This is a genomic window from Actinoplanes sp. NPDC051470, assembly GCF_040682035.1.
Classification (GTDB): domain Bacteria; phylum Actinomycetota; class Actinomycetes; order Mycobacteriales; family Micromonosporaceae; genus Actinoplanes.
The window spans coordinates 153,753-209,572 of record NZ_JBFBAA010000015.1 but is presented as its reverse complement, the minus strand read 5'-3'; the positions used below and the strand labels follow the sequence as shown (position 1 = coordinate 209,572).

Sequence of the window (55,820 nt, the reverse complement as noted above, 5' to 3'; positions counted from 1 at the left end):
GGCGGCGAGCAGGGTGATCAGCAGCGGCGCCAGCGACACCGGGCCGATCGCGGTGCCCAGCGGCACGCCGTGCCCGAGCAGCCACGCCGCCAGCCCGCCGGCCGCCGCGCCGCCCAGCCCGCCCGCGCCCTCGAAGGTGCGGGACAGGCCGACGATCGCGGCCACCGGCAGGTAGCAGAGCAGGGCCGCCCAGAGCGTGGCGAAGCCGGCCGCGACCGGGAGCGGCGCGCCTCGGCGGCCCCGGGGGCGGCGCTGGGCGGGAACCTTGACGGTCGGGTGGTTGGCGCGGTCGAGCGGCACGGTCGGCCGCGCCCCGGTGTCGACCACCCGGGTCTTGTGGTCGGCCAGATCGACCCGGACGGTCTCGCGGGCGGCGTCGTGCGCCGCCCCGGTGGCCGTGGAAGCCATCGAGTCGTCGGTCTGATCGGGCGTGTCTGGCATTGCCGCCTACTTTAGGCAGAAACGTCGACGCGCCGCCCCTTCTATCGGGACGGCGCGTCGTCGTGCGTACGCGAAAGTCAGCTCATGATCTCGCGCATCAGCCGCGCGGTCTCGCTCGGCGTCTTGCCGACCTTGACCCCCGCGGCCTCCAGCGCGACCTTCTTGGCGTCCGCGGTGCCGGCCGAGCCGGAGATGATCGCGCCGGCGTGGCCCATGGTCTTGCCGGGCGGCGCGGTGAAGCCGGCGATGTAGCCGACCACCGGCTTGGTGACGTTGGCCTTGATGAAGTCGGCCGCCCGCTCCTCGGCGTCGCCGCCGATCTCACCGATCATCACGATCGCGTCGGTCTCCGGGTCGTCCTGGAAGGCCTTGAGCGCGTCGATGTGGGTGGTGCCGATGACCGGGTCGCCGCCGATGCCGACGCAGGTGGAGAAGCCGATGTCCCGCAGCTCGTACATGAGCTGGTAGGTCAGCGTTCCGGACTTGGAGACCAGCCCGATCCGGCCGGCCGGGGTGATGTCGGCCGGGATGATGCCGGCGTTGGAGGAGCCCGGCGACGCGATGCCGGGGCAGTTCGGCCCGATGATCCGGGTCCGCTCGCCCTTGGCGATGTTGTACGCCCAGGCGGCCGCCGAATCCTGCACCGGCACACCCTCGGTGATCACCACGGCCAGCGGGATCTCGGCGTCGATCGCCTCGACGATGGCGGCCTTGGTGAACGCCGGCGGCACGAAGATGACCGACACGTCGGCGCCGGTCTCCTTGATCGCCTCGGAGACGGACGCGAACACCGGCAGCGACGTGCCGTCGAAGTCAACGCTGGTGCCCGCCTTGCGCGGGTTGACGCCGCCCACGACGTTGGTGCCGGCGGCGAGCATCCGGCGGGTGTGCTTGGAACCCTCGGAGCCGGTCATGCCCTGGACGATGACCTTGGAGTCCTTGGTGAGCCAGATAGCCATTACGTCACTTCCCCGCAGCCGCGAGCTCGGCGGCGCGTTCGGCCGCTCCGTCCATCGTGTCCACCCGCTCGACCAGCGGGTTGTTGGCGCCGTCCAGGATCGCGCGCCCGGCCTCGGCGTTGTTGCCGTCGAGCCGGACCACCAGCGGCTTGGTGACCTGCTCGCCGCGCTCGCCGAGCAGGGCCAGGGCCTGGATGATGCCGTTGGCCACCTCGTCGCAGGCGGTGATGCCGCCGAAGACGTTGACGAACACCGACTTCACCGACGGGTCGGAGAGCACCACCTCGAGGCCGTTGGCCATCACCTGGGCGCTGGCCCCGCCGCCGATGTCGAGGAAGTTGGCCGGCTTCACGCCGCCGTGCGCCTCGCCCGCGTACGCCACCACGTCGAGCGTGGACATGACCAGGCCGGCGCCGTTTCCGATGATGCCGACCTCGCCGTCCAGCTTCACGTAGTTCAGGTTCTTGGCCTTGGCCGCCTGCTCCAGCGGGTCGACCGCGGACTGGTCGACCAGCGCCTCGTGGTCGGGGTGCCGGAACCCGGCGTTCTCGTCCAGCGTGACCTTGGCGTCCAGGCACAGCACCCGGCCGTCGCCCACCTTGGCCAGCGGGTTGACCTCGACCAGCAGCGCGTCCTCGGCCACGAAGGCGGCCCACAGCTTCACCGCGATGTCGACGACGTGCTCGGCCACCTCGGCCGGGAACTTGGCCTGGGCCACGATCTCGCGCGCCTTGGCCTCGTCCACACCGAGATTCGCGTCGATCGCGACCTTGGCCACCCGGTCCGGCTGCTCCTCGGCGACCTGCTCGATCTCCATGCCGCCGGCCACGCTGGCGATGCACAGGAAGGTGCGGTTGGCCCGGTCGAGCAGGTAGGAGAAGTAGTACTCCTCCTTGATGTCCGCGGTCTCGGCCAGCATCACCTTGTTGACGGTGTGGCCCTTGATGTCCATCCCGAGGATGTCGGTGGCGCGGGCCTCCGCCTCGTCCGCCCCGTCGGCCAGCTTCACGCCGCCGGCCTTGCCGCGGCCACCGACCTTCACCTGGGCCTTCACGACCACCTTGCCGCCGAGACGCTCGGCGATGGCGCGCGCCTCCTGCGGGGTCTCTGCGACGCCGCCGCCCAGCACGGGCAGGCCGTGCCGTTCGAACAGGTCACGCCCCTGATACTCGAACAGGTCCACGTGTCTCCTTCCGTCCCGGTTCCGGGCCGCCTCACGTGGAGATTAGCCACCCGGCCGAGGGCCGCACCCGCGCGGGTGCGAGCTGTGCGAGATGGCACACCGATGACCCGTACGGGAACTTCGCCGGACTCGCGTAACCCCCGGTCAAGGGCGTCGTTGAGAGTGATGTCGGAGCGCTGAGCGAACCGGCGAGAACGGCCGATGCCCTGTCGGTCGAGGGGTGGCGGCGGGGCATCGTGCATAGAGAGGCCGGACGTGTGAGGGGTGCGTCCGGCCTCTCACCTTTTAGGCTCTGCCTTTAGTCAGGCATGGGTGGTGGTGGGGGCTGAGGACGGCTATTTACGCTGGTCATCACGCCACCGGCGTCGCCACATTGGCGCGAACCCATTCGATGATGGATGCGGTGGTCGCGCCCGGTGTGAATATCTGAGCGACGCCGAGTTTCCGCAATTCCGCGATGTCGTCCTCGGGAATGATGCCGCCGCCGAACACGACAATGTCGGCTGCGTCACGTTCCGCCAATAGCTCCATCACTCTGCGGAACAGCGTCATGTGTGCCCCGGAGAGCACGGAAAGGCCGATGCAGTCGGCGTCCTCCTGGATCGCGGTCTCCACAATCTGCTCCGGGGTCTGATGGAGCCCGGTGTAGACGACTTCCATGCCGGCGTCACGCAGAGCACGCGCCACCACCTTGGCCCCGCGGTCGTGGCCATCCAGCCCCGGTTTGGCCACCACGACCCTGATCCGTGCCTGCATCCTCGACCCCTCCTCGACGAACGGCCCCGGTCGGACTCACCTTAACGAACGGTAACCCCCAAGGGGGTACGGAGTAAGCATGTCGGCCGAGCACCGACGGTGTCCGTACGTGTTTGATACATCACTCCGCGCACGTGCCAATGTATTTATGGAATTCGTGGGCGGAACGTGACGACACGCTGGCAGCGTGTCGCTAGGAAGGCTACGAATCCGGACATTCACTGCGCAAGGCCGTTCCGGAACTGTCAGGGAATTGGCGGTGCGACTTGTGACACGGACGCTGCTTCGTTACCGTGGCCCACGGCTGTCAACCGGATAACCCCCGGAAGACGCCCGGCCAACCCGGATTCCCGCCCCTAGGGGTAGAACCGAGAGCCGGTCCTTATATGGGTGTCGACGGAGGATCGTACGTGCGTCAGCGCTTGTCATCCGAGCCCGATCGCTATCGCGGTCGCCGACGCGTACCCACACCTCCGCGCAGCCGTTACGCGGTTGTCGGAACGGCCGCTTTCGTCGGCGCCAGCGTCGTCGCCCTGGGCGCCTCGAACCTGCCCGACACCAAGGACGTCAGCCCCGCCGTTCTGCACAACCTCGACTCGGCGAAGATCTCCCAGGACATCGAGGCCCGCAACAACGACAAGGCCGACCGCTCCGACCGCGACGACGAGGTCACGACGCTCGCCGACGCCGAGGCCAACGCCTGGGTCCTGCCGCTCGAAGACTTCCAGTTCACCGCGCCGTTCGGCATGCGGCTGGGCAAGCTTCACTCCGGCATCGACCTGGCCGCCGGCGAGGGCATCCCCTACAAGGCAGTGCACGGCGGCACCATCACCAAGGCGGGCTGGGACGGCGGGTACGGCTTCGCCGTCACGGTGAAGCACGACGACGGCACCGAGGCGGTCTACGCCCACTCCCGTCGCCTGCTGGTCAAGACCGGCGACAAGGTGAAGGCCGGGCAGGTGCTCGGCCAGGTCGGCAACACCGGTTACTCGTACGGCACCCACCTGCACCTCGAGATCCACGAGGGCGGCCAGCCCGTCGACCCGATCCCGTTCCTCCGCGAGCGGGGCGTCGACGTGAAGCTCGAGATCCAGTCGATCTACTCCTCCTGATCGCACCGCTCCACCCCCTCCCGCCACACCCTGACTGACGCCGCGTACTGACGTACGTTCACGGTCTTGCCCGTTCAGACCCACCCAAACGTCCCTCCCGCCACATTGACCCCTTCGGGGGTCAAGTCGGTTGCAGCTGAGTTGGATGTCGGGCGTCACCCTCGATTCGGCTTCATGGTCCCGCGGCCCTGCCGACTGCTCAGGTGTCGGACTGTCGTGGATCTCTGGAGGGTCGCCCGTCGTGCAGCTTCATGCCGTTACCGCCACCGCCGTGGACAACCACTCCGATGACGCCGGCATGCGGGCCTACCTGGACCTGCTGGCCTCGGCCGCGCCCCTGACCCCGGCTTCCCCCGCGTCGGCCTCCAACGCCGAGCTGGCCTACCTCGACCTGCTCGCCTCGGCCGCGCCCCTGACCCCGGCCGACCTGCTTCCCCGGGTCGCGACCACCGTGCGCCCGGCGCGCTCCTTCTCCCTCACCGCCCCGGCCCTGCTCGGCGAACGCGGCCGGCACGCGATCGTGGCCGCCGCCCTGGCTATCGGTGTGGGCGTGGCCGGCCTGGGCGTCGGTGTCGCCGCCGTAGCCTCACCCAGCCGCGCCGACGGCACCGTGATGGCCGAGCCGGTGCGGCGCAAGGCCGCCACCGAGCAACCCGCCGCCGACCCGGCCACCGACCTGCCCGGCACCGCCGCGCACAACGCGATCAAGGAGGACCTCGCCGTCCGCGACGCCGTCACCCCCACCGAGGATCTGCTCTCCGACGCCCCGCAGCGGTCGTCCGCCCCCGCCCTGCGCAAGCCGAAGCCGCTGCCCAAGCCGAAGCCGGTCGTGGTCACCGTCACCGCCGCCGCGTGGGTGAACCCGCTGCCCGAGGCCTCCGTGACCTCCTGCTTCGGCCAGCGCTGGGGCCGCCTGCACGCGGGCGTGGACCTGGCCGCCCCGCACGGCACCCGCATCCGCGCGGCCGGCGCCGGCGTCGTCGTCGCCGCCGGCGAGGAGGGCGGCTACGGCAACGCGGTGCTGATCGACCACGGCAACGGGTTCCTCACCCACTACGGGCACATGTCCGCGATCACGGTCACGGTCGGCCAGCAGGTGAAGGCCGCCGAGGAGATCGGCCTCGAGGGCTCCACCGGCCACTCGACCGGACCGCACCTGCACTTCGAGGTGCACCAGGGCCACTACAAGAACCCGATCGAGCCCACCGCCTGGATGCGCGCCCACGGCGTGGACATCCCCGGGTGCAGCGAGACCACCGCCTCCGCCGACACCCACGACCACTAGAGCTTTTCGATGGGGGCGTGGCGCAGGATCAGCCACATCACCTGGTCGCCGAAGTCGACCTGCGCCCGCGCCCCCGGCCCGTGCCCCTCGACGACGAGCACCCGGCCCAGCCCGTACCGCTGATGGTTGACCCGGTCGCCGGCCTCGACCTTGGGCGCCTGCGGCAGATCGCTCGCCGTGGCCAGCTTGCTGCCGTCGATGCCGAGCCGTTCGGCCAGGCGCTGCGCTTTCGGCGTACCCCCGGAGAAGCCCCCGCCGCGCGACCGGTCTCCCCCACCGCGGCCACCCACCCCGCCGCCCGTGCCCGACCAGGACGTATACGACGACCCGGTGCGTTCCCACCGGACCAGCTCGGTCGGCAGCTCGTCGGTGAACCGGGACGGCGGGTTGTACTGCGGCTGCCCCCACGCCGACCGGGTGACCGCCCGGGACAGGTAGAGCCGCTGCCGCGCGCGGGTGATCCCCACGTACGCCAGCCGGCGCTCTTCCTCGAGCTCGGTGTTGTCGCTCATCGCCCGCATGTGCGGGAAGACGCCGTCTTCCAGCCCGGTCAGGAACACCACCGGGAACTCCAGCCCCTTGGCCGTGTGCAGCGTCATCAGCGTGACCACGCCCTGGTGGTCGGGGTCGTCGTCGGGCAGCTGGTCGGCGTCGGCGACCAGCGCCACCTGCTCGAGGAAGCCCTCCAGCGTCGCCCGCTGCGGCTCGTCCTCGTCGGCCTGCGCCTCGACGCGTTCGGTGTATTCCCGCGCCACGCTGACCAGTTCCTGCAGGTTCTCCACCCGGCCCTGGTCCTGCGGGTCGATGCTCTCCTCGAGCTCGGCGAGCATCCCGGAGCGCTGGAGCACCGCCTCGAGCACCTCTTCGGGCGGCGCGGTGCGGGCCATCTCGCGCAGGTCGGCGAGCACCTGCACGAAGTCGAGGATGCTGTTCACCGAGCGGTTGGCGATGCCCGGCGCCTCGCGGGCCCGGCGCAGCGCCTGCCCGAACGAGATGCGTTCCCGTGACGACAGCGCCTCGACGCACGCCTCGGCCCGCTCACCGATGCCGCGCTTGGGCGTGTTGAGCACCCGGCGGATGCTGACCGTGTCGTCGTCGTTGGCGATCGCCCGCAGGTAGCCCAGCGCGTCGCGGACCTCTTTGCGCTCGTAGAAGCGCACGCCACCGACCACTTTGTACGGCAGGCCGACCCGGATGAACACCTCTTCGAAGACCCGGGACTGGTTGTTGGTGCGGTAGAAGACGGCCACGTCGCCGGGGCGCACGTCGTCCTTGTCGTGCAGCCGGTCGATCTCGCGGGCCACCCAGTCGGCCTCGGCGTGTTCGGTGTCGGCGACGTACCCGACGATCTGCTCGCCCGCCCCCTGGTCGCTCCACAGCCGCTTGGGTTTGCGGGAGGTGTTGCGGTCGATCACCGCGTTGGCCGCCGACAGGATGGTCTGCGTCGAGCGGTAGTTCTGTTCCAGCAGGATGGTGCGCGCGTCGGGGTAGTCGCGCTCGAACTCGAGGATGTTGCGGATGGTGGCGCCGCGGAAGGCGTAGATCGACTGGTCCGCGTCGCCGACCACGCACAGCTCGCCCGGCGGCAGCTCCGGCGTACCCGGGCCGACCAGCTCCTTGACCAGCGTGTATTGCGCGTGGTTGGTGTCCTGGTATTCGTCCACCAGCACGTGCCGGAAGCGGCGGCGGTAGGCCTCGGCCACATGCGGGTGGGACTGGAGCAGGTGGACCGTGGTCATGATGATGTCGTCGAAGTCGAGCGCGTGCGCCTCTTTGAGGCGGCGCTGATAGAGCACATACGCCTCGGCGACCGCCCGCTCGTTGGGCCCCTTGGCCCGGTCGGCGAACTCCTCGGGCTCGACCAGCTCGTTCTTCAGGTTCGACACCTGCGCGGCCAGGCCACGGGCCGGGTATTTCTTCGGGTCGAGGTCGAGCTCGCGGGCGACCAGCGTCATCAGCCGGCGCGAGTCGTCGGCGTCGTAGATGGAGAAGGTGCTCTTCAACCCGGCGTGATCGTGTTCGGCCCGCAGGATGCGCACGCAGGCCGAGTGGAACGTGGACACCCACATCAGCCGGGCCCGCGGCCCGACCAGCGCGGCCACCCGCTCCTTCATCTCACCGGCGGCCTTGTTGGTGAACGTGATCGCGATGATCTCGCCGGGATGCGCGTCGCGCTCGCCCAGCAGATAGGCGATGCGGTGGGTGAGCACCCGCGTCTTGCCCGACCCGGCGCCGGCCACGATGAGCAGCGGCGACCCGGCATGGGTGACCGCGTCGCGTTGGGGGCCGTTGAGGCCGTCGAGCAGCGCGGCGGAGTCGAATCGGCGGGCGGGCTTCCGCTCCTGCTTCACGGGCGGGGCACCGAAGGGCAGCTGGGGGTTTTCCGGGATCGTTCGCATGACGGCGTGAAGTCTATGCCCGGCCTACGACAACTTCCCGGGCCTGTGGACAACCGTTTTGTCATCCACAAGAGGTAGCGGTGACCTGCGTCGATCAACCAGAGTGAGTGGCGTTCCCAAACGATGATTCGGGGAGAACCACATATGAGACACCGCGTTCTGAGCCGGCTGGTGGTGCCGGCCCTGGCACTGGCCGTCATCGCCGTCATCCCGCAAACGAGCAGCCCGGCCGCCGCGACCGGCCTCACGCCGGTGAGTGTGAACTACGGGCTGCCGCACGGCAGCACGGTCAAGGGGCAGTTCCTCAGCTACAACGACTTCCACGGCGCCATCGACCCGCCCGCGGGCAGCGGCGCCGCGGTCAACGGCACCCCCGCGGGCGGCGTCGAATACCTCGCCACCTGGCTCAAGAAGCTGCGCGCCGAGGGCCGCGCCGACGGCCGGTCCACGCTGACCGTCGGCGCCGGCGACCTGATCGGCGCCACCCCGCTGGTCAGCGCCGCCTTCCACGACGAGCCGACGATCGAGTTGATGAACGAGGTCGGCCTCCAGGTCAGCTCGGTGGGCAACCACGAGTTCGACGAGGGCGTCGACGAGCTCCTCCGCATGCAGCGCGGCGGCTGCCACCCGGTCGACGGGTGCCAGGACGGCGACGGGTTCCGCGGGGCGAAGTTCACCTACCTGGCCGCGAACACCATCAGCAAGCGCACCAAGCTGCCGATCCTGCCGCCGATCGACATCAAGCTCGTCAACGGCGTACCCGTCGGATTTGTCGGGATGACCCTCGAGGGCACCCCCGGCATCGTGAACCCGGCCGGAATCCAGAGCGTCACCTTCGCCGACGAGGTCGAGACGGCCAACAAGTGGGGCAACGTGCTCAAGCTGCTCGGCGTGAAGGCGCAGGTGCTGCTGGTGCACGAGGGCGGCGGCCAGGGCAACACCGCCGACCCGAGCGGCTGCGCCAATTTCAGCGGCCCGATCGTGCCGATCGTGGCCGGCCTCAACCCCGAGTTCGGCCTGGTCGTCTCCGGTCACACCCACCGGTTCTACAGCTGCTCGCTGCCCACCCGGGGCGGGACCGCGGTGGTCACCAGCGCAGGCTCCAACGGCCAGCTGATCACCGACATCGACTACACGCTGGACAAGCGCACGCGTAAGTTCGCCGCGATCGCGGCCCGCAACGTGATCGTCGAGAACGGCGTGCGCAACCCCGACGGCACCTGGCAGACCGACGCCGCGGGCGCGTTCGTGAAGAACCCGGCCACGGTCGACGCGAACGCCAAGCGGGTGGCCGACAAGTACCGGGTCGCGGTCGCCCCGATCGCCAACCGGGTCGTCGGCCAGATCACCGGCGACATCGTCCGCGACGCGCGGCCCAGCGGCGAGAGCCCGCTCGGCGACGTCATCGCGGACGCCCAGCTGGCGTACACGAGGACCAGCGCGAGCGCCCAGATCGCCCTGATGAACCCCGGCGGGGTCCGCGCCTCCCTGGCCTACGCGCCGAGCGGCGCCGAGGCCCGCGGCGCGGTCACCTACGGCGAGGCGTTCACCGTCCAGCCGTTCAACAACCTGGTGGTCACCCAGACATTCACCGGGGCGCAGCTCGAGAACGTGCTGGAGCAGCAGTTCGTCGGCTTCGGCGGCCAGACCACCCAGCGCATCCTGCAGCCGTCGGCCGGTCTCACGTACACCTACAGCACCAGCGCGGCGCCCGGCAGCAAGGTCAGCAACCTGGCCCTGAACGGCGCCCCGATCGACCCGGCCGCCACCTACCGCGTCACCACCAACGACTTCCTGGCCAACGGTGGCGACGGCTTCACCAACCTCAGCCAGGGCACGAACCGGGTCACCGCGCCCGGCTTCGACGTCGACGCCCTGACCGCCTACCTCGGCGCCGGAGCCCCCGTGGCCCCCGGCCCCGCCAACCGGATCACCCTGATCAGCTGAGTTCCCACGGTTCGGGCGATTTCCTTGCGAGACCGCCCGGGCCAGGGGCATACTCGGCGTCGTGATTCAGCGGGCGCGATTTACCTACGGCACCGGAGCTCCGGCCGCCGTGGAATGCGCCTGAACGACAGACTTCCACCAAGCCCCGGGCTCGACGGCCCGGGGCTTGAGTCTGTCCCGGCGCCCACAGCCTCCGCATCCGAGGAGCCCCAGTTGAACGCCGAACTGATCGCCCAGCCGACCGGCACCGACGAGCCCATGGCCGCCGACGAGATCCGCGCCGCCCGCGAGCGCATCGACGAGATCGACCAGGCCATCATCGACCTGTGGCTGGAACGCGCCCGCCTCTCCCAGCAGGTCGGCAAGACCCGCATGGCCAGCGGCGGCACCCGCCTGGTCCTGAGCCGCGAGCGCGAAATCGTCGAACGCTTCCGCAACGCCCTGGGCGCCGACGGCACCCAGGTGGCCCTCATGATCCTCCGCGCCGGCCGCGGCCCCCTCTAGGCGCCCTCCCCACCCGGCTCAAGGCCTGCACATCGCGGCCGGGCGGGTGGCACACCGCGGCCCCCGTCTTCCTCCCCACCCAGAACAAGATCAAGAGCTTGAGGTCGTAGCTGGGTGGGTGTGTCAGACCGCAGCTCCCGCCGAGGCCGGTCGCCCGGCTCCTGGCCGCTGCGCGTCCAAACCAGAGCCGCGCGACCTTCATTCTGCGTAAGTGGTCACCCCCGGGCGCTCCGCGCCCAACCCCCCACCGCCCGCTTGCCCTGAGCGCGTAGGGCGACACGCATCTTCGCGCCCTTTGCTCTGAGCACATATGGGCACCACCCGGAAACCGGCAACATCGCAGTGACGCGTTTGTGTGCTCAGAGCAAGGGGCCGTGGAGCAGTGGCCGGGCTCGTGACGGCTGAGGTTGGATGCGGTCGGCCGAGCGGGCGCACCTGCGAGGCCGTCGACCACCTCGGCCAGGGCGGTGAGGCGTCGGGCCTCGTCCCCGTCAGCTCCGGCGCTCGGCCGGTGCCGGTGCCGGTGCGGCTGCGAGTGAGGTTGGCCGGCGGATACGGCTGGCCGGCCGGATGCGGTTGGCCGGGACGGGCCGGCGGCGCGGTCAGCCAGGGCGGGTGCGGTTGGCCGGGACGGATGCGGTTACCTGGGGCGGGTCCGGCCGGCCGACGGCGCGGTCACCCGGGCGAGTGCGGTCACCCGGGGCGGGTGCGGCCGGCCGGGGCGGGTGCGGTCGGCCGGGGCGACGGTGCGGCGAAGCGGGTGTGGTTGGTGGGGGGCGGGTGGTTCTGGCGTAGGTTTTCGGCGTGGAGAAGCTGTCGGAGGGGACGCTTGCGGCTATCGGGCGGATGACGGTGGCCGCGGTTGAGTTGGAGCATGTGCTCGCCTGGATCGGGGCTGACCAGGCCGGGGGTGATGTGGAGGCGGTGTTCGGCCGGGCCGGGGAGCCGTTGCGGGCGGCTCGGGGGTCGGTGCTGTTCGCTGCGGCGGATCGGCGCGAGGAGTATGTGCGGCTGGTTGAGGCGGCCGCCGCTCAGCTTGCGATCAGTCAGGGTGCGCTGCGAGCCATGTGGCGGGGTGGGCGTGCCGACGCTGAGCAGTTCGACGAGATCGCGGCCATGCTGTTGCGCTGCGGGAACGAACTCGAATCGATGGTGACCGCAGACCTCGGCGCCCGCCGCTGAGGTCCGGCCACCCGGCTTCGGCGACCCGGCTTCGGCGGCCGACGTCGGCGACGCGGCGTCAGCGGCTGAGGACGGCGACGCGGCGTCAGCGGCCGAGGTCCGCGAGGCGGATTCAGCAGCTGAGGTCGGCCAGGCGGATTCAGCGGCTGTCACGGTGGCGTTGGGTTTCCTCGCGAACTCGGTCGGTGTCGGCGGACATTTCGTCGATTCGGGTGGCCAGGTCGGGGTGGGCGTCGAGGTGGCGCACGGCCTCTGTGAGCAGGTGCGGCAGGTCGGTGGCATCGGTGGCGCCGAGAGCTTCATGCAGGCGGTCCACGTGGGGGGCGGCCGCGGCGCCCAGGTCGGTCAGGGCGGTGACCTGCGCGGCCAGGCGGCGTAGGTCGACCGTGTGCTCGTTGGCCCAGCGGTCGACTGCGCGCTGGCCGGCGCGGCGGTCGCGTTCGGCGCGCACCCGATCGTCCTGCCGGGTCTCCGATGCGGCCGGCAGTGAACGCAGGAAGCGCCGCTCCGCCGCCTGCCGGCTGCCCACCCCGAGAGCCGGGGCCAGCTCCTGCCAGGACACCCCGGCGGCGCGCGCGGCCGCGACCAACTCCGGCTCCAGCGCGGCCAGCTCATTCTGCGCCCGCCGCAGCACCACCAGCGCGTCCAACACCTCGGCCGGCCCAACCCCAGCCACCTCACCTGAGCTCATCCCCGCCGGCCCGATGTCGGCCAGAACGACCTGGCTTGGGCTTACCCCGGTCGGACCCGACTCGGCCGGGCCTAAGTTGGCCTGGCGCACGTCGGCTGGGCTTGAGTTGGCCGGGTCAGGTGAGGCGGCGCGGGCTGTGGCGGCTCGGGTTGCGACCTCCTCGATCAGGGCTACTGCTGCCACCAGCTTGGTCACCATCACAGCCTCCAGGAACTTGTCATCGTTTTGATGACTACTTGCTTGTCATCGTTGCGACGACGAGGTACAAAGAATCTATCGCGCATTAACTGTTCAAGTCGAGACCCGGGAGGTGGCAACCATGTTGATGCGCAGCGAGCCCTTTACCGAGATCCACCGGATCGCCCAGCAGATGTTCGGGTCGCCTGAGGCCGGCACGTGGTCGCGGCCGTCGGCCATGCCGATCGACGCCTATCGGCACGGGGATGAGCTGGTGATCGCGTTCGATCTGCCTGGCGTTGACCGCGACGCGATCGACATCGACGTGGAGCGTGAGGTGCTGACCGTTCGCGCCGAGCGGCGGCCCGTTGATCTCGGCGGTGACGCCGTGGCCCAACTGTCCGAGCGGCCGCTCGGGGTGTTCGCCCGCCGACTCTTCCTCGGCGAGGCGCTGGACACCGAGCACATCAGCGCGACCTACGACAACGGCGTGCTGGTGTTGCGGGTCCCGATCGCGGAGAAGGCCAAGCCCCGCAAGATCACGGTGGCCGCTCGCGAGCACGACGACGCGAAGGTGTTGACCACATAGAACAGACTGACCGAAGGCCCGCATCCCAGTGATGCGGGCCTTCGGCTAGCGGATGCGACGCATGATCGCCTCGTAGGCGGCGTGCGCCATGTCGGGGCGATCGGGGTCGGCGTTCCAGCGGCCGATGATGGTGTTGCCGTCGGCGCTTACCGTGCCTCGGTAGGTCATGCCCAGGCCGGCGTGGGTGAGTTGGTTGCCGTCGATGGTCCAGGTGTAGTCGAGCGGCGGGTTGTGGCCGTCGTAGACGTGGGACCGGAAGCCGTCACGGACGCCCCAGATCAGCTCGATGCTGTCGATCAGGTGTTCGCCCACCTGGAGGCCGCCGGCGAGTTGCAGCATGCGACCGCTCAGCAGCGTGGTGATCGTGTGTTCGCCCACGATGTCGTCGAACTCGGACCCGTCGGTCCGGCCGGTCAACCTCCACCGTCCGATCAGGACGTCCAACGCATCGATGCGCATGTTGCCCATCTTCCGAGGCTAACCGCCCGGTGGAAAAAGAGCGCAACCACTTACGCAGGTCGCCCGGAGGGCGGCCGCGGAAGCGAAGCGTGCGGCCGCCCGGACGGGCCCTCGGCGGGAGCAGCGGTCTGCACCACCCACCCCGCCACGACATCGGTCTTGTCCTACGAAGCGTGGATCACGTCGCGCGGGCGGGCGAAGTGGCAGGCGCTCGGATGCGACGACGATTCGCGCACCTCGAGGAGCGGCTCCTGCTCGGCGCAGATGTCCTCGGCCTTCCAGCAACGGGTGCGGAAGCGGCAGCCGGACGGCGGGTTGGCCGGCGACGGGACGTCACCCTCGAGCACGATCTGGTCGCGACGGCCGCGCAGGCGTGGGTCGGGCACCGGCACGGCGGAGAGCAGGGCCTGGGTGTACGGGTGCGTCGGCTCCTCGTAGATCTGCTGGTCGTTGCCGATCTCGACCACCTTGCCGAGATACATCACCGCGACGCGGTCGGCGATGTGGCGCACCACCGACAGGTCGTGCGCGATGAAGATGTACGACAGCCCGAACTCGTCCTGCAGCGCCTCCAGCAGGTTGATCACCTGCGCCTGGATGGACACGTCGAGCGCGCTGACCGGCTCGTCGCAGACGATGATCTCGGGCTTGAGCGCCATCGCGCGGGCGATGCCGATGCGCTGCCGCTGGCCGCCGGAGAACTGGTGCGGGTAGCGGTTGATGTGTTCGGGGTTCAGTCCGACCGTGTCCAGCAGGTCGCGGACCGCCTTCTCGCGGCCCTTGCGCGGCGTCACCTCGGGGTGGATCTCGAACGGCTCGCCGATGATGTCGCCGACCGTCATCCGCGGGTTGAGGCTGGTGTACGGGTCCTGCATCACCATCTGGATGTGCCGCCGCGCCCGCCGCAGCGCCCCGCCGCGCATGCGCACCATGTCCTCGCCGCGCACGTTGACCGAGCCGGCGGTCGGCTTCTCCAGCCCGACCAGCAGCTTGGCCAGGGTGGACTTGCCGCAGCCGGACTCGCCGACCACGCCCAGCGTCTCGCCCTTGCGCAGTTGCAGGTTCACGCCGTCGACCGCGCGGACCGCGCCGACCTTGGTCTTGAGGACGATGCCCTGCGTGATCGGGAAGTGCTTGACCAGACCCTGTGTCTCGAGAACGACCTCACTCACTGCCGATCACCTCCCTCCAGAAGTGGCACCGGGCGGTGCGGCCGAGCGCTACGTCGTAGGCCGGCGGCGGCGGGTCCTGCCGGCATTCGTCCCGCGCGTACGCGCACCGCGGGTTGAAGGCGCAGCCCGGCGGGATCTTGGTGAGCATCGGTGGCAGCCCGCGGATCACGCTGAGTTGCTGACCCTTCATGTCGAGCCGCGGGATGGAGGCGAGCAGGGCCTTGGCGTACGGGTGGGCCGGGCGCTCGTAGATGTCGTAGACCGGCGCCTCTTCGACCACCTTGCCGGCGTACATCACCGAGATGCGGTCGGCCACGTCGGCCACCACGCCCATGTCGTGCGTGATCAGGATCAGGCCCATCTCACGCTCGCGCTGCAGGTCGGCGAGCAGCCCCATGATCTGGGCCTGCACGGTCACGTCGAGCGCCGTGGTCGGCTCGTCGGCGATCAGGATCTCGGGGTCGAGAGCGATCGCCATGGCGATCATGACGCGCTGCCGCATGCCGCCGGAGAACTGATGTGGATAGTCGGCGATCCGGTCCTTGGCGGCCGGGATGCGGACCTGGTCGAGCAGCTCGATGGACCGCTTCCGGGCGTCGGCCCGGCTCATCCCGCGGTGCTTGCGGAACAGCTCGCCGAGCTGGAAGCCGACCGTGAACACCGGGTTCAGCGCGGACAACGCGTCCTGGAAGATCATCGCGATCCGGTTGGCGCGGACCTTGCGGCGCGCCTCCTCGTTGAGCTTGAGCAGGTCGACGCCGCGGTACTTCACCTCGCCCTTCGTGATGTAGCCGGGCGGGGTGTCCAGGATGCCCATGATCGCCTGGGCGGTCACCGACTTGCCGCAGCCGGACTCGCCCAGGATGGCCAGGGTCTCGCCGGGCTCGAGCCGGAAGTTGGCCCCGTTCACGGCGTGGGCGATGCCGTCCCGGGTGCGGAACTCCACGTGCAGGTCGTTGACCTCGAGCAGTTGCGCCCGCGGGTCCACCTCGGGCAGCACATCCAGGTCGGCTCTGATATCGGTCATGTCGCTCACCGCAGCTTCGGGTCGAAGGCGTCGCGCACGGCATCGCCCAGCATGATGAAGGCCAGCACCGTCATGGCCAGGAACACCGACGGCCAGATCAGCGGCTCGGCGGCCGAACGTACGTTGGGACCGGCCTCGTTGATCATGATGCCCCAGCTGATCGCGTCGCCCTTGAGCCCGACGCCGAGGAAGGTCAGCGTGGCCTCGGTGGCGATGTTGGTGCCCAGCAGGATGGTCAGCACCACGATGAACGCGGCCGTCGAGTTCGGCAGGATGTGCCGCATCATCAGCCGCGCCGGCCCGGAGCCGAGCATCCGCGCGGCGGCCACGTAGTCCTGGTTCTTCGACGCGATCACCGACGAGCGCATCACGCGCGCCGCGGTGGTCCAGCCGAGGAAGCCGAGCGTGACGATGACCGCCCAGAAGCCGTTGTTGGTCGGGTCGGCCGACAGCCGCCGGGCCAGCACGATCGCCGCGAGCAGGAACGGCAGGCCGAGCACGACGTCGATGCCCCGGGAGAGCACCGCGTCGACCCAGCCGCCGAAGTAGCCGGCGCTCAGGCCCATGATCAGGCCGATCGTGCCCGCGACCAGGGTGGACAGCAGCCCGACCAGGATCGAGTTGCGGGCGCCGTAGACGGCCTTGGCATAGACGTCGCAGCCCTGGAAGTCGTATCCGAAGAACGCGTTGCCGCTGGGCCCGTCGTGCTGCCGGCTGAGCGCGCAGTCGCGCGGGTCGCCGGCGCCGAACAGCGAGGGCACGATCGCCATCACCACGAAGATCACGACGAGCACCGCCGCGACCCAGAAGATCTTGTTGCGGCGCAGGTCGCGCCATGCGTCGCCGGCGAGGCTGCGGGACTTGTCCGCGGTGCTGACCGATTCGGCCGCGGTCACGGACTGGATGTCACTCATAGCGGATCCTCGGGTCCAGGGCGGCGTACAGCAGGTCGACCAGCAGGTTGACCATCAGGAACACGATCACGAGCACGCTCACGAAGCCGACCACGAGCGGGCCGTCCTCGGTGCGGATGCCTCGGAAGAGGTTGAAGCCGACGCCGGGGATGTTGAACACGCCTTCGGTCACGATCGCGCCGGACATCAGGTTGCCCAGGTCGACACCGATCAGCGTGACCACCGGGATCAGCGAGTTGCGGAGCACGTGCACCCCGACCACGCGGCGACGGGTGAGGCCCTTGGCCCGGGCCGTTCGCACGTAGTCGGACCGGAGATTCTCGGCCACCGCCGACCGGGTCACCCGCAGCTCGGTGGCGACCACCAGGCTGCCCAGCACCAGGGCGGGGAGCAGCAACTCGTAGAAGCCGGCGTCCCGGGTGGCGGTGGGCGGGAACCAGCCGAGCTGGATGCCGAAGATCAGCCGGGCCAGCGGCGCCAGCACCACGATCGGCATGGACAGCACGATCAGGGTGAGCACCAGCGTGACGTTGTCGAAGGCCCCGCCGCGCCGGATGCCTGAGATGACGCCGGCGGTGATCGCGACGACCGCCACGATGACGATCGCGATGAGGGCCAGCCGGATGGTGACCGGCCAGGCGTCGGCCATCATCTCGGAGATCTTGCGGTTGGTCAGGGAGATGCCGAAGTCGCCGGTCAGCAGGCTCTTCATGTAGTGCCAGTACTGGCCGATGAACGGCTCGTCGAGGTGGTAGCGCTCGGTCAGCGCCTGCCGTTGGGCTTCGGTGATGGGTCGTTCGCCGGCCAGCGCCTGGATCGGGTCGGTCTGGTTGGCGAACATGAGCGCGTACACGATGAAGGTCGCGCCGAAGAAGGTCAGCACCATCTGGAGCAGGCGCCGGATGAGATATCGGAACATGTTGTCTTCCGCGGTGAAGATGGCGATGGCGCCACGCCTGTTGACGTGGCGCCATCGCTCAGCCGGCGTGCGTCAGGATGCGACGCGCTCGATCTTGAAGATGTTGACCTTCTTGAACAGGTCGACCTCGACGTTGGTGACCCGCTCGGAGAAACCGAACGTGTTCTGGCCGAACCGCAGCGGCAGAACCGGCATGTCCTTGGCGAGGATGTCCTCGGCCTCCTGCCACTTCTTGATCGCTGCCTCCGGCGTCGCCGCCTCGGAACCCTCCTTGACCAGGCTGTCGAACGCCGGGTTGCTGTACCCGTAGTAGTTCGATCCACCGGTCGTGCTGTACAGCGGGCCGAGGTAGTTCTCCATCAGCGGGTAGTCCATGATCCAACCCATCCGGATCAGGCCCACGGGCTGCTTCGCGTCGACCTTGGTGAGCAGGTCGGCGAACTTGGGCTCACCCGTGCCGGTGCAGTTCACACCGAGCGACGCCTTGATCTGGTTGCACATCGCGTCGACCCAGGCCTTGTGGCCGCCGTCCGCGTTGTACGTGATCTTGATCTCGGCCGGGCCGCCGTTGGCCGTGTAGAGCTCCTTGGCCTTGGTCGGGTTGTACACACACGACTCGCCGCAGGTGTTGTCGCGGTAGCCGGCGACGACCGGGGACACGAAGGACGTGGCCGGCGTCTGCGAGCCGAGGAAGATCTGGTCGGTCATCTCCTTGCGGTTGATCGCCATGGAGAGGGCCTTGCGCACCTCGGGCTTCGCGAACTCCTTCTGGTACGTCGGGAAGCCGACGAACGCGAAGTCGGAACTCGGGCTCTTCTTGAGCCGGTCGCCCAGGTCGCCCGCGGCGGAGCCGAGGCTCTCGATCGGGATCAGCGTCTGCACGTCGAGGTTGCCCGCGACCAGGTCGGCGTACTGCGCCTGCTGGTCCTGGTAGATCTTCCACGTGATGCCGTCGACCTTGACCGGGTCACCCTTGAAGCCGGCGACCTTCTCGACCGTGATCTGCTGGTCGTGCTCCCACTTGCCGACGACCTTGAACGGGCCGTTGCCGATCGGCGCCTGCTCGAACTGCTCGTTGAGCACGCCCGGCGAGGAGAACGCCGCGTTGGGCAGCGGGTAGAACACCGTATATGCGAGCACCGACTTCCAGCCCGCGAACGGCGCGGACAGGGTGATGGTGAAGGTGGTGTCGTCGACCTTCTTCAGACCGGACATCGTCTTGGCCTTGGGCTCGGGGGCCTTCTGCGGGCCCTCCTCGCCGTCCGGGTCCTTGGACTGCAGGTCGGGGTAGCCCGCGATGCGCTCGAAGAAGTAGGCGCCGTCGTTCCCGTTCGGGCCGTAGGCGCCGTTGTTCCAGGCGTTGATGTAGCTGTCCGACGTGACCGGCTCGGCGTTGCTGAACGTGAAGCCCGCCTTCAGCTTGACCGTCCACACCTTGTTGTCGTCCGAGGTGATGGATTCGGCCGCCTTCTCGATCGGCTGCTTCTGCTCGTTCATGTCGACCAGCGGATAGAAGAGCGAGTCCAGCACCTGCGAGCCGCTCGCCTCGGTGGTGTTGGCCGGGATCAGGTGCTTCGGCTCGGAGATGCCCAGGACAACGGTGTTTTCCGAGCCCTCCGCCTCATCCGATCCGCTGCCGCAACCGGCAGCCAGCATGACGATGGCGGCCGCGCCGGCCGCCACCTTCCATGGGCGTTTCCCAAGCATGGGAGTGCCTCCTTCGGGGGCGCTCACGAGGGGTGGTAAGTGAGTTGGGGCCACTTTTCCATAGGAAAACGCTTGCACAGACCGCTGTTATCAAGCCGATACTCGGCGCGAACCCCTCAGTGGACAGACCCGTCACACCAGGCGACGGTCCGCGGCCCAGCGGGAGAGCTCATAACGGTTACTCATCTGGAGCTTGCGCAACACGTTGGATACGTGGGTCTCGACCGTCTTGATCGAGATGTAGAGTTCCTTGGCGATCTCCTTGTACGCATAGCCCCTGGCCAGCAGGCGCAGAACCTCGCGTTCACGGTTGGTGAGCTGGTCGAGCTCGGGGTCGGCGACCGGCACGTCGGGCCGGGCCGCGAACGCGTCCAGCACGAACCCGGCCAGCCGCGGGCTGAACACTGCGTCACCATCGGCGACCCGTTTGATGGCGGCGGCGAGCTCGTCCGGCGAGATGGTCTTTGTCACGTAGCCGCGGGCGCCGGCCCGGATCAGGCCGATCACGTCCTCGGCGGCGTCCGAAACGGAGAGGGCCAGGAACTTCACCTGCGGATGGGTACGCCGCATCGAATCGAGAACCGCGCGCCCCCCGCCGTCCGGCATGTGCACGTCCAGCAGCACCACGTCGGGCGTGGTGGCGGCGATCCGGGCGATCGCCTCGCTCACCGAGCTGGCCTCGCCCACCACGTCGACGTGTACGCCCAGCTCGGCGCGCACCCCGGCGCGGAACATGGCGTGGTCGTCGACCAGGAAGACGGTGAGGCGGCGTTCGTCGGTCATCGGTTCGTTTCCTTTCCTGCGGTCACGCTCTCGCGTGACGGCGGGAGGGTCAACCGGACCTCGGTGCCCTCGCCGATCGCGCTGCGGATCTGCGCCTTGCCGCCGTGGCGCGACATGCGCCCGATGATGGAGCCGCGGACCCCGTGCCGGGACTCCTCGACCTGGTCGATGTCGAAGCCTTGGCCGCGGTCGCGGACGAAGACGCTGAGCTCGTCGGACTCCACCTCGGCGTACAGCGAGACAGTCTGCACCCCGGCGTGCCGGGCCGCGTTCACCAGGGCCTCCCGGGCGGCGGCGACCAGGGCGGCCACCCGCTCGTCACAGTCGGTGTCGCCGACCACCACGGTCTCCACCGTGATCGCGTAGGTGTCCTCGACCTCGGCCGCGGCCTCCTCCAGCGCGGCCGAGAACCGCTCGGTCGGCGACGCGGCCGGCTTGTAGAGCCAGTTGCGCAGGCTGCGCTCCTGCCCCCGGGCCAGCCGCTGGACCTCCTTGATGTCGGCCGAGTTGCGCTGGATCAGGGCCAGCGTGTGCAGCACCTGGTCGTGGATCATCGCGGCCAGCTCGGCGCGTTCCTGCTCGCGGATCCGGCCCTCGCGCTCGGACCTCAGCTGGCTGAACGTGCGCCAGATCAGCGGGGCCACCACCACGGCGACGCCGGCCAGCCCGACCAGCGCGAAGATCACCCCGTTGACCACCGAGCTGAGGCTGCCGCGCGGTGCGTACACCGCGGCGATGCCGATGATGCCGGTGGCGACCAGCACGCCGCCGCCGATGAACCGGAAGATGAAGGAGCGCCGGTCACTCTCCGCGATCACCGCGGCCAGCCAGGGGGCCTGCGGGGTGTCCGGCGGGTAGAGGCCGCGCCGGGTGGGGTCGGACTGGTGCCAGATGACGCCGGCGCCGAGTGCGATGATCGCGATCAGCCAGCCGGCCGTGCCCGCCACCCCGTTGTCGCCGAACAGCAGGCCCTGGAGCAGCACCACGCCGACGCCGATGGCCGCGAACGGGATGAGCGCGGCCAGGTTGCGCCGCGGGGTCGGGGTGCCGTCCGGCGCCTGTTGCGGGACAACCGCCCAGAAACCGGCATAAAGCAGCAGACCAAGGCCATTGAAGCCGAGGAGTACGACCAGAGCGATCCGCACCGCGATCACCGGAATGCCCAGGTGACGCGCCAGCCCGGCGGCGACCCCCGCGATGATGCGGTGGTCGCGCTGCCGGTAGAGGCGGCGCGTCTCTGGTGGTGCTGCCGTCGTGGTGGTGATGTCGTCCTCCCGAGTCCTCTCCGATCGTCACACGGACGCGCCGGTCAGGCCACGGGTAACTCCCCCGAGGTCTGAGGCCGGGACATCTCAGGGTCTCGTCAGGGTAGGCGCCGGAGGCGAGCCGGGCGGTCCGGGCCGCAGTATCGATGGCATGACCGATGATGCTGCCTCAGCCCGCGATGCCGACCAGTCCCGCGGTGCGGCATCCTCCACCGATTCGCTGCCGCCGCCGTTCCCGCCGCCGTACGAGCCGCCGCCGGCCGACCAGTCGCCGGCCGGCGGGCGGACCACCTTCGACCGGGAGCGGCTGATCCGCCCGCTCCGGCCGCGCTACGTGGCCGGGGTCTGCGGCGCGCTGGCCCGGGCCACCAACACCGACCCGGTGCTGTGGCGGGTGCTGCTCACCGTGCTCGGCCTCTTCGGTGGCGCCGGGGTGCTGATCTACCTGGTCGGCTGGCTGGCCATCCCGGCCGAGAACGACACCGCCTCGCCGGTCGAGTCGCTGCTCGGCCGCGGCCGGTCGAGCATGAAGCCGCTGTCGATCGTCCTGCTCGGCGGCGCGGCCGTGCTGACCTTCGCGTTCGTGGTGAACGACGGGTTCCGCGCGGCGCTGCTCGCGATCGCCGTACTGGTCGGTGCGGCCGTGCTGATCCGCCGGGGTGGTCCCGCGCGGCAGCCGGCCCCGCCGCCCCCTTTCACCTCGTCGCCGTCCACCCCGCCTTTCACCCCGTCGCCGTCCACCCCGCCCTTCACGCCGCCTTTCCCCTCGCCGGAAGCACCGCCCGCGGAAGCCCCGTCGGCGGCCGCCGCGGAGGCGCCGGCCGCGCCTGAGCCGGCCACGCAGCCGCTGGACGTGCCGGCCGCCGCGGTCCCGCCGCCCGCGCCGGAAGCGCCGCGCCCGCCGCAGTTCGGTCCGCCGGTCTCGGGCTACCGGCCGCCGTTCGCACCGCACGGTCCGTACGCCGGCCCGTCGGCCCAGGCCGCGCCGCCGCCTCCGCCCCAGCCCAGGCCGCCGAAGCCGCCCAAGGAGAAGTCGAAGCTCGGCAGCATGACGTTCTTCGCGCTGATCCTGGTGATGGGCTTCCTGACCGTGCTGACCCTGGCCGGGATCTCGGTGCCGGTGTCCGCGTTCTTCGCCGCCGCGCTGGCCACGATCGCGCTCGGCCTGATCGTCGGCGCCTGGCTCGGCCGGGCCCGTGGGCTGATCGCGCTGGCCCTGATCGCCACGCTCGGCCTGGGCGTCTCGACCGGCCTGGAGCGCTTCGGCGGTCAGGTCGGCAGCAACGTCTACCGCCCGGCCACCCTGGCCTCGGTCGCCGACCGGTACGACTTCACCATCGGCAACGCCGTGCTCGACCTGCGCCGGGTCGACTTCACCGGCGCCGAGCAGAACACCACGATCGAGATGAAGGTGGGCCAGATCCAGGTGCTCGTGCCGAAGAACGTGGACGTGACCGCGGATGTCGGCATGAACGAGGGCCGGGTGGCCGTGTTCGGCACCGAGTACGACGCCACCCAGGCCGGCGCCCAGCCCTTCACCGGCCAGGGCGCCGACGGCCCCGGCGGCGGCTCGCTCAAGCTCAACATCCTGATGACCACCGGGAACGTGGAGGTGACCCGATGAAGCCGCACCGCACCGACAACGTCTCGCTCAGCTTCGGCACCATCTTCCTGCTGATCGCGGCCTGGTGGGCGGCCTCGCAGGTGGTCGACCTGGCCCCGGTGCGGCTGGGCTGGCTGATCGCCGGCGCGCTGATCCTGTTCGGCATGATCGGGCTGCTCGGGGCGATCCGCTCCGGCCGCCGCCCGGAGCCGGTCCCGGCCACGGTCGGCCCGCCGGTCCAGGAGCAGCACGGCGACCTGCCGCCGGAGATGCACGCCGAGATCGTCCGCGAGCTTCTGGACGACCCGGCCGAGCGCTTCGACCGCCAGCATCCCGAGCCGGATCGGCAGCCGCGCCCGGAGCCACACAAGGACTGATCAGGTCGGGGCAATATGCTCGGCGGTGGCCGCCCGGAAAGGGCGGTCACCGCCTGACCACGTGAGAGGCCCGAACCGTCATGACGCCGTTCCCCGCCGTGTCCACGGCGCCGGTGGCCGGGATCGGCCAGCGCGCCGCCCGGGCACTGACCGCCGAACTCGCCCGCCGCAACGTCGCCGGATCGGCGCTGGTGATCGGCGCCGACCACGCCTCGGCCGTGGTGGCCACCGCCGTCGAGGCGCTGCTGCCCGGCGACACCCTGACCCTGGTCGCCGGCGAACGCAGCACCGCCGACCTGCTCCGCGACCACATCGCCGGGCTCGGCAGCTGGGTCGCCGACCGGGTCCGCATCCTGGACAACCTGGCCGAGGCCGACCCGGCCGACGTGGTGATCATCGGTGAGCCGATGACCGGCACCGCCGAGGAGGCCCGCGCCGCGCTCGACGGCCTGGCCAAGTACCTGACCGACGGCGCGGTGGTCACGGTCGCGACCCCGGCCGTGCCCGGCCAGACCGGTGGGGCGGCGGCCGAGCTCTTCCGGCAGAGCGCGCTCTTCGGGGTCGGCTCCGACCTGGTGGTCCGCAACAACCCGCCGGTACGCGTGCACAAGCTCCGCTTCAGCCCGGCGAGCACGGCCACCGCCGCCACCCTGGCCCCGGCGTTCCGCCCGTCCAGCGTCCCGCTGAGCCGGACCATGCACATCGACTCCAACGGCGTGGTGGCCGCCGGCATCGCGCTGGGCCTGGCCGCGGCCGCCCGCGCGGTCCGCCCGAAGTCCCGGCTCTGGCTGATCCCGGCGCTGGCCGCGGCCCCGGTGGCGCTGTTCTTCCGCGATCCGGAACGCGAGGTGCCGGCCGACCCGCGGGCCGTCGTCGCGGCCAGTGACGGCCGGGTGCTCTCCGTCGAGCACGTCACCTTCAACGACGCCGAGTACCTGCGCATCGCGGTCTTCCTGTCGGTGCTGGACGTGCACGTCAACCGGGTGCCGGTGGCCGGGCGGGTGGTCGACCACTTCGTCGAGGAGGGCGGGTACGCGAACGCGATGACCGCCGCCGCCGAACACAACGTGGCCGCCTACACCGTGCTCGACACCGACCACGGCACCGTGATCGTGGCCCAGCGGACCGGTCTGATCGCCCGCCGCATCGTGCAGCGGACCCCGATCGGCACGCTGGTCGCCAAGGGCGAGCGGATGGGCCTGATCCGGTTCGGCTCCCGCACCGACGTCTACCTGCCCGCCGGCGCCGCCACCCCGCTGGTCACCGTGAACGAAAAGGTGGTCGGCGGCAGCTCGGTCATCGCCCGCTGGAAGTAGGCACACGAGAAGGGCCCGCCGTTGCCGGCGGGCCCTTTCTTTCTGCGTCAGCGCGGGTCAGAGCGCGGTGCGGCGCTGCTTCAACCTCAACCAGAGGAAGGGGCCGCTGATCAGGTAGGCGCAGACCAGGCCGACGAAGGTCAGTCGCGGGTCGATCAGCGCGCCGACCACCGGCACCACCCACAGCCACGGCGGCATCTTGATGATCCGGGCCAGCTTCGCGTACGGGAACGAGGACACCATCGAGAAGGCCAGCACGGCGACCCCGCCGAGCAGCGCCATCCCGGGCACCGGCAGGTCGATCAGCACCGCGAGGGCCAGCACGGCGGCGGCCATCGTGGTCGGCACGCCGGAGAAGAACTTGCCGTCCTTGGGCGAGACGTTGAAGCGGGCCAGCCGGATCGCCGCGCAGCCGGCCACCAGCACGCAGGCCACCGCGGCCACCGAGCGGGGCACGCTGTGCTGCAGCGAGGCGTAGACCACGACCGGCGCGGCCAGGCCGAACGAGCACATGTCGGCGAGCGAGTCCATCTGGGCGCCGAACGGGCTGCTCACGCCCAGCTTGCGGGCCAGCGCGCCGTCCAGGCCGTCGAAGGCCACGCAGGCCACCAGGCAGGCCGCCGCCAGCCGCACGTCGCCGCGCATGGCCAGCATGATGGCGGCCAGGCCGAGGGCGAGGCTGGCCAGGGTGCAGGCGTTGACCAGCGCGAAGGAGACCCGCCGGCGGGTGGTGTGTGCGCCCGGCAGCAGCGAGACGTGTTCGGCCTCGACCGGCGCCGGCGCCACCTCGACCGGCGGGAGGGCCAGCCGCGCGGGCGCGGCCGGCTCGAAGCCGGTGTAGATGACCTCGGCCTGGGTGGCGGTGGCGGCCCGGCCGGTCTCCCGGCCACGACGGCCGACTCGAACCAGCAGGGCCTGTCGTGCGGCGACCCCGCCGCGACGCAGCCGTCCGGCCCATCGGCGACCGGCGGGACGCGGACTGTCGCTCGTGCGTCGCCGGCGCCAGGGGGTTCGCGCCACGTGTTTCCTCCAGGAGTTCGGGGGGCCTGACTGACAATACGGAAATTGGGGGTGCTGAATTTGGCGGGTTACACCATTGCACAGCCCGATCGTCTGGGCGAGGCCGTCCGGCTCTCGCGTGGTGCCCAGCCCTCTCCCTGTGACGAGTTTAACTGATCACGCCAACGAAGGGTTTCCCCACGACCTGGCGGGCAACCTCGGTCAGCGGAAGATCGGCCAGTTCCGAGGGCCGGAACCAGCGTGCCGACGCGGTCGATCCGCCCTCGTCGGTCACCACCGGTTCGGTCGGCCGGTCGACCGCCACGTCGAACAGCGCCCGGATGACCTGCCAGTCCATCGGCACGCCCTCCGGACCGAGCTCGGCCGGGGTGTAGCGGTGCGAGACGCCGAGCAGACCGGTGATGTGTCCCCGCTGGGACGTCTCCTCGGCCAGTTCCCGGGTCAGCCCCTGCTGCGGTGTCTCGCCGAAGTCGGTGCCACCGCCGGGCAGGTGCCAGAGGCCGGCGCCGGGGTAGCCGGCCGAGATCAGGGTGAGCAGGAAACGGCCGTCCGGGTCGGTCGCCCGGGCGTACGCGCCGAATCGCTGCACTCGTCTTTCCCGCACGTCCGCCGGGGTCTCCGTCGGGAAGGGCGGGATGCCGTCGAACCCGCCGGTGAAGGCGTCGACGGGGGTGATGTCATAGGTGATGCGATCGGTGTGCACCAGGCCGTCGGCCGAGATGTCGGCCGTCACCGCGTGCACGCCGTCGACGCGTACGGTCAAACCGGTCTGCTCACGCACGGCCCGGAGCACGGCGTCGTCGGGGTGTTCCCCGTGCGTCACCAGCCCGCCGGGCAGCACCCCGGCCGCGGTGGTCAGCGCCCGGCCGGCCGCGTCACGGGCCAGACCATAGACACCCACCTGCCTCGTCTTCACCAGTCCTAGAGTAGGCGCGCCGAGTGAAGTGCCTCGGCCGTCACCTCGGTGAGCGCCTCCTCGGCCAGGTCACGCACCTCCTTGAGGGCCATCCAGCAGGCCTCCGAGGTGGAGCCGCCGACGTCGCCGACCCGGACCTCGGTGGGCCGCTCGACGACCACCCGGTAGAAGGCGCGGACGCCGTGCCAGTCGATCGGGTAGCCCTCCGGCCCCAGCGACGCAGCGTCACGGTGGCTGGCCACGCCGAGTAGTTCGATGATCCGGCCGCGCTGACCGGTCTCCTCGACGAGCTCGCGGATCAGCGCGGTGCCCGGCTGTTCGCCGTAGTCGGTGCCGCCGCCCGGCAGATGCCAGCGGCCCTCGCCCGGATAGCCCGGCGCGATGCGGGTGAGCAGGATGTTCTCGAACGGGTCGGTGGCGATCGCGTAGGCCGCGAAGCGCTGGGCCCGGTGCAGACCGTCCGGCCCGGGGTAGGCGTAGAACGACGGGAAGTCGGGCGCCTCCTCCGGCCGCAGGTCGGCCGAGCCGGCGTCCAGGCCGAGCGCGGCCGCGGTGAACGGGCGCAGTTTGAGCTTGGCCGCGTCGGCCAGCGACGTCCAGCGGGCCAGGTCGGTGGGGTGGCCGACCCGGTCGACCAGCGTCCCGCCGCGCACCGAGACGCGGTAGAGCAGCCGGTCGGTGTGGATGGTGACGCCTCGGTGCGGCACCGACCGCATGTCGGCCAGCACGTCGCTCAGCCCGGAGACGGCGACGGACAGTCCGGTTTCCGCTGCGGTCTCGCGGACGACGGTGTGGTTCGGGTCCTCGCCATGATCGACAGCGCCGCCGGGCAGCGACCACACTCCGGGGGTTCCGGAGCGGCTCGAGGCCCGGACCAGCAGCACGCGGCCGTCGGCATCGGTGCAGACGGCGTACGCGGCGATGCGGCGTAAGGGTTCCAGTGCGGGGGTCACAGGGCCGAATTGTGCCCGGATTGTGTTACCTGCTGAGATCGACTGTCGGATTCCTGACAGGGCGATAGCGCTACGTAATCGCAGCTCAGGCCGCTGTGACGTACGTTACGCACCCGGCCCGTCACCTGCTGTAAGGGGCAGATATCAGGGTCCGGATCGGGGGGCTCACCGAGGTTGTCGGGCTCCGTCAGGGCGCACCGTAGAGACATGACGACACCGACCGTGACCCCGTACAAGCAACTCCGCCGACCCCTGGACGACCGGATCGTGGCCGGCGTCTGCTCGGGCATCGGCCGCTACTTCAAGGTCGACCCGGTGCTGATCCGGGTCGCCTTCGCCGTCGCCACGGTTCTCTCGTGGGGCGTGGCGCTGGTGGCGTACCCCATCATGTGGTTCCTGATGCCCGAGGAGGACCGGCCGTCCTACGCGGAGCCGGCGGTGCCGCCGACCCCGCCGATGCCGGGTCTCTAGACCCCTACTCCCACTCGATGGTGCCCGGCGGCTTCGACGTGACATCGAGCACGACGCGGTTGACCTCGGGCACCTCGTTGGTGATGCGGGTCGAGATCTTGGCGATCAGGTCGTAGGGCAGCCGGGACCAGTCGGCGGTCATCGCGTCTTCGCTGGAGACCGGCCGCAGCACCACCGGGTGGCCGTAGGTGCGGCCGTCGCCCTGCACGCCCACGCTGCGCACGTCGGCCAGCAGCACCACCGGGAACTGCCACACGTCGCGGTCGAGGCCGGCCGCGGTCAGCTCCTCGCGAGCGATCAGGTCGGCCGCCCGCAGCAGGTCGAGGCGGTCCTTGGAGACCGCGCCGATGATCCGGATGGCCAGGCCGGGCCCGGGGAACGGGTGCCGCTGGACGATCTCCTCGGGCAGGCCCAGCTCGGCGCCGAGCGCCCGGACCTCATCCTTGAACAGCGTGCGCAGCGGCTCGACCAGCGCGAACTTCAGGTCGTCGGGCAGGCCGCCGACGTTGTGGTGGCTCTTGATGTTGGCCGTGCCGGTGCCGCCGCCGGACTCCACCACGTCGGGGTAGAGCGTGCCCTGCACCAGGAACTCGACGTGCCGCTCGGCGTCCACCTCGCGGGCCGCCTGCTCGAAAACCCGGATGAACTCACGGCCGATGATCTTCCGCTTCTGCTCCGGGTCTTCCACGCCGGCCAGCGCGCCGAGGAACCGGTCGGCCGCGTCGACCACCTTGAGCCGGATGCCGGTGGCCGCGACGTAGTCCTTCTCGACCTGCTCGGCCTCGCCCGCGCGCAGCAGCCCGTGGTCGACGAAGACGCAGGTGAGCTGGTCGCCGACGGCCTTGTGGACGAGCGCCGCGGCCACCGCCGAGTCGACGCCGCCGGACAGCCCGCAGATCACCTGCTTGTCGCCGACCTTGGCCTGGATGGCGGCGACCTGGTCCTCGATGATGTTGGTGGGCGTCCAGTCCGGCGCGAGGCCGGCGATGTCGTACAGGAACCGCTCCAGCATCCGCTGGCCGTCCTGGGTGTGCGCCACCTCGGGGTGGAACTGCACGCCGGCCCGCTTGGCGGAGAGGTTCTCGAACGCCGCGACCGGCGCGCCCCCGGACGACGCGGTCACCATGAAGCCGGACGGGGCGATGGTCACGCTGTCGCCGTGGCTCATCCACACCGGCAGGCTGTCGGGCAGGTCACGCAGCAGGGTGCCGGCCTGGGCGGTGAGCAGCGTCCGGCCGTACTCCCGGGCCCCGGTGTGGGCCACGGTGCCGCCGAGCGCCTGGGCCATCGCCTGGAAGCCGTAGCAGATGCCGAACACCGGGACGTCGCTGTCGAAGACGCCGGCGTCCAGGTCAGGGGCGCCGGTCTCGTACACACTGGACGGTCCGCCGGACAGGATGATGGCGGCCGGGTTCTTGGCCAGCATCTCGGCGGCCGGCATCGAGTGGGGCACGATCTCCGAGTAGACCCGCGCCTCGCGCACCCGACGGGCGATGAGCTGGGCGTATTGCGCGCCGAAGTCGACAACGAGCACGGGTCGGGGGGTCGTCATGACCAGCGAGTTTACCGGCGTCAGCGGTACCAGGTCCGGGTCGGGGTGAAGCGGGCGTTGCCGAGCCGGTCGTACGCCTTGGCCTGCACCCGCACGACCTTGCCGAACTTCCAGGCCGGGACCGCGAACGTGTACGCCGCACCGGCCACCCGCTGGTAGACCTTGCCGTTGACGTAGAGCTCGAGGCGCGTGACACCGGACGGGTCGGTGGCCCGCACGCCGTAGGGCGTGGTGCTGGCCACGCGGGCGCCGCTGGCGGCCCCACGGGTGATCGTCACCGCCGGACCGGTCACGTCGATCGCCTGCCCCCGGACCGTGCTCAGGGCGGCGGCCGCGTCGATCCGGCCTGAGCCGGCGGCGAGCCAGTTGCCGGCCAGCTTGACCGCGGTCTTCTCCAGCGCCAGGCGAACCGTCGCCGGTGTGGCGGCGGGCTTGGCCGCGACCAGCAGGGCCGCGACGCCGGACGCGAACGGGGTCGCCGACGAGGTGCCGCAGAAGTTGGTCAGCACACCGGCGGTGTTCAGGACCGGGTTGCAGCCGGGGGCGGCCAGGTCGGCCCAGGAGGCGCCGTAGTTGGACCACGGGTAGCGGGCGTCGCCCGGGGTGGACGCGCCGACCGCGAGCACGCTCGGCATCGCCGCCGGGTAGTGCAGGGCGGCACTGCCCTCGTTGCCGGCCGCGGCGATGACCAGGGCGTTCTTGCTCACCGCGTAGGCCACGGCGGAACGCAGCACCTGGCTGTCCGAGGAGCCGCCCAGCGACAGGTTGATGATGTCGGCGCCGTGGTCGGCGGCGTACCGGATGCCGGCCGCGATGTTCGAGTACGAGCCGCTGCCGCCGGCCCCGAGCACCTTGACCGGGAGGATCTTGCAGGTCCAGCAGATCCCGGCCACGCCGGCGCCGTTGTTCGGGGTGGCCGCGATCACCTGGGCGGTCATCGTGCCGTGGCCGTCGTCGTCGGCCGGGTCGGTGTCGGAGTTCACGAAGTCATAGCCGGGGAGCAGGTTGGCGGCCAGGTCGGGCTGCCGCTTCACGCCGGTGTCGACGACCGCGACGGTGATCGCGGCCGAACCGCGCGAGGCGGTCCAGGCGGTGTTCACCCGGGTCTTGGCGATGCCCCACTGCTGCGCGTAGTAGGGGTCGTTCGGGGTGACCACGGCGGCGGCGTGGGCGATGTGGTCGGGCTCCACGTACGCGACAGCCGGGTCGGCCCGGAGCTCGTCGGCCACCGCGGCGACCCGGCTGCGCGGGACGTCGACCGTGAGCGCGCCGGGCAGCGTACCCGTCTCGATCGCCCGGGCCGGGAGATCCACCTCGCCGCGCACCCCGACGACCAGGCCCACCGCCTCCTCGGCGGCGAAGGCCGACGTCGCCGGCACCGCCGCGGTCAGCATCAGCCCGGCCAGAACGCTCGTGATAACCCGCATGGGTACCAAGGGTCAGCCGGAAGGGCGACGCGCGGCGGTCTCGTTGGGGAGCGAAGTCGTTGCGCCTGGTGAACTACTCTGCTGCCATGCAGCGGAAGCGGATCATCGTGGTCGCGGCCGTCACGGTGGCCCTGGTGCTGGTCGGCGCCGGGATCGCTGTCGCGCTGGCCGTCCGCGGTGATGACGCCCCACCGGCCGCCTCGCCCCTGCCGTCCACGGCGCCGTCGGTCCCGCCGGCCTCGGCCAGCCCGGCGCCGCCGCCCGGAGCCGACATCTCCGGCCCGCTCGACCTGCTGCTGATCGGCGTCGACACCCGCAAGAGCATCCCGGACTGGGAACCGCACGCCGACACGATCATGCTGCTGCACCTCGAGCCCGACCTGAAGAGCGCCTACCTCTACTCGCTCCCCCGCGACCTGCGCGTGAAGATGCCGCCGTACCGGCCGGCCGGTTTCCCCGGCGGCCAATACAAGATCACCGAGGCGATGAGCCGCGGCGCGCGGGTGCCCGGCTCCGGCCGGCCCAAGCCCGAGCAGGGGTACGCCTTCCTGCGCCAGGTGATCTCGAACTACACCGGCATCAAGTCGTTCGACGGCGGCGCCGTGCTGACGTTCACCGGGCTGAGCCGGCTGACCGACGCGCTCGGCGGCGTGACCATGCGCGTCGACACCAAGGTGCAATCCCAGCACCGCAAGCCGGACGGGTCGATGCGCGAGCTGCGGGGCGGCGCCTACGTCGGCCCGCAGGCCACCTACCTGCCCGGCACCCGCACCTTCAAGGGCTGGCAGGCGCTCGACTACGCCCGGCAGCGGTACGGGCTGAAGAACGGCGACTACGACCGGCAGCGGCACCAGCGGCAACTGGTCACCGCCCTGCTCGCCAAGGCGGCCGGCGGCGGCCTCGCCACCGACCCGGCGAAACTGGAGACGGTGATCCGGGGGCTCGGCGAGACCCTGCAGTACACCGGGGCGCGGAGCCCGATCGAGTTCGCGTACGCCCTGCGCGACCTCGAACCCAGCCGGATCACCATGGTCTCGTTGCCCGGCGACTCGGTCGGCAGCGGCGGCGGCTACCTCGGCGAGCAGCTCCAGCCGGTCGGGCGTGACTTCCTCAAGGCCGTCGCGGCCGACCGCCCCGGGCCGTTCCTCGCGCAGCACCCCACGCTACGACACAGGTGACGGCTTGGTCTTTCCGTAGAGCCAGCTGTCGAAGAACGGGCCGAGCTTCTTGCCGCCGGCCGCCTTCTCCGCCGCCGCGATGAAGTCGGCCGTGGTCGCGTTGCCGTTCGCGTACTGCGCCGGCCACGACTTCAGCAGCCCGAAGAACGCCGGGTCGCCGATCGTCTTCCGGAGCGCGTGCACGGTCATGCCGCCGCGGATGTAGACCGCCTCGCCGAACAGGCCCGCCGTCCCGGGCCGGCCGGGCGTCTGCTTCCAGTCGAACGAGGCGTACTGCCGGTCGAAGATCTGCTGCGCGGTGGTCCGGCCGCCGTGCTCGGCCCAGAGCCATTCGGCGTACGTGGCGAAGCCCTCGTTGAGCCAGATGTCCTCCCAGCGCTCGAGCGCGACGCTGTCGCCGAACCACTGGTGGGCCAGCTCGTGCGCGACCACGCCGTCGTTCTCGCCGCCCTGGAAGAACGTCGAGCCGTAGACCGGGCGGGACTGGGTCTCCAACGCGTAACCGACCCGCTCGTCGTCGATCACCACGGCGCCGTACGCGTCGAACGGGTACGGGCCGAACTGGGTGGCCAGGAAGTCGGTGATCTCGCCGGTGCGGGCCATCGTCTTCGCGGCCGGCCCGTCCGCGGGCAACGACTCGGGGATCGCGATCACCATCGGCTTGCCCAGGTGGGTGGTGCTTTCGACGCGGTACCGGCCGATCGCCACGAATGACAGGTAGGAGGCCAGCGGCGCCGTCTCGGTCCAGGTCCAGGTGGTCCAGCCGGCGGTGGTGGTCGAGCCGCCGGGCACGCCGTTGCTGATCGCCTCGACGCCGTCGGGCACGGTCATCGCCAGCTTGAACGTCGCCTTGTCGGACGGGTGGTCGTTGACCGGGAACCACGTGCTCGCCGACTCGGGCTGGCCCAGGGCGAAACCGCCGTCCTCGGTACGCAGCCAGCCGCCCTTGCCCAGGGTCTCGTTGCCGATCGGACCCGGCGTGCCGGCGTAGTCGATGACCGCCGTGAACCGGGTCTTGTCGACGATGCCGGTGGCCGGGGTGATGGTCAGCTCGTTGCGGGCGGCGGCGAAGCGGGCCGTCGCCCGGTCGACGGTCACCGCGCTCACGGTCAGGCCGGCCAGGTCCAGGTTGAACGACGACAGATTCTGGGTCGCGGTGGCGGTGATAGTCGCCGTGCCGCCGAGCTCGCCGGTTCCGGGGTTGTAGCGGAGCTTCAGGTCGTAGCCGGCCACGTCGTACCCGCCGTTGCCGTAGGTCGGGAAATAGCCGTCCCCGATCCCGTCGGCTCCGGCGGTGAAGTTCCGCTGCATCGGCGGTGTGCTCACCGGAGTCGCCGGCTCGCTCGTCGAACAGCCGGCGATCACCACCACGGCGGCCGCCGCGATCCACCCTCGTCGCATCGACCGACAGTACGTCGGCCGGTCGTAAAGCGACCGAAAGGTCGCCCTACTGGTGGTCGCTTCTTACTGGTTACTGGTGGTCGCCTCTTACTGGTGGTCGAGGACCAGGGAGACCTTCTGGAACTCCTTGACGTCGTGGTAGCCGCACTTGGCCATCGCGCGCTTCAGGCCGCCGAACAGGTTGAGCTGGCCGTCGGGCCGGTTGGCCGGGCCGTACAGCAGTTCCTCCAGCGTGCCGTCGGGCTCGCCGGCGATGCAGAAGCCGCCGCGCGGCAGCAGCGGGTGGCTGGCCGCCGAGTGCCACCACGCGCCACCGGCCGGCGCGCCCTCGGCCAGCGACAGCGGCTCGCCCAGCATCACCGCGTCGGCGCCGCAGCCGATCGCCTTGGCGATGTCGCCGCTGGTCTGGATGCCGCCGTCGGCGATCAGGTGGACGTAGCGGCCGCCGGTCTCGTCCAGGTAGTCGCGACGGGCCGCGGCCGCGTCGGCGATCGCGGTGGCCATCGGCACCCGGATGCCCAGCACGGTGTCGGTCGTCGACCACTCGTCGGCGCCGACGCCGATGATCACGCCGGCCGCCCCGGTCCGCATCAGGTGGAGGGCGGTCTTGTAGTCGGTGCAGCCGCCGACGATCACCGGCAGGTCGAGGTCGGCGATGAACTCCTTGAGGTTCAGCGGCTCGTCCGTGGTGCTCACGTGCTCGGCGCTGACCAGCGTCCCCTGGATGACCAGCAGGTCGACGCCGGCGTCGAGGACCACCGGGGCCAGGGCCAAGGTGTGCTGCGGCGACACCCGGACCGCCACGGTCACGCCGCCCTCACGGATCGCGCGGACCCGGTCGGCGATCAGGTGTGGCTTGATCGGCTCGGCGTACACCTCTTGCAGCCGTTGGGTGGCGTCCGCCTCCTCGTCGAGCTTGGCCAGCTCGGCCAGGACGTTGGTCGGGTCCTCGTACCGGGTCCAGAGGCCCTCGGCGTTGAGCACACCGAGGCCGCCGAGCCGGCCCAGCGCGATCGCCGAGTCGGGGCTCATCGTCGCGTCGGACGGATGAGCCACGCACGGGATCTTGAACGGGTAGGCGTCCAGCTTCCACTCGGTCGACACGTCATCGACGTCGCGGGTGCGCCGGCTCGGCACGATCGCGATGTCGTCGAGGTGATAGCCCCGCTGTGCGGTCTTGCCCAGGCCGATCTCGACGACGTCACGCATGTCTCATACCTCTTCTTACCGGCTGAAGTAGTTGGGTGCCTCGACGGTCATCTGGATGTCGTGCGGGTGGCTCTCCTTGAGACCGGCCGCGGTAATCCTGATGAGCTGCCCACGCTCCTGCAAGTCGGGAACCGTCTCGGCGCCGACGTAGCCCATCGAGGCACGCAACCCGCCGATGAGCTGGTGTGCGACCCGCGACAGCGGACCACGATAGGGCACCTGGCCCTCGACGCCCTCGGGGACCAGCTTGTCCTCGTTGACATCCTGCTGGAAATAGCGGTCCTTGGAGTACGACTTCGCCTGACCACGCGACTGCATCGCGCCCAGCGAGCCCATCCCGCGGTACTGCTTGTACTGCTTGCCGTTGACGAAGATCAGGTCGCCGGGGCTCTCTTCGCACCCGGCCAGCAGGCTGCCCAGCATGACCGTGTCGGCGCCGGCCACGATCGCCTTGGCCAGGTCGCCGGAATATTGCACGCCGCCGTCGGCGATCACCGGTACCCCGGCCGGCCGGCAGGCCCGCGTCGCCTCCATCACCGCGGTGATCTGGGGCACGCCCACGCCCGCGACCACCCGGGTGGTGCAGATCGCGCCCGGCCCGACACCCACCTTCACGGCGTCGGCGCCGGCCTCGACCAGGGCCTTGGCCCCGGCATAGGTGGCGATGTTGCCGCCCACGATCTCGGTGGCGGTGTCCTTCTTCAGCCGGGCGATCATCTCGAGCACCATCCGCTGGTGGCCGTGCGCCGTGTCGACGATCACCACGTCGACGCCGGCGTCGATCAGGCCACGGGCCCGCTTGTACGAGTCGTCGCCCACCCCCACCGCGGCGGCCACCCGGAGCCGGCCCTGGTCGTCCTTGGCGGCGTTCGGGTATTGCTCCGACTTGGTGAAGTCCTTGACGGTGATCAGCCCGCGCAGCCGCCCGTTGTCGTCGACCAGCGGCAGCTTCTCGATCTTGTGCCGCTGGAGCAGGGTGAGCGCCTCGTCCTTGCTGACCCCGACCGGCGCGGTGATCAGCGGGCTGCGGGTCATCACCTCGCGCACCTTCGTGCTGAGGTCGGTGACGAAACGCATGTCACGGTTGGTGACGATGCCGACCAGGGTGCCGGTGGCGTCGACCACCGGCAGGCCGGAGATGCGGAAGCGCCCGCACAGCTGGTCGACCTGTTGCAGAGTATCGTCCGGGCCGCAGGTGACCGGGTTGGTGATCATGCCGGACTCGGACCGCTTGACCAGGTCGACCTGGGTCGCCTGGTCTTCCGCCGAGAGGTTGCGGTGGAGCACGCCGATGCCGCCCTCGCGGGCCATCGCGATCGCCATCCGCGCCTCGGTCACCGTGTCCATGGCGCTGGACAGCAACGGGATGTTCAGCGAGACATTGCGGGTGAGCCGGGTGATCGTGTTGACCCGGCTGGGCACGACATCAGACTCGCCAGGCTGGAGCAGGACATCGTCGAAGGTGAGTCCGAGAGGCACGGTGCGGGCGGAGTCGGCGTCCACAGATCATCCTTGTCGGGAGGAGGAGACGGTGATTGTTCATCCTACCCATCGCCTCGCGCGCGACTGCGGGGCGGACAAGCGGTCCGGGCCAGCACAGACGGCGCGGATGTGGGTACGGTGACAGGGTGCAGGATGAACCCATCGACCCGTTCAACGGGGATCCGGCCGACCCGGCCGCGGGGCTCGACGACCCGGGCGAGGACGCCGAGAACGATCCGCTGACCGAGGTCGAGCGTCAGGACGTCCTCGAGGACCTCAGCGATCTCGAGGTCTACCAGGCTCTTCTCAGCCCGACCGGGATCCGCGGTCTGGTCATCGAGTGTGAAGACTGCCACGAGCCGCACTACTTCGACTGGGACCTGCTCCGCGGCAACCTGCGCCACCTGCTCACCAGCGGCCGCCCCCGGGTGCACGAGCCCGCCTACGATCCGGATCCAGACCACTACGTGACGTGGGAATACGCCCGCGGTTACGCCGACGGCGTACACGACACGCTCGCCGAAGGGACCGACGACTCCAGCTGAGTCGACGGCCCCCTCAGACGAAGATCAGGCGACCAGGCCGGCTCGGAAACCGGCCGCCACCGCGTGGGCGCGGTCGCGGGCGCCCAGCTTGCGGAACAGCCGCCGGGCGTGCGTCTTGACGGTGTCCTCGGAGACGAAGAGCTCACGCCCGATCTCCGCGTTGCTCTTGCCGTCGGCCATGCCCCGCAAGACCTGCAACTCACGCTCGGTGAGGGTGAGCCGGCGTCCGGTGGGTTGCGCCTCGGCCACGCCGACGCCCACCTCGTTGCCCGGCCAGGCCACCATCGGCCGGCCGGTGGCCGGGTCGATCGGCGCGTCGCCACGCTGCGCCGGGACCATCGGACTGCTGTTCGGGCCGAGCATGGCCGGAACGCTGGCGGCGTTGGCCGTGGTCATCGGAACGCCGTCGCGGTAGGCCGGCCGCCCGGCGGTGGAGTTGGTGTTACGGACGCCGCCGGCGACCGTGGCCGGCTGGGCGTTGCCGCCGTTGATCGGCATGCCCTGCGGGCGGACCGGCAACAGCAGGAGCAGCAGGGCCTTGGCGACGACACTGACCAGGTCGTGCTCGACGCCGCGGATGACGCCACGGGCGCCGGCCGCGACCGCCGCGGCGGCGACCCGGGGGTCTTCGGCGCCGAAGAGCACCAGTTGGGCCTGCGGAGCGCGGGCCAGAACGCGTCGGGTGAAACCGACGCTGTCGGGACGGGTCACGGCGGTGTCGGCGAGGACCACCTCGGCCGGCCTTTCAGCCAGACGGATCATGGCTTCGGTCTCGCTGACCGCGGTCCGGACGACCCCGGTCATGCCGAGCCGGGCCGCGGTGGACGCCACGGTCTGAGCCGCCAGCGGGGTACGGACGCACACGAGGACGGTACGCACAGTGATCCTCCTTCTCTCTCAGAGGAGATCACGCGAGGGCCGCAGCATTACGCGCTTTAGATGGAAAAAACGGGAAAGATAGGGACGAGTTACGGCCGCAATGGGATACGCCCGCAGATGACATCGACGAAGTCGGGTTGAGCGCGGAAATACCGGGGTACAACCGCGTCAGGCCTGAGCTAGGCCCTCGTGACAACACTCCGCGGTGCCGCGCGGGAGGAGGGTGTTGATGTCGAACGTTCGCAGACTGCCCGGGCCCATCGCCGACCTTTGGGACTGGCAGCGACTCGGAATTTGCCGTGGCCGGGACAGTGCGCAGTTCTTCCACCCCGACGGCGAACGCGGGTCGTCCCGCAACCGCCGCGAGGCGAAGGCCAAGTCGATGTGTGGCGCCTGCCCGGTCCGGGCTGAGTGCGCCGCACACGCCCTGGCGATCCGTGAGCCGTACGGGGTCTGGGGAGGTTTCAGCGAAGCGGAGCGGCTGCGGCTGCTCGCCGTCGGCTGGGAGGACCTGGCCGACCGGCGTCACGGGCGCGTCGACCTTGCCCGGCTCGAGGCGCGCCTCGGCCGTCCCCACAAGTCGGTGCCGGCGCAACGGCAGGCACCAGCCGCTTGACGCCGTCGCGCGGCGCCGCGCGGACTCACCACACAGCTCAGGACGCGGTCCCCTGCGGGGGGCCGCGTCGTTGTCGTGTTCAGCGGTTCTCCGACCGCATCGGTGGACATGCAAGCCACCGTATGAGCGAACTACTTCGCTGAGTCGGACGAAAAGTGCGTCCTCACGTACTCAGGTCTACTCAATCGTGACATCGATGCCGTGCCAACCCGTGGCGCCGTCCGGGGCCGGTGGCGCCGGGGTGCTCGTCTGCGTGTAGCCGGTCGTGTCGGTCGCGCGTACCCGCACATGGTGTTTGCCCTTGGCGGCGTTCCACCCGTAGCTCCACTGGCGCCAGGTGTCGCTGCTGACCGTGTCGGCGAGCGTCGCGACCTGCCACGGCTCGCCGTCGACCTGAACCTCGACCTTGGCGATCCCCTTGTGCTGCGCCCAGGCCACACCGGCGATGGTCACCGGCCCGGCCTGCTTCGAGGCGCCGGCCCGGGGCGTGTCGATGCGCGACTGCGTCTTGATCGGCCCCTGCGCCGACCAGCCCCGCGGCACCCAGTAGGCGTCGAAGTCGGCGAACCGGGTCAGCTCGATCTCGGTGATCCACTTGCAGGCGCTGACGTAGCCATACAGTCCCGGAACCACCATTCGCACCGGAAACCCGTGCTGGACCGGCAACGGCTTGCCGTTCATCCCGATCGCCAGCATCGCGTCCCGCCCGTCCCGCAGCACCGCCGTCGGACTGCCACACGTCCACCCGTCCACCGACCGCTGCACCACCTGGTCGGCCTCGGGCAGCGGGTCGGCCGCGTCCAGCAGCTCCTTGATCGGCACACCCAGCCACAGCGCGTTGCCGATCAACGAGTCACCGACCTCATTGGACACACAGGCCAGCGTCACGTACCGCTCGATCATCGGCCGCTTGAGCAGATCGTCCCAGCCGATCGTGATCGGGTTCCGGACCATGCCGTGGATCTTCAACTGCCACGTCGACGGGTCCACCTGCGGCGGGTAGAGCGACGTGTCGATCCGGTAGAAGTCATCGTTGCTCGTCACGTACGCGACCGCGCCCGGCACCTGCACCCCCGCGGGCACAACCGGCGCATTCTGCCGAGCCGCCGGCAGCACCACCTCTTGCCGCGCCTGACTCACGGCCCGCCGCCCGGTCAGCAGCCGCCCGACCACCCCGCCCAGCGCCGAAACCCCCACCACGATGCCGAGACCTTTGAGAAACCGCCGCCGGCCCTCTTCCGGGTACGCGTCATCGTGGTCGGCAACCGCAACACCGGAGCCCGCCCCGCCACCCGGCACCGACTCCCCCGACACCACCCCCGAGTTCCGCCCCGCCCCCGACGACCGTGCTCCCGTGCCAACCCCCCACGCCGCCCGCTCCCGCAGCGCCGCCACCGGCTCCCCCGCCGCCAGAGCCAGCAGCCCCCTGAGCACCACCACCGCGACCACCGCCGCCACCAGCGAAGGCAACGCGGCCACCACCCCCGCGTCATGCCGGGTGACCGCCGAGATGACCCCGACGATCCCGAAGACCGCCACCAGCCCCACCCCGGCCCACCACCGCCGAGCCGCCACCACCCCAGCGCCGAACGCGTAGGCCGCGAGCAGAACCGCCGTCCCGGTCAGCAGAGCCGTCTTGTCATGCACCCCGAACACCGCGATGCCAAAATCCTTGACGCCCGCCGGCACGTGATCGACAACCACGCCCCCAACCGCAAGCAACGGCGCCGACGTGGGCCCGGTAGCCACAGCCACCAGCTCAGCCACACCCAGCGCGGCCGCAGCGGCGCCGACACCGGCCAACCCGGCCCGCAGAGAGGTCTTCACACCCCTATCGTGCACCTGCGGGCGCACGCAGATCCTTACCGTCGTGTGACGTTCCCGTCCGGCCTCGGTTGCCGCTCGGAATTGGGGCGCCGGGTGGCCGCTCGCGGCTCCCCATGGGCTGAAGTGCGGGGGCACGGTCGAGGCGCCAGAAAACGCCAGGAGACGGATGCCCAGCCTGACTGCCGCGTCACGTTCAGGGTGGCGCAACGCACAGCGCTGCGAGGTGGGGTTGCCGTGCTGGGCGGCAGCACACGGCGTGCATGGGCGGGGTCGCCCGCGCTCTGTCGTGGTGGGCTGGGCTACCGCCGGGTGGGCTCGGGTTCGGGCTCGATTTCGGAGACGCGCGGGCGCCGCCACCTCCCCCACCCTGTCACTGGGTGGGCGCAAACGTAGCGGTCGAAAATGACGGTTCGGAGAACTGTCCACAGGGAGATCGGGCGTTGAGGACGCCGGAGAGCCGGCTCACAGTGATCGGCAGGACCTCGATCGGCATGGCCACGGCCACCGCGCCCAAGGAGCGCGCTCGAGTGGATGGCCACATCTGACGGGTTGGGCCGCGTTGGAGAACTTTCCGGGTGGAGGTCTGATGCATCGCTCGCGCTGGTCATGGGCGGAGCTTGAGTCGCACCAGGCAACCAACCTGCCCGCTCGCCCTTGAGCGGGCACGCTGCGACCAGCAGTTGAGCGTGCTGACGAGGGCGGGATCAGCTGTTGATGGTGACCGGCTCGGCGGGGGCGTGGATTTCGGAGCCTCCGTTGCGGCATTGGGGGCACCACGGCTGGAGGCGCTGGTGGGTGACGTAGACGAAGAGCAGGTAGGCCAGCGTCGCCTGGACGGCGGCCCAGCCGTAGCGGCCGATCGGGTGGGTGGACAGCAGGGCCGAGGCGAGCACCACGGCCAGATATGACCCGGCCAGCAGCTTGCTCTCGAAGAGGTGGGCCACCCGGAAGCGCAGGCTGTAGCGGCTTGCTACCGAGGCGGCGTCCAGCGGGAGGGCGCGGACGCAGCGTTCGCAGAGTTGGCGGTTGTGGGACAGGACCGCGTAGGCCAGGAACACGGTGAGCGCCACCAGGGCGAACAGGGCGGCAAGCGGCACCAGGGCGCTGAGGGCGGGGATGATCGTCATTACGATCAGTGCACCCACGACGGTGACTAACAGTCCAGGTGCGAAATGTCCGATCACCCTGCTCACGGCGTTAGCTCCCCTTCTCATGATCACTGAACGTAGTCACCGCAGAGGGAATAGCCCACCGTCCGTTCGGTGGAGGAGGGCTCGTAAAGTGTCGGGGTGATCGTGGTGGTGGAGGGGCCCTCGGCGGCGGGCAAGACGACCTGGTGCCGGCGTCAGGTGGGCCGCTTTGTCGCGGAGGACGCGGGCGGGGCGCCGGCCGAGCCGGGTGATGGGCAGGCGCTGGCCCGGCACTGGGCGCGGGTCAGCATCAAGCGCTGGGCGGACGCCGTCGAGCTCGAGCGCGCCGACGGCATCGCGTTCTGTGACACGGATCCGGTGAAGTTGCACTACGCCTGGGGTATGGCCGCGCTGGGGCTGGCGCCGCGCGCCACGTTCGACCGTGAGCTGGCGCTGGTGCGGACGGCGTTCGTGTCGGGGCGGCTCGGGCTGGCCGACGCGGTGCTGGTCAGCATGCCGGACGCGGAGGCGTTGCAGGCGCGGCGGGATGCCGACGAGACCCGGCGGCGGCGGAACTTCGCCACGCATGTGCAGCTGCGGGAGCCGTTGCGGCAGTGGTACGAGACGCTGGACTCGCTGGAACCCGGACGGGTGATCTGGGGGCTGCCCGACGAAGGGGTACCCAAGCTGCCTGAGCCGCGCGCGTACCGCACCGGCGGCGGGCTGCTGGACGCGCTGGTCGACGCGCTGCCGCCGCTACGCTGACATCGGGTCCTCGAGGATCCGTTCGAAGGCCAGCTCGCCGGCGCCGATCAGGGCCGCGTCGGTGCCGAGTTCGGGGGTACGCAGGCGGATGTGCTCGCGGGTCGCGGCCAGGGCGACCGAGTTCAGCCGGCTGCGGATGTGCGCCGCCGCGACCAGGTAGATGTCGCGCAGCGTGCCGCCGAAGATGACCGCCTCGGGGTTGAAGATGTTGGCCAGGTTGCCGACGCCGAAGCCGATCCAGTCGCCGACCTGGCGTACCGCCCGCTGAGCCTCGCGGTCGCCGCGCATGGCCGCCTCGACCACGTCGAGCACCGAGTCGCGGCCCGACTCGCCGGCCCGCCCGGCCGCCTGGAGCAGCGCCGACTCGCCGATCTCGGTCTCCCAGCAGCCCCGCGAGCCGCAGCTGCACGGCCGGCCGTGCGGGTTGACCACCATGTGGCCGACCTCGCCGCCGTAGCCGCCGTGCCCGGTGACCCGGCGGCCGCCGGCGATGATGCCGCCGCCGACGCCCACGTCGCCGTACAGGTAGATGACGTTGTCGCAGCCGACCGCGGCGCCGCGGCTGTGCTCAACCAGGGCCGAGACGTCGGCGACGTTGCCGACGGTGAACGAGCCGTGGTCGCCCACCGCGGAGCTGAGCGCCTCACCGACCGGTTCGTCCACCCAGCCGACCGTGGGCGCGAGCCGGACCACGCCGTCGTCGCGGCGGACCATCCCGGCCACCGCGCAGCCGCCGCCCACGTAGCGGGAGCCGTCCGGCACCGAGGCGCGCATCTCGTCGATGAAGTGGGCCAGCGGTTCGACCGCGTCCATCGCCTGCATGCCGCGCGGGCGGGCGGCGTCCCGCCGGTCCAGGATGCGCCCGCCCAGGCCGATGCGGGCGGCGCGCAGGCGGTCCACCTCGATGCTCACCGCGTACGCGAAGACTTTTGAGCTCTCGGGCTGAACCACCAGGGAAGGGCGACCGGCCCGCCCGGTCTCGCCCGGAGTGCGCTCGTTGACGAGCCCCGCGGTGGTGAGTTCCGCGGTGAGCGCCCCGATCGTGCTGCGGTTGAGGCCGAGCCGGGTGGTCAGTTCGGCACGGGAGGTCGCGCCGTGCACGTGGACATAGCGCAGCAGCGTTCCCAAGTTGTGCCGGCGCACCTCCTCCTGGGTGGGGCCGGCCCGCATCAGCGGGCCGTCCCCGTCACCAGGAGCTGATTCATCGGTTGCCGGTCGCGGCCGCTCTGCGCCTGGAGAGGGCGTCGACGCCGGCGGCCAGCAGCAGCACCGCACCGGTGAAGATGAACTTGGTGCCGGGGCTGAAGTTCATCAGACCCATGCCGTTGTCGATGACCGCGATCACGGTGCCACCGAGCACGGCGTCGATGACCCGGCCCTTGCCACCGAAGAGGCTGGTGCCACCGATGACCGCCGCGGCGACCGCGTAGAGCAGCACGTTGGAGCCACCCGAGCGGGGGTCCACCGAGCTGGCCCGGCTGGCCGCGACGATGCCGCCGATGGCCGCCATGAACGAGCCGATGACGAACACCGAGATGCGGATCCGGTCGACCGGGATACCGGCCCGGCGGGCCGCCTCGGCGTTGCCGCCGACCGCGTACACGTGCCGGCCGTAGGTGGTGCGGCCCAGGATGAACGTCCAGATGACCGCGAAGACCGCCAGGATCGGCACGACGATCGGCACGCCCTTGAGCGAGTTGATCGCCGGGTTGATCGCGCGCTCCTGCGACAGGATGGCGGTCGGGATCAGGACGACCAGCGCCAGACCGACAATCCGGGCCAGCACGATGCCCAGCGGGTCGGTGGCCAGGCCCCGGGAGGCGCGGCCGCGCAGCTTGACGAACTGGGTGGCGGCGTACGCGGCGATGCCGACCACGGCGAGCACCCAGCTCACGACGACCGGCATGTTCTTGTTGGCCAGCGAGAGCACGAACGAGTCCTGGATGGAGATGTTCGTGCCGCCGCTGAGCAACACCAGCAGGACACCTTGGAAGCTCAGGAACGCGGCCAGCGTGACGACGAACGACGGGATGCCGATCTTCGACACCAGGAAGCCCAGCAGGAAACCGATCAGCAGGCCGACGATCAGCGCGGCCGGGACCGCGGTGAACCAGGACCAGCCGTGCTTGGTCAGCAGCACGGCGGCGACCGCTCCGGCCACACCGCTGGTGTAACCGGCGGACAGGTCGATCTCGCCGAGCAGCAGCACGAAGACCAGGCCCATGGCGATGAAGATGACCGCCGCGCCCTGCGAGAAGAGGTTGCTGAAGTTCAGCGCGCTGATGAAGGTGTCCGGGCGGGCGATGCCGAAGACCAGGCAGAGCACGATGAGACCGGCGACGGCCGCGAGGCTGCCGATGTCACCGCCGCGCACCCGGCCGATGTAGTCGCTGACGTGGCTGGCGATCGTGGGCTTGGCCACCTGGACCTTTCCGGCGCCCGCGGGGCCGGTCGTGGTTGTGCTCACTGGTCGTCTCCCGGAGTGATGTCGACGTACTCGCTCGGCTTCTCCGGCGGCAGGCCGAGGTTGCCGCTGCGCCCGCCGGTGATCAGCTCGACCACCTGCGAGTGGGTGACGTCGGTCGCCTTCACCTGCGCGGCGGTGCGGCCGAGGTAGAGCGCCGCGATCCGGTCGGAGACCGCGAACACGTCGTTCATGTTGTGCGAGATGAGCACCACGCCGAGGCCGTTGTCGGCCAGCCGGCGGACCAGCTCCAGCACCTGGGCGGTCTGTGCCACACCGAGGGCGGCGGTCGGCTCGTCGAGGATGACCACCCGGCTGTTCCAGAGCACCGCCTTGGCGATCGCCACCGTCTGCCGCTGACCACCGGACAGGCTGGCGACCAGCTGACGCAGCGATTTCACGGTGCGGACGGACAGGCCGGCCAGGGTGTCGCCGGCCATCTGCTCCATGGTGGCCTCGTCCAGGGTGAGGCCCCTGGTCTTCTCGCGGCCGAGGAACATGTTCTGGACGATGTCCAGGTTGTCGCAGAGCGCGAGGTCCTGGTAGACGACCTCGATGCCCAGCGCGGAGGCGTCCCGGGGGCTGTGGATGGCCACCTGGTTGCCCTCGAACGTCACCGTGCCCGCGTCCATCGAGTAGATACCACTGACGCATTTGACGAGGGTGGACTTGCCTGCGCCGTTGTCACCGACGAGAGCGGTGACCTCGCCGGGGTAGACGCTGAGTCCGACGTCGTGCAGGACCTGGACGGGACCGAAACTCTTGTCGATCCCGCGCAGCTCCAGGAGAGGTGTCGCGGCCACGGATTGGTTCTCCTTTGCTGGTGACCGGTTCTGGGGGTGCGACGCCCGGCGCCGCCCACGCCCAGTCGCGGGCGTGAGCGGCGCCGTTCGTCAGCCGTCGGGGGTGACCCCCACAGTCAAATCAGCTGATGCCGTTTTCCGTGCACAGCTTGGCGAAGTTGCCGGTGCAGAGGGCTTCCTTGGTCACGAAGCCGTCCGCGATGACGTCCTTCACCGTCTCCTTGGTGATGGACTTCGGGGTCAGCAGCACCGACTTGACGTCCTGGTTCGACTCCGGGTCCTTGATGGTCCCGGTGGCGGTGGTCGGCGTCTCGCCCTTGGCCAACGAGATGGCCAGCCCGGCAGCCGCCTCGGCCTCCTGCTTGATCGCCTTGTAGACGGTCATGCACTGGTCGCCGGCGAGGATGTTCTGCAGACCCTGCACGGTGGCGTCCTGGCCGGTGACCGGGACCTGGCCGTTCAGCTTGTTCTTCTTCAGCACCTGGATGACCGCGTTGCCGAGGCCGTCGTTGGCGGCGAGCACACCCTTGATCTGCTTGTTCTGGGTGAGCATCTGCTCGAAGATCGTGCCGGCCTGGGCGTTGTCCCAGTCCGGAACGGACTGGTCCGGGCCCTTGGTGAAGGTGCCGTCGTCGTACTTCGGCTTGAGCACCGAGTCGTAGCCCTGCTTGAACAGCGTGGCGTTGTTGTCGGTGGGCGAGCCGTTGAGCTCGGCCACGACCGGCTTGGCCGCCTTGTTCGCGGTCAGGCAGTCGACCAGACCCTGGCCCTGCAGCTCGCCGACCTTGACGTTGTCGAACGACACGTAGTAGTTCGCGCCGCCGTTCAGGGTGAGGCGGTCATAGTCGATCGTGGCGATACCGGCGGCCTTGGCCTTGTCCAGCACGGCCTTGCCGGTGCCGGAGTCCAGGTTGACGATGACCAGAACCTTGACGCCGCTGGAGATCATGCCGTCCGCGATCGTCTGGAACGCGCTCTTGTCACCCTGGGCGTTCTGGATGTTGGCCTCAACACCGGCGGCCGCGAAGGCCGCCTTGAGGAACTTCAGGTCATCCGTGGCCCAGCGCTGCGAGCTGGCCGTGTCGGGCAGGATGATGCCGACCTTGCCCGGCGCCGAGCCGCCGCCGTTGCTTCCGGTGCCACCGGAGTCGCTGTCGGAGCCGCAAGCGGCCATGCTGCCGGTGGCCAACAGGCCAAGGGCGGCAAGGGCGAACATTCCCTTACGCATTACTTATGTCCTTTCGGGTAAATCCGGGCCTTCGTCGGATTCTCCAGTTTGCGCGGAGGGAGGGTTCGCTCCCCAGGACGCAGTGGATCAGGAGCATTTGTTGTGCCCGGCAACGTATTCCTGTTGCGGGCGGTTACACAAGCAGAGTTGCCGGGCCTTCTGGTCACAGGGCATAACAATCCGGCAACATGCCCGAAGCGACCGACGACTGTGCCGGTAGCCGCTTCGGCACCGGTTCCGGGCCGCTAGCTGGACTTGCCCCACAACGTGACGCTAAGTCACGCAGTGGTCCCAACCTGCCCGATCCCGGGATAAAGATCAGCCCCGGGACATAACGGTGTCGTAACGGCTCGGACAGATGGGGTCTATGTCCGAATGTGCGCAAGGGTTGCGGCGGTCAGACGGACCAGATCGTCCGGCGACAATGCGACCTGGAGGCCACGGCGGCCCGCGGAGACGTACATCAGATCCAAGGCCGTCACCGAGTCGTCGATCACCGTGGGCAGGCGGCGGCGCTGACCCAGCGGGCTGATCCCGCCCCGCACATAGCCGCTGCTGCGCTCGGCGTCGGCCCGGTCGGCGAGCGCGGCCCGTTTGCCGCCGGCCGCGTGGGCCAGGGCCTTCAGGTCGAGATCGCCGGTCACGGGTACGACCGCGGTCGTCAGGGAGCCGTCCACCGCGGCGATCAGCGTCTTGAAGACCCGCTCCGGAGGGACGCCGATCGCCTCGGCCACTCGGGCGCCGTAGTCGGGGGTGTCGGCGTCGACCTCGTAGGTGTGCAGGGTGTGCGCAACCTTCTGCGCAGTGAGCAGCACCGTTGCCGGAGTGCCGGCCGCTTTCTTAGCCACGGCGCGGAGGCTAGCGCGGGGTAGCTGTGCGAAAAAATCAACACCCATGTCGTAGCTCGGTGGGTGGCGCCGGCCGCTGCTCCCGCCGAGGTCGCCTCGCCTCCGGCGACGGCTCGGCGTGCGTGCGTGGTCGCCCTCTTTCTCAGGAGTGGGTGGTGACCAGGGCGGTCGGTGCGCCGGCCACCCGGGTCAGGACGATGCCGGCGGCGGACGTGCCGGCGAGTTTGAGGTCGCGGCGGAGCCGGTCGGGTTCCAGGGCCGAGCCCCGCTTGCGGATCTCCAGGCGGCCGACGCCCCGCTCGCGGAGCGCCGCCCGGAGGCGCTTGAGCGAGAACGGCAGCACGTCCAGCACCTCGAGGCGCCGGGCGTACGGGGTGTCGACGGCGTCGTCGGCGTACACGTAGGCGATCTCGGGGTCGGCGAGCCGGCCACCGACCGCCGACGCGAACTCCGCGACCAGATGCGAGCGGACCACGGCCGGGTCCGGGTCGTAGAGCCAGCGGCCGACCGGCCCGACCGGTCCGTCCCGCTCCCCGGTGCCGGTCAGCTCCTGACCGCCCGGCAGCAACGTCGCGCGGCGCGGGACCGCGGCCAGCGGGCCGCACCAGAAGGCGGCCTCGACCAGGTCGCCGCCGACGCTGACCCACTCGCCCTCGGCGCCGGCCGGGAGCAGGGCGTGGTCGATGCCGGGCGCGAGCTTCAGGACCGTCCGGGGCACGCGGGCGGCCAGCCCGGCCACGAAGTCCCAGGGCGGCGAGAACGACGCGGGGTCGAACACCCGGCCCCGCCCGGCCTTGCGGCGCGCCGGGTCGGCGAACACCGCGTCGAACCGCTCGACCTCGACCGTGGTGGCGTCGGCGCAGGTCACCTCGATGCGGTCGGCGAGACCGAGCGCGTCCGCGTTGGCGGCGGCGGTCGCGGCGGTGAGCGGATCGGCGTCGACGGCGTGCACCCGGAGGCCGGCCCGGGCGAAGGCCAGCGCGTCGGCGCCCAACCCGCAGCCGAGGTCGGCGACGGTTCGCACCCCGGCGGCGGCCAGGCGGGCGGCCCGGCGCTCGGCCACCACCGCCCGGGTCGCCTGTTCCAAACCCGGACGGGTGAAGAACATCCGGTCGGCCGCGGCGCCGAACTTGGCCCGCGCCGAGCGTCGCAGGGTGGCCTGGGTGAGGGCCGCGGCGGCCAGCCCGGGTTCCACCCCACGAGCGCGCAGCGCGGTGCCGGCGGTCAGCGCGTCACCGCCGGCCAGGTCCGCGGCGGCCGCCAGGACCTCGTGGTCATTACGCAGCTCAGCCAACAGTTCGAGGTCCACGGGACGACATTCTCCCCTGGGCGAACTCGTTGGCACTCTGGTTGACGGAGTGCTAGTTCCGGCATAACCTCCGACTTAGCACTCTCACCATGAGGGTGCCAGCGTGAGCCCAGCGATGGGCCGCGTTTGCGCCAGGCGGACCGGCACCCGCGACGACGGCCCCGCCCGGTGGCATGAGGCATCAGTCCGGCCTCGCTGACGAGGTCGGCAACACCTGTACCCAGGAGGGTATGCCCGTGACTACCGCGACCAAGGTTGCGATCAAGCCGCTTGAGGACCGCATCGTGGTCCAGGCCAATGAGGCGGAGACCACCACGGCGTCGGGCCTCGTGATCCCCGACACCGCGAAGGAGAAGCCGCAGGAGGGCACCGTCCTCGCGGTCGGCCCCGGACGCATCGACGACAAGGGCAACCGCGTCCCGATCGACGTCAAGGTCGGCGAGACGGTCCTCTACTCGAAGTACGGCGGCACCGAGGTCAAGTACGCCGGCGAGGAGTACCTGGTGCTCTCCGCCCGCGACGTCCTCGCGGTCATCGAGAAGTGACCTACTGATGTGCTGACCGCCTCGGTCCCCGGCGACGGGGACCGGGGCGGCTGTGCGTGAAGGGACCAATAGATGGCGAAGATTCTCAGCTTCTCAGACGACGCCCGGCACCTGCTGGAGCACGGCGTCAACACGCTCGCCGACACGGTCAAGGTCACCCTCGGCCCGCGCGGCCGCAACGTCGTCCTCGACAAGAAGTTCGGCGCGCCCACGATCACCAACGACGGTGTCACCATCGCCAAGGAGATCGAGCTCTCCGACCCGTACCAGAACCTCGGCGCCCAGCTGGTCAAGGAGGTGGCGACGAAGACCAACGACGTCGCCGGCGACGGGACCACCACGGCGACCGTCCTCGCCCAGGCACTCGTTCGCGAGGGCCTGCGCAACGTGACGGCGGGCGCCAACCCGATCGGCCTCAAGCGGGGCATGGACCTGGCCGCCGAGGCCATCTCCAAGGCGCTGCTCGACAAGGCCGTCGACGTGGACGACCACAAGGCGATCGCCAACGTGGCCACCATCTCGGCCCAGGACGCCACCATCGGCGAACTGATCGCCGAGTCGATGGACCGGGTCGGCCGCGACGGCGTCATCACGGTGGAAGAGGGTTCGGCGCTCAGCACCGAGCTCGAGGTCACCGAGGGTCTGCAGTTCGACAAGGGCTTCATCTCGCCGAACTTCGTGACCGACGCCGAGTCGCAGGAGTCCGTCCTCGAGGACGCGTACATCCTGATCACCACGCAGAAGATCTCCTCGGTCGAGGAGATGCTCCCGCTGCTGGAGAAGGTGCTCCAGTCGGGCAAGCCGCTGCTGATCATCGCGGAGGACGTCGAGGGCCAGGCCCTGTCCACCCTGGTGGTCAACGCGATCCGCAAGACCTTCAAGGTCGCCGCGGTGAAGGCTCCCGGCTTCGGCGACCGGCGCAAGGCGATGCTGCAGGACATGGCGATCGCCACCGGCGGCGAGCTGATCGCGCCCGAGCTGGGCTACAAGCTCGACCAGGTCACCCTGGAGATGCTCGGCAGCGCCCGCCGGGTGGTCGTCGACAAGGAGAACACCACCATCGTCGATGGTGGCGGCGTCTCCTCCGAGGTGACCGACCGGGTCGCTCAGATCCGCAAGGAGATCGAGGCGTCCGATTCCGACTGGGACCGCGAGAAGCTCGCCGAGCGGCTGGCCAAGCTGTCCGGCGGCATCGCGGTGATCAAGGTCGGCGCGGCCACCGAGGTCGAGATGAAGGAGCGCAAGCACCGCATCGAGGACGCCATCGCGGCGACCAAGGCGGCGGTGGAAGAGGGCACCGTCCCCGGTGGCGGCGCCGCGCTCTCGCAGATCACCTCGGTGCTCGACGGCAACCTCGGCCTCACCGGCGAGGAGGCCATCGGCGTCCAGATCGTCCGCAAGGCGCTGGACGAGCCACTGCGCTGGATCGCGCAGAACGCCGGCCACGACGGCTACGTCGTGGTGGGCAAGGTTCGTGAGCTGGGCTGGGGCCACGGCCTCAACGCGGCCACCGACGAGTACGTCGACCTGGCCGCGTCCGGCATCATCGACCCGGTCAAGGTGACCCGCAACGCGGTCTCCAACGCCGTGTCGATCGCCGGCCTGCTGCTCACCACGGAAAGCCTCGTGGTGGAGAAGCCGGCCGAGCCCGACCCGGCCGCCGGCAGTAGCCACGGGCACAGCCACGGTGGCCACGGCCACCAGCACGGCCCGGGCTTCTGACCGTCGCACGACCCACATCAACGAAAGGCGCGCTGTCTCCCCACGGCGCGCCTTTCGTCATTGGTTCGAACGCCCGGCCACGACCAGCAGCATCCCGGCGATCCAGGGGATGACGGCGAGCACCGCGCCTTCGACCCCGCCGAAGATGAAGAGCGCCACCGCGGCGACACAACAGGCGATCCCGGCGATGAACAGCCGGCGCCGGGGCGGCCGGGTGGTGAACCGCTCCTCGCGAAGGGGCGCGACGATGTCGTCGAAGTCGTTGTCGCCCTCCGGCATCGCGGCCACCTCCCGGAAACCACGCTACTGGCCGACGCGCCCGTCGACGCGCTCGCGGATCAGGTCGGCGTGACCGCAGTGCCGGGCGTACTCCTCGATCAGGTGGACGAGGACCTGCCGCAACGGATCCCCGGCGGCGCCGATCACGCCGAGGTCGGCCTGGCCGGCGACGTAGGCGTCGGCGAACGCGACCTCCTCCCGCCAGCGTTCCCACGCCTCGGCCACCATCGCCGGGTCAGCCACCGCGTCGTCGAAGTCGCCGTTCGGATTGTCCTCGCTGCGGTAGAGCCGCGGCCCGTCCTGCCCGGCCATCCGTAGCCGGAACCAGGTCTGCTCCACGCCCGCCAGGTGCCGGAGCAGGCCCAGCAGCGACAGGTTCGACGGGGGGACGGAACGGGCGGCCAGCTGGGCCGCGTCCAGCCCGGCGCACTTCATCTCGAGGGTCAGCCGATAGTCCCGGAGGTAGCCCAGCAGCGTGGCCCGTTCGCCGTCGAAGTTCTCGTCCGACCGTGGATCGTCGTCGGGGTGGACCCACATGTCCCACCACCCGAACTTACGTTCAGTCACTTCCGACATACGCCTAGCGAACGCCCATTCGGCGGTACCGGGCAACCCAGTTTCTTCGCTAGCATCCGGCCCGTGGACATCCGTGCGTCGGACGACGATCGCCAGCGAGTGGTGGCCGCCCTGGAGCGGCACACCGGCGCCGGCCGGCTGACGCTCGACGAGTTCGCGGCCCGGGTCGAGGCGGCGGTCGGCGCCCGCACGAAGTCTGAGCTCGCCGCCGTGACCAGCGACCTGCCGGCCACCGAGGACGATCACCCGCGGCGCGAGCTGCTCGTGGTCTTCCTCATCGCGATCGTCACGCTGGTGATCCTCGCCCTGTTCATCGCCCTGCGGAACTGACGATTCAGCGGTCCACCGGGCTGAAGTCCCAGACGTGCGGCGAGCGCGCCACCAGCGACGCGGGCGGCGCCGGCATCGCGACCGGGGAATGGCGCCATCGAGAGATGACCACGATGCGCTTGTCGGTGGACGAGTAGACGTCCGTCGACACATGTTGGGGCAGCACCTCGAGTTCAGGCACGGCCTTCTCACACACCCAGGTCAGCAACTCGTCGAAGCCGCTGCCGAGGGCGCGCACCTCCCACATCCGCGCAATCATGAGCCACTGCCTACCTTCACGCGGTGATCGCCGTCAATGGCATGGCGGAGTCGGCGGGCAGATCCAGCCGGCTCGGCGCCACGCCGGCCGCCACGAGGTGCGAGCCGAGCGCCGCGACCATCGCGCCGTTGTCGGTGCACAACTGCGGTCGGGGTACGCGTACCCGGATGCCGTGTTTCGATGCACGATCCGTGGCCAGCGCCCGCAGCCGGGAGTTGGCCGCCACCCCGCCGCCGATCACCAGCGTCTCCACGCCGTTGGCCCGGCAGGCCTCGATCGCCTTGGCCGTGAGCACGTCGCAGACCGCCTCCTGGAAGCTGGCCGCCACGTCGGCCACCGGGATCGTCGTCCCCTCCCGCTGCCGGGCCTCGACCCAGCGCGCGACCGCGGTCTTGAGGCCCGAGAACGAGAAGTCGTAGCGGTGCGCGGCCAGGTCCTTGGCCGCGGTCAGCCCGCGCGGGAACGGGATCGCGGCGGCGTCGCCGGAACGGGCCCGGCGGTCGATCACCGGCCCGCCCGGGAAGCCCAGCCCGAGCAGCCGCGCCACCTTGTCGAAGGCCTCGCCGGCAGCGTCGTCGATGGTCGCGCCGAGCGGTGTCACGCCGGCCGTCACGTCGTCGACCAGCAGCAGCGACGAGTGGCCGCCGGAGACCAGCAGGGCGATCGCCGGCTCGGGCAGCGGGCCGTGCTCCAGGGTGTCCACCGCCACATGCGCGGCGAGGTGGTTGACCCCGTAGATCGGCTTGTCCGTCGCGAGGGCGTACCCCTTGGCCGCGGCGACGCCGACGAGCAGCGCGCCGGCCAGACCCGGCCCGGCCGTCACGGCGATCGCGTCGATGTCGGCCAGGGTGACCTTCGCCTCGTCGAGCGCCCGCCGCATGGTCGGCACGATGGCCTCCAGGTGGGCGCGGCTGGCCACCTCGGGCACCACGCCGCCGAAGCGGGCGTGCTGGTCGACGCTGGAGGCGAGCGCGTCGGCGAGCAGGGTGTGGCCGCGGACGATGCCGACGCCGGTCTCGTCGCACGAGGTCTCGATACCGAGAACGAGAGGGCCGTCAGCCATTGCGCATCATCACCAGGGCGTCCGTGTTGCTGGGTTGGTAGTAGCCGCGGCGGATGCCGACCGGCTCGAAGTCGTATCGGGCGTACAGGCGCTGGGCCGGCTCGTTGTCGACGGCCACCTCGAGCAGCGTCTTGCGGCTGCCCTGCCGGGCGGCCTCGGCGAGCAGCGCCTCCAGCAGCTCGCGCCCGATGCCCCGCGTCTGGGCGTCCCGGCGGACCGCGATGTTCTGCACCCAGGACTCCTCGGCGTCCACGACGGACAGTCCGGCGTACCCGAGGATCTGGTTCTCCTCGGTGAAGATCAGGTAGTAGCGGCGCAGGGCGAGCTCGTTCCAGAACATCGCCGGCGACCACTTCTCGGCCCCGAAGAGGTCTTCCTCGATCCGCAGCACCTCGTCGATGTGCCACCACCGCAGCCGGGACAGCGTCATGGCAGCACGGACTTGCGCCCGGCCGGCTCGACCGCGTCCGGCCGGCGCAGGTAGAGCGGGGTGAGCAGCTCGCCGGCGGCCTTACCCAGGACCCGGTCGGCGGCCAGCGCGATCAGGGCGGCGCCGGGCGGGTAGAGCACGTGCTCGTCGATCGGCAGCCCGATGATGTCGCTGTACTTCACGGCGCCCTCCCCCACGGCCCGGTCGGCCCGGCCGGTGAAGGAGGCCGGCTTCGCCACCGCCGGTTCGGTGACGCGGTGTCCGTCCAGATAGGTCGCGAAGTAGATCTCCTTGCGGCGGGCGTCGGTCGCCACCAGCACCCGGCCCGGCCCCGCGGCGCGACCAAGACCGTCAAGACTGCAGACACCGTACGTCGGGATGCCCAGCGCCTGGCCCATGCTCGCCGCGGTGGCCAGCCCAACGCGGAGCCCGGTGAACGGGCCCGGCCCGAGGCCGGCGACGATCGCGCCGAGGTCGCCGGGACGCACTCCGGCCTCGGCCAGCGTCGCGTGGATCTGGGGCGCGAGCAGCTCGCCGTGCGCACGCGGGTCGACGGTCCGCCGTTCGGCCAGGCCGTGCAGGCCGGCGCCGGTGACCTCGGCGACGGCGGCGGTCGAGGCCGGCGTCGCGGTGTCCAGGGCCAGTACGAACACGGCTAGCCCCAGACGATCGTCGGACGGCCCGCGTCGGCCAGCGCCTTGTTCGCCGCGCTGAACGGGCGCGTGCCGAGGAAACCGGCCCGGTTGAGCGGGCTGGGATGCCCGGCCTCCAGCACGATGTGGGCCGGGTTGGTGATCAGCGCGGCCTTCTTGCGGGCGTAGCCGCCCCAGAGCAGGAAGACGATCCGGTCGTCCCGCGCGTTCAACGCCTCGATCGTCGCGTCGGTGAACGCCTCCCAGCCCTTGCCCGCGTGCGAGCCGGCCTTGGTCGCCCGGACGGTCAGCACCGCGTTGAGCAGCAGCACACCCTGCCGCGCCCAGCCGGTCAGGTCCCCTGTGGACGGCACCGTCACTCCGAGGTCCGAAGCCAGCTCCTTGAACACGTTGCGCAACGACGGCGGGATGCGCACACCGTCACGAACGCTGAAGCTGAGCCCGTGCGCCTGGCCCGGACCGTGATAGGGGTCCTGCCCGAGGATCATGACCGAAACCGACGAGGGCGGGCACAGCCGGTAGGCCGCGAACAGGTCCTCGATCGGCGGATAGATCGTGTGGTCGCGGTATTCGGCCGCGATGAACTCGCCCAGGGCGGCGGTCCGTTCCGCGTCCAGGTGCTCGGCCAGCGCCTCCGGCCAGGGGGCGGGCAGCAGCTCCAGAAGGTTCATTCGTCGATGTCCTTGATCCTTGTTTCCCAGTCGGCGCCGTGCGGGATCAGGTCCACCACCCGCGTGTCGTCGTCGCGGCGGTCGATGCGGACCTGGAGGTATTCGTCGTTGAGCTGCTCGGCCAGGCCCTCGCCCCACTCGACCACGGTGACCGCGTCGCCGGCCGAGGCGTCCAGGTCGAGGTCGTCGATCTCGGCCCGCGGGTCGGGGCGATCACCCAGCCGGTACGCGTCCGCGTGCACCATCGGCACCGGCCCGCGATGCACCCGGGCGATCACGAACGTCGGCGAGGTGATCGCGCCCTGGACGCCCAGCCCGGCCCCGATCCCCTGCGCCATCGCGGTCTTGCCGGCGCCCAGCGGCCCGGTCAGCAGCACCAGGTCGCCGGGTCGCAGCACCGAGGCCAGCCGGCGGCCGAAGGAACGCGTATCTTCCACTGTGGAGAGCAGGATCACGAGATCTTCTCCAGGAACGGCAGGATCGCCGCGTTCACGTCGTCGGC

At 70.5% G+C, this 55,820-nt stretch carries 57 protein-coding genes (2 of these 57 cut by a window edge); 17 read left to right on the top strand and 40 right to left on the bottom strand.

Annotated elements, in window-relative coordinates; all coding sequences use genetic code 11:
• From AB0M54_RS26340 to AB0M54_RS26325, 4 genes are all read right to left on the bottom strand, one after another.
• Window positions 1-441, bottom strand: partial view of a DUF6350 family protein gene (locus AB0M54_RS26340; RefSeq protein WP_364318648.1) — the beginning only. The gene continues 915 nt to the left of window position 1, outside the view; only the first 441 of its 1,356 coding nucleotides appear in the window; it begins with the start codon at window positions 439-441; its stop codon lies off the left edge, out of view.
• Window positions 442-518: 77 nt separating this feature from the next.
• The gene (gene sucD, locus AB0M54_RS26335; RefSeq protein WP_364318646.1) at window positions 519-1,400 is read right to left on the bottom strand and encodes a succinate--CoA ligase subunit alpha; all 882 of its coding nucleotides are present in this window, start codon (window positions 1,398-1,400) and stop codon (window positions 519-521) included.
• A 4-nt stretch (window positions 1,401-1,404) separates the two neighbouring features.
• Window positions 1,405-2,583 carry an ADP-forming succinate--CoA ligase subunit beta gene (gene sucC / locus AB0M54_RS26330; RefSeq protein ID WP_364318644.1) on the bottom strand — a complete coding sequence of 393 codons (1,179 nt, stop codon included), beginning with the start codon at window positions 2,581-2,583 and terminating at the stop codon, window positions 1,405-1,407.
• Window positions 2,584-2,934: 351 nt separating this feature from the next.
• Window positions 2,935-3,339, bottom strand: a complete 405-nt coding sequence (locus AB0M54_RS26325) for a cobalamin B12-binding domain-containing protein (RefSeq protein WP_364318642.1) — start codon at window positions 3,337-3,339, stop codon at window positions 2,935-2,937.
• Between the two features lie 410 nt (window positions 3,340-3,749).
• On the opposite strand from AB0M54_RS26325, the gene AB0M54_RS26320 reads away from it, so the two are divergent.
• Together AB0M54_RS26320 and AB0M54_RS26315 are read left to right on the top strand one after the other, a co-directional pair.
• Window positions 3,750-4,451: a M23 family metallopeptidase gene (locus tag AB0M54_RS26320; RefSeq protein ID WP_364318640.1), complete on the top strand. Its 702-nt coding sequence runs from the start codon at window positions 3,750-3,752 to the stop codon at window positions 4,449-4,451.
• A 241-nt stretch (window positions 4,452-4,692) separates the two neighbouring features.
• The gene (locus tag AB0M54_RS26315) at window positions 4,693-5,736 is read left to right on the top strand and encodes a M23 family metallopeptidase (RefSeq protein WP_364474223.1); all 1,044 of its coding nucleotides are present in this window, start codon (window positions 4,693-4,695) and stop codon (window positions 5,734-5,736) included.
• On the opposite strand, the gene pcrA is transcribed toward AB0M54_RS26315, so the two are convergent.
• Entirely contained in the window at window positions 5,733-8,135 is a 2,403-nt protein-coding gene (gene pcrA, locus AB0M54_RS26310) for a DNA helicase PcrA (RefSeq protein ID WP_364318637.1), read from the bottom strand. The two genes, AB0M54_RS26315 and pcrA, sit on opposite strands and share 4 nt — an antisense overlap.
• A 144-nt stretch (window positions 8,136-8,279) precedes the next feature.
• Here pcrA and AB0M54_RS26305 point away from each other — a divergent pair, with 144 nt between their 5' ends.
• The 3 genes from AB0M54_RS26305 (at window position 8,280) to AB0M54_RS26295 (ending at window position 11,768) form a co-directional block, all read left to right on the top strand.
• Window positions 8,280-10,082 carry a bifunctional metallophosphatase/5'-nucleotidase gene (locus AB0M54_RS26305; protein WP_364474221.1) on the top strand — a complete coding sequence of 601 codons (1,803 nt, stop codon included), beginning with the start codon at window positions 8,280-8,282 and terminating at the stop codon, window positions 10,080-10,082.
• Window positions 10,083-10,295: 213 nt separating this feature from the next.
• Window positions 10,296-10,586, top strand: coding sequence for a chorismate mutase (locus AB0M54_RS26300; RefSeq protein ID WP_364318633.1), 291 nt, complete (start codon window positions 10,296-10,298; stop codon window positions 10,584-10,586).
• Window positions 10,587-11,390: 804 nt separating this feature from the next.
• Entirely contained in the window at window positions 11,391-11,768 is a 378-nt protein-coding gene (locus AB0M54_RS26295) for a hypothetical protein (protein ID WP_364474219.1), read from the top strand.
• Between the two features lie 139 nt (window positions 11,769-11,907).
• Here the strand turns inward: AB0M54_RS26295 and AB0M54_RS26290 are convergent, their stop codons facing one another.
• A complete protein-coding gene (locus AB0M54_RS26290) occupies window positions 11,908-12,657 on the bottom strand; it encodes a hypothetical protein (protein WP_364318629.1) in 750 nt (249 codons plus the stop codon).
• Between the two features lie 121 nt (window positions 12,658-12,778).
• On the opposite strand from AB0M54_RS26290, the gene AB0M54_RS26285 reads away from it, so the two are divergent.
• Window positions 12,779-13,225, top strand: a complete 447-nt coding sequence (locus AB0M54_RS26285) for an Hsp20/alpha crystallin family protein (protein WP_364474217.1) — start codon at window positions 12,779-12,781, stop codon at window positions 13,223-13,225.
• A 45-nt stretch (window positions 13,226-13,270) separates the two neighbouring features.
• Here the strand turns inward: AB0M54_RS26285 and AB0M54_RS26280 are convergent, their stop codons facing one another.
• From AB0M54_RS26280 to AB0M54_RS26245, 8 genes are all read right to left on the bottom strand, one after another.
• Window positions 13,271-13,684, bottom strand: coding sequence for a hypothetical protein (locus AB0M54_RS26280; protein ID WP_364318625.1), 414 nt, complete (start codon window positions 13,682-13,684; stop codon window positions 13,271-13,273).
• Between the two features lie 164 nt (window positions 13,685-13,848).
• The gene (locus AB0M54_RS26275; RefSeq protein ID WP_364318623.1) at window positions 13,849-14,856 is read right to left on the bottom strand and encodes a dipeptide ABC transporter ATP-binding protein; all 1,008 of its coding nucleotides are present in this window, start codon (window positions 14,854-14,856) and stop codon (window positions 13,849-13,851) included.
• On the bottom strand, window positions 14,849-15,883 hold the full coding sequence (locus AB0M54_RS26270) for an ABC transporter ATP-binding protein (protein WP_364318621.1): 1,035 nt from the start codon (window positions 15,881-15,883) through the stop codon (window positions 14,849-14,851). The genes AB0M54_RS26275 and AB0M54_RS26270 overlap by 8 nt, the downstream gene beginning before the upstream one ends.
• A 5-nt stretch (window positions 15,884-15,888) precedes the next feature.
• Entirely contained in the window at window positions 15,889-16,797 is a 909-nt protein-coding gene (locus tag AB0M54_RS26265) for an ABC transporter permease (protein ID WP_364474215.1), read from the bottom strand.
• On the bottom strand, window positions 16,790-17,716 hold the full coding sequence (locus AB0M54_RS26260) for an ABC transporter permease (RefSeq protein ID WP_364318619.1): 927 nt from the start codon (window positions 17,714-17,716) through the stop codon (window positions 16,790-16,792). Before AB0M54_RS26260 ends, AB0M54_RS26265 begins: the two co-directional genes overlap by 8 nt.
• 72 nt (window positions 17,717-17,788) lie before the next feature.
• Window positions 17,789-19,372 carry an ABC transporter substrate-binding protein gene (locus AB0M54_RS26255; protein ID WP_364319040.1) on the bottom strand — a complete coding sequence of 528 codons (1,584 nt, stop codon included), beginning with the start codon at window positions 19,370-19,372 and terminating at the stop codon, window positions 17,789-17,791.
• Between the two features lie 183 nt (window positions 19,373-19,555).
• Window positions 19,556-20,206: a response regulator transcription factor gene (locus tag AB0M54_RS26250; RefSeq protein WP_364318618.1), complete on the bottom strand. Its 651-nt coding sequence runs from the start codon at window positions 20,204-20,206 to the stop codon at window positions 19,556-19,558.
• On the bottom strand, window positions 20,203-21,471 hold the full coding sequence (locus AB0M54_RS26245; protein WP_364319039.1) for a PspC domain-containing protein: 1,269 nt from the start codon (window positions 21,469-21,471) through the stop codon (window positions 20,203-20,205). The genes AB0M54_RS26250 and AB0M54_RS26245 overlap by 4 nt, the downstream gene beginning before the upstream one ends.
• Before the next feature lie 151 nt (window positions 21,472-21,622).
• Here AB0M54_RS26245 and AB0M54_RS26240 point away from each other — a divergent pair, with 151 nt between their 5' ends.
• The 3 genes from AB0M54_RS26240 (at window position 21,623) to AB0M54_RS26230 (ending at window position 24,767) form a co-directional block, all read left to right on the top strand.
• Window positions 21,623-23,095: a PspC domain-containing protein gene (locus AB0M54_RS26240; protein ID WP_364474213.1), complete on the top strand. Its 1,473-nt coding sequence runs from the start codon at window positions 21,623-21,625 to the stop codon at window positions 23,093-23,095.
• Window positions 23,092-23,451, top strand: a complete 360-nt coding sequence (locus tag AB0M54_RS26235; protein WP_364318614.1) for a hypothetical protein — start codon at window positions 23,092-23,094, stop codon at window positions 23,449-23,451. The genes AB0M54_RS26240 and AB0M54_RS26235 overlap by 4 nt, the downstream gene beginning before the upstream one ends.
• An 80-nt stretch (window positions 23,452-23,531) precedes the next feature.
• Window positions 23,532-24,767, top strand: a complete 1,236-nt coding sequence (locus tag AB0M54_RS26230) for a phosphatidylserine decarboxylase (RefSeq protein WP_364318612.1) — start codon at window positions 23,532-23,534, stop codon at window positions 24,765-24,767.
• A 57-nt stretch (window positions 24,768-24,824) separates the two neighbouring features.
• Here the strand turns inward: AB0M54_RS26230 and AB0M54_RS26225 are convergent, their stop codons facing one another.
• The 3 genes from AB0M54_RS26225 to AB0M54_RS26215 form a co-directional block, all read right to left on the bottom strand.
• The gene (locus tag AB0M54_RS26225; RefSeq protein ID WP_364319037.1) at window positions 24,825-25,712 is read right to left on the bottom strand and encodes a CDP-alcohol phosphatidyltransferase family protein; all 888 of its coding nucleotides are present in this window, start codon (window positions 25,710-25,712) and stop codon (window positions 24,825-24,827) included.
• Between the two features lie 223 nt (window positions 25,713-25,935).
• A complete protein-coding gene (locus AB0M54_RS26220; RefSeq protein WP_364318610.1) occupies window positions 25,936-26,703 on the bottom strand; it encodes an NUDIX domain-containing protein in 768 nt (255 codons plus the stop codon).
• Window positions 26,704-26,708: 5 nt separating this feature from the next.
• The gene (locus AB0M54_RS26215) at window positions 26,709-27,656 is read right to left on the bottom strand and encodes an NUDIX domain-containing protein (RefSeq protein ID WP_364318608.1); all 948 of its coding nucleotides are present in this window, start codon (window positions 27,654-27,656) and stop codon (window positions 26,709-26,711) included.
• Window positions 27,657-27,863: 207 nt separating this feature from the next.
• Between AB0M54_RS26215 and AB0M54_RS26210 the strand changes: the two genes are divergently transcribed.
• Complete coding sequence (locus AB0M54_RS26210; RefSeq protein ID WP_364318607.1) at window positions 27,864-28,127, top strand: PspC domain-containing protein; 264 nt, start codon at window positions 27,864-27,866, stop codon at window positions 28,125-28,127.
• 4 nt (window positions 28,128-28,131) lie between these two features.
• Here AB0M54_RS26210 and guaA read toward each other — a convergent pair whose 3' ends face one another.
• Both guaA and AB0M54_RS26200 read right to left on the bottom strand, forming a co-directional pair.
• A complete protein-coding gene (gene guaA / locus AB0M54_RS26205; RefSeq protein WP_364318605.1) occupies window positions 28,132-29,679 on the bottom strand; it encodes a glutamine-hydrolyzing GMP synthase in 1,548 nt (515 codons plus the stop codon).
• 20 nt (window positions 29,680-29,699) lie between these two features.
• A complete protein-coding gene (locus AB0M54_RS26200; RefSeq protein ID WP_364474211.1) occupies window positions 29,700-31,106 on the bottom strand; it encodes a S8 family serine peptidase in 1,407 nt (468 codons plus the stop codon).
• Between the two features lie 86 nt (window positions 31,107-31,192).
• On the opposite strand from AB0M54_RS26200, the gene AB0M54_RS26195 reads away from it, so the two are divergent.
• Entirely contained in the window at window positions 31,193-32,284 is a 1,092-nt protein-coding gene (locus AB0M54_RS26195) for an LCP family protein (RefSeq protein ID WP_364318602.1), read from the top strand.
• On the opposite strand, the gene AB0M54_RS26190 is transcribed toward AB0M54_RS26195, so the two are convergent.
• The 3 genes from AB0M54_RS26190 to guaB form a co-directional block, all read right to left on the bottom strand.
• Window positions 32,270-33,685 carry a M1 family metallopeptidase gene (locus tag AB0M54_RS26190; RefSeq protein WP_364474209.1) on the bottom strand — a complete coding sequence of 472 codons (1,416 nt, stop codon included), beginning with the start codon at window positions 33,683-33,685 and terminating at the stop codon, window positions 32,270-32,272. The genes AB0M54_RS26195 and AB0M54_RS26190 overlap by 15 nt on opposite strands.
• Before the next feature lie 87 nt (window positions 33,686-33,772).
• Window positions 33,773-34,894, bottom strand: coding sequence for a GuaB3 family IMP dehydrogenase-related protein (locus AB0M54_RS26185; protein ID WP_364318598.1), 1,122 nt, complete (start codon window positions 34,892-34,894; stop codon window positions 33,773-33,775).
• Between the two features lie 15 nt (window positions 34,895-34,909).
• Window positions 34,910-36,397 carry an IMP dehydrogenase gene (gene guaB / locus AB0M54_RS26180; protein ID WP_364318596.1) on the bottom strand — a complete coding sequence of 496 codons (1,488 nt, stop codon included), beginning with the start codon at window positions 36,395-36,397 and terminating at the stop codon, window positions 34,910-34,912.
• Between the two features lie 125 nt (window positions 36,398-36,522).
• On the opposite strand from guaB, the gene AB0M54_RS26175 reads away from it, so the two are divergent.
• Window positions 36,523-36,921: a DUF5319 domain-containing protein gene (locus AB0M54_RS26175; protein ID WP_364318595.1), complete on the top strand. Its 399-nt coding sequence runs from the start codon at window positions 36,523-36,525 to the stop codon at window positions 36,919-36,921.
• A gap of 24 nt (window positions 36,922-36,945) precedes the next feature.
• Here AB0M54_RS26175 and AB0M54_RS26170 read toward each other — a convergent pair whose 3' ends face one another.
• On the bottom strand, window positions 36,946-37,800 hold the full coding sequence (locus tag AB0M54_RS26170; RefSeq protein ID WP_364318593.1) for a response regulator transcription factor: 855 nt from the start codon (window positions 37,798-37,800) through the stop codon (window positions 36,946-36,948).
• Between the two features lie 229 nt (window positions 37,801-38,029).
• On the opposite strand from AB0M54_RS26170, the gene AB0M54_RS26165 reads away from it, so the two are divergent.
• On the top strand, window positions 38,030-38,416 hold the full coding sequence (locus AB0M54_RS26165) for a WhiB family transcriptional regulator (protein ID WP_364318592.1): 387 nt from the start codon (window positions 38,030-38,032) through the stop codon (window positions 38,414-38,416).
• Between the two features lie 177 nt (window positions 38,417-38,593).
• On the opposite strand, the gene AB0M54_RS26160 is transcribed toward AB0M54_RS26165, so the two are convergent.
• Together AB0M54_RS26160 and AB0M54_RS26155 are read right to left on the bottom strand one after the other, a co-directional pair.
• Entirely contained in the window at window positions 38,594-40,243 is a 1,650-nt protein-coding gene (locus tag AB0M54_RS26160; protein WP_364474207.1) for a molybdopterin-dependent oxidoreductase, read from the bottom strand.
• 704 nt (window positions 40,244-40,947) lie between these two features.
• Entirely contained in the window at window positions 40,948-41,370 is a 423-nt protein-coding gene (locus AB0M54_RS26155; protein ID WP_364474205.1) for a hypothetical protein, read from the bottom strand.
• Window positions 41,371-41,532: 162 nt separating this feature from the next.
• On the opposite strand from AB0M54_RS26155, the gene AB0M54_RS26150 reads away from it, so the two are divergent.
• Complete coding sequence (locus AB0M54_RS26150) at window positions 41,533-42,138, top strand: hypothetical protein (RefSeq protein WP_364318586.1); 606 nt, start codon at window positions 41,533-41,535, stop codon at window positions 42,136-42,138.
• On the opposite strand, the gene AB0M54_RS26145 is transcribed toward AB0M54_RS26150, so the two are convergent.
• From AB0M54_RS26145 to AB0M54_RS26120, 6 genes are all read right to left on the bottom strand, one after another.
• Window positions 42,130-43,308 carry an ROK family protein gene (locus AB0M54_RS26145; RefSeq protein ID WP_364474203.1) on the bottom strand — a complete coding sequence of 393 codons (1,179 nt, stop codon included), beginning with the start codon at window positions 43,306-43,308 and terminating at the stop codon, window positions 42,130-42,132. The two genes, AB0M54_RS26150 and AB0M54_RS26145, sit on opposite strands and share 9 nt — an antisense overlap.
• A 31-nt stretch (window positions 43,309-43,339) precedes the next feature.
• The gene (locus AB0M54_RS26140) at window positions 43,340-44,605 is read right to left on the bottom strand and encodes an ABC transporter permease (RefSeq protein ID WP_364318582.1); all 1,266 of its coding nucleotides are present in this window, start codon (window positions 44,603-44,605) and stop codon (window positions 43,340-43,342) included.
• Complete coding sequence (locus AB0M54_RS26135; RefSeq protein WP_364318580.1) at window positions 44,602-45,405, bottom strand: ATP-binding cassette domain-containing protein; 804 nt, start codon at window positions 45,403-45,405, stop codon at window positions 44,602-44,604. Before AB0M54_RS26135 ends, AB0M54_RS26140 begins: the two co-directional genes overlap by 4 nt.
• Window positions 45,406-45,526: 121 nt before the next feature.
• Window positions 45,527-46,633, bottom strand: a complete 1,107-nt coding sequence (locus tag AB0M54_RS26130; protein ID WP_364318578.1) for a substrate-binding domain-containing protein — start codon at window positions 46,631-46,633, stop codon at window positions 45,527-45,529.
• Window positions 46,634-46,998: 365 nt separating this feature from the next.
• A complete protein-coding gene (gene ybaK, locus AB0M54_RS26125; protein ID WP_364474201.1) occupies window positions 46,999-47,481 on the bottom strand; it encodes a Cys-tRNA(Pro) deacylase in 483 nt (160 codons plus the stop codon).
• Between the two features lie 142 nt (window positions 47,482-47,623).
• Window positions 47,624-48,790 (bottom strand): methyltransferase domain-containing protein, encoded by a 1,167-nt coding sequence (locus tag AB0M54_RS26120; protein ID WP_364474200.1) that lies wholly within the window; start codon window positions 48,788-48,790, stop codon window positions 47,624-47,626.
• A 230-nt stretch (window positions 48,791-49,020) separates the two neighbouring features.
• On the opposite strand from AB0M54_RS26120, the gene groES reads away from it, so the two are divergent.
• A complete protein-coding gene (gene groES, locus AB0M54_RS26115; RefSeq protein WP_084558066.1) occupies window positions 49,021-49,335 on the top strand; it encodes a co-chaperone GroES in 315 nt (104 codons plus the stop codon).
• Between the two features lie 72 nt (window positions 49,336-49,407).
• Window positions 49,408-51,057, top strand: coding sequence for a chaperonin GroEL (gene groL, locus AB0M54_RS26110; protein WP_364318572.1), 1,650 nt, complete (start codon window positions 49,408-49,410; stop codon window positions 51,055-51,057).
• Between the two features lie 57 nt (window positions 51,058-51,114).
• Here groL and AB0M54_RS26105 read toward each other — a convergent pair whose 3' ends face one another.
• Window positions 51,115-51,336, bottom strand: coding sequence for a hypothetical protein (locus AB0M54_RS26105; protein ID WP_364318570.1), 222 nt, complete (start codon window positions 51,334-51,336; stop codon window positions 51,115-51,117).
• Window positions 51,337-51,360: 24 nt separating this feature from the next.
• Window positions 51,361-51,912, bottom strand: a complete 552-nt coding sequence (locus AB0M54_RS26100) for a DinB family protein (RefSeq protein ID WP_364318568.1) — start codon at window positions 51,910-51,912, stop codon at window positions 51,361-51,363.
• A gap of 63 nt (window positions 51,913-51,975) precedes the next feature.
• On the opposite strand from AB0M54_RS26100, the gene AB0M54_RS26095 reads away from it, so the two are divergent.
• On the top strand, window positions 51,976-52,242 hold the full coding sequence (locus AB0M54_RS26095; RefSeq protein WP_364318566.1) for a DUF1707 domain-containing protein: 267 nt from the start codon (window positions 51,976-51,978) through the stop codon (window positions 52,240-52,242).
• Window positions 52,243-52,246: 4 nt separating this feature from the next.
• On the opposite strand, the gene AB0M54_RS26090 is transcribed toward AB0M54_RS26095, so the two are convergent.
• The 7 genes in view from AB0M54_RS26090 to AB0M54_RS26060 are tightly spaced (at most 16 nt apart) and all read right to left on the bottom strand, a layout consistent with a single transcriptional unit that may run on beyond the window.
• A complete protein-coding gene (locus AB0M54_RS26090) occupies window positions 52,247-52,501 on the bottom strand; it encodes a hypothetical protein (RefSeq protein ID WP_364318564.1) in 255 nt (84 codons plus the stop codon).
• Window positions 52,502-52,517: 16 nt separating this feature from the next.
• Window positions 52,518-53,564, bottom strand: coding sequence for a tRNA (adenosine(37)-N6)-threonylcarbamoyltransferase complex transferase subunit TsaD (tsaD, locus tag AB0M54_RS26085; protein ID WP_364474198.1), 1,047 nt, complete (start codon window positions 53,562-53,564; stop codon window positions 52,518-52,520).
• Window positions 53,557-53,994 (bottom strand): ribosomal protein S18-alanine N-acetyltransferase, encoded by a 438-nt coding sequence (rimI, locus tag AB0M54_RS26080; RefSeq protein WP_364318560.1) that lies wholly within the window; start codon window positions 53,992-53,994, stop codon window positions 53,557-53,559. Before rimI ends, tsaD begins: the two co-directional genes overlap by 8 nt.
• The gene (gene tsaB / locus AB0M54_RS26075; RefSeq protein WP_364318558.1) at window positions 53,991-54,647 is read right to left on the bottom strand and encodes a tRNA (adenosine(37)-N6)-threonylcarbamoyltransferase complex dimerization subunit type 1 TsaB; all 657 of its coding nucleotides are present in this window, start codon (window positions 54,645-54,647) and stop codon (window positions 53,991-53,993) included. The genes rimI and tsaB overlap by 4 nt, the downstream gene beginning before the upstream one ends.
• Before the next feature lie 2 nt (window positions 54,648-54,649).
• Entirely contained in the window at window positions 54,650-55,318 is a 669-nt protein-coding gene (gene ung, locus AB0M54_RS26070) for a uracil-DNA glycosylase (protein WP_364318557.1), read from the bottom strand.
• Window positions 55,315-55,770 (bottom strand): tRNA (adenosine(37)-N6)-threonylcarbamoyltransferase complex ATPase subunit type 1 TsaE, encoded by a 456-nt coding sequence (gene tsaE, locus AB0M54_RS26065; RefSeq protein WP_364319035.1) that lies wholly within the window; start codon window positions 55,768-55,770, stop codon window positions 55,315-55,317. The genes ung and tsaE overlap by 4 nt, the downstream gene beginning before the upstream one ends.
• Window positions 55,770-55,820, bottom strand: the 3' end of a protein-coding gene (locus AB0M54_RS26060) for an alpha/beta hydrolase (protein WP_364318555.1). It continues 1,023 nt past the right edge of the window; only the last 51 of its 1,074 coding nucleotides appear in the window; the start codon falls outside the window, past its right edge; it ends in the stop codon at window positions 55,770-55,772. Before AB0M54_RS26060 ends, tsaE begins: the two co-directional genes overlap by 1 nt.

Coding starts and splice junctions, on each gene's coding strand:
- AB0M54_RS26235 (WP_364318614.1), top strand. CDS start 23,092: ATGAAGCCGCACCGCACCGACAACGTCTCGCTCAGCTTCGGCACCATC.
- AB0M54_RS26090 (WP_364318564.1), bottom strand. CDS start 52,501: ATGATTGCGCGGATGTGGGAGGTGCGCGCCCTCGGCAGCGGCTTCGAC.
- tsaD (WP_364474198.1), bottom strand. CDS start 53,564: ATGGCTGACGGCCCTCTCGTTCTCGGTATCGAGACCTCGTGCGACGAG.
- AB0M54_RS26200 (WP_364474211.1), bottom strand. CDS start 31,106: ATGCGGGTTATCACGAGCGTTCTGGCCGGGCTGATGCTGACCGCGGCG.
- AB0M54_RS26155 (WP_364474205.1), bottom strand. CDS start 41,370: ATGACGATCATCCCCGCCCTCAGCGCCCTGGTGCCGCTTGCCGCCCTG.
- AB0M54_RS26105 (WP_364318570.1), bottom strand. CDS start 51,336: ATGCCGGAGGGCGACAACGACTTCGACGACATCGTCGCGCCCCTTCGC.
- AB0M54_RS26100 (WP_364318568.1), bottom strand. CDS start 51,912: ATGTCGGAAGTGACTGAACGTAAGTTCGGGTGGTGGGACATGTGGGTC.
- AB0M54_RS26260 (WP_364318619.1), bottom strand. CDS start 17,716: ATGTTCCGATATCTCATCCGGCGCCTGCTCCAGATGGTGCTGACCTTC.
- groL (WP_364318572.1), top strand. CDS start 49,408: ATGGCGAAGATTCTCAGCTTCTCAGACGACGCCCGGCACCTGCTGGAG.
- AB0M54_RS26185 (WP_364318598.1), bottom strand. CDS start 34,894: ATGCGTGACGTCGTCGAGATCGGCCTGGGCAAGACCGCACAGCGGGGC.
- ung (WP_364318557.1), bottom strand. CDS start 55,318: ATGAACCTTCTGGAGCTGCTGCCCGCCCCCTGGCCGGAGGCGCTGGCC.
- AB0M54_RS26190 (WP_364474209.1), bottom strand. CDS start 33,685: ATGCGACGAGGGTGGATCGCGGCGGCCGCCGTGGTGGTGATCGCCGGC.
- AB0M54_RS26290 (WP_364318629.1), bottom strand. CDS start 12,657: ATGGTGACCAAGCTGGTGGCAGCAGTAGCCCTGATCGAGGAGGTCGCA.
- AB0M54_RS26250 (WP_364318618.1), bottom strand. CDS start 20,206: ATGACCGACGAACGCCGCCTCACCGTCTTCCTGGTCGACGACCACGCC.
- guaA (WP_364318605.1), bottom strand. CDS start 29,679: ATGACGACCCCCCGACCCGTGCTCGTTGTCGACTTCGGCGCGCAATAC.
- pcrA (WP_364318637.1), bottom strand. CDS start 8,135: ATGCGAACGATCCCGGAAAACCCCCAGCTGCCCTTCGGTGCCCCGCCC.
- AB0M54_RS26280 (WP_364318625.1), bottom strand. CDS start 13,684: ATGCGCATCGATGCGTTGGACGTCCTGATCGGACGGTGGAGGTTGACC.
- AB0M54_RS26265 (WP_364474215.1), bottom strand. CDS start 16,797: ATGAGTGACATCCAGTCCGTGACCGCGGCCGAATCGGTCAGCACCGCG.
- AB0M54_RS26165 (WP_364318592.1), top strand. CDS start 38,030: ATGTCGAACGTTCGCAGACTGCCCGGGCCCATCGCCGACCTTTGGGAC.
- AB0M54_RS26305 (WP_364474221.1), top strand. CDS start 8,280: ATGAGACACCGCGTTCTGAGCCGGCTGGTGGTGCCGGCCCTGGCACTG.
- AB0M54_RS26145 (WP_364474203.1), bottom strand. CDS start 43,308: ATGCGGGCCGGCCCCACCCAGGAGGAGGTGCGCCGGCACAACTTGGGA.
- AB0M54_RS26195 (WP_364318602.1), top strand. CDS start 31,193: ATGCAGCGGAAGCGGATCATCGTGGTCGCGGCCGTCACGGTGGCCCTG.
- rimI (WP_364318560.1), bottom strand. CDS start 53,994: ATGACGCTGTCCCGGCTGCGGTGGTGGCACATCGACGAGGTGCTGCGG.
- AB0M54_RS26325 (WP_364318642.1), bottom strand. CDS start 3,339: ATGCAGGCACGGATCAGGGTCGTGGTGGCCAAACCGGGGCTGGATGGC.
- sucD (WP_364318646.1), bottom strand. CDS start 1,400: ATGGCTATCTGGCTCACCAAGGACTCCAAGGTCATCGTCCAGGGCATG.
- AB0M54_RS26210 (WP_364318607.1), top strand. CDS start 27,864: ATGACGACACCGACCGTGACCCCGTACAAGCAACTCCGCCGACCCCTG.
- AB0M54_RS26285 (WP_364474217.1), top strand. CDS start 12,779: ATGTTGATGCGCAGCGAGCCCTTTACCGAGATCCACCGGATCGCCCAG.
- groES (WP_084558066.1), top strand. CDS start 49,021: ATGCCCGTGACTACCGCGACCAAGGTTGCGATCAAGCCGCTTGAGGAC.
- AB0M54_RS26130 (WP_364318578.1), bottom strand. CDS start 46,633: ATGCGTAAGGGAATGTTCGCCCTTGCCGCCCTTGGCCTGTTGGCCACC.
- AB0M54_RS26230 (WP_364318612.1), top strand. CDS start 23,532: ATGACGCCGTTCCCCGCCGTGTCCACGGCGCCGGTGGCCGGGATCGGC.
- AB0M54_RS26240 (WP_364474213.1), top strand. CDS start 21,623: ATGACCGATGATGCTGCCTCAGCCCGCGATGCCGACCAGTCCCGCGGT.
- AB0M54_RS26255 (WP_364319040.1), bottom strand. CDS start 19,372: ATGCTGGCTGCCGGTTGCGGCAGCGGATCGGATGAGGCGGAGGGCTCG.
- AB0M54_RS26270 (WP_364318621.1), bottom strand. CDS start 15,883: ATGACCGATATCAGAGCCGACCTGGATGTGCTGCCCGAGGTGGACCCG.